The sequence below is a fragment of the Photobacterium sagamiensis genome, assembly GCF_050337085.1.
GTDB classification, from domain to species: domain Bacteria; phylum Pseudomonadota; class Gammaproteobacteria; order Enterobacterales; family Vibrionaceae; genus Photobacterium; species Photobacterium sagamiensis.
Window position 1 is genome coordinate 1 of sequence record NZ_JAKJSP010000051.1, and the last position, 51,231, is coordinate 51,231.

General features: G+C 45.7%; 45 protein-coding genes and 2 pseudogenes. 19 read left to right on the plus strand and 28 right to left on the minus strand.

Annotation, left to right across the window (positions count from 1 at the left end):
• Window positions 1-168 (plus strand): annotated as a pseudogene (locus tag L4D76_RS21655) (IS5/IS1182 family transposase); the annotation flags it as partial.
• A 559-nt stretch (window positions 169-727) separates the two neighbouring features.
• On the opposite strand, the gene hisC reads toward L4D76_RS21655, so the two are convergent.
• Window positions 728-1,789 (minus strand): histidinol-phosphate transaminase, encoded by a 1,062-nt coding sequence (hisC, locus tag L4D76_RS21660; protein ID WP_428442954.1) that lies wholly within the window; start codon window positions 1,787-1,789, stop codon window positions 728-730.
• Between the two features lie 166 nt (window positions 1,790-1,955).
• Between hisC and L4D76_RS21665 the strand changes: the two genes are divergently transcribed.
• A complete protein-coding gene (locus tag L4D76_RS21665) occupies window positions 1,956-2,942 on the plus strand; it encodes an ornithine cyclodeaminase family protein (protein WP_428442955.1) in 987 nt (328 codons plus the stop codon).
• A gap of 46 nt (window positions 2,943-2,988) precedes the next feature.
• A complete protein-coding gene (locus L4D76_RS21670) occupies window positions 2,989-4,113 on the plus strand; it encodes an aminotransferase (protein WP_428442956.1) in 1,125 nt (374 codons plus the stop codon).
• 74 nt (window positions 4,114-4,187) lie between these two features.
• On the opposite strand, the gene L4D76_RS21675 is transcribed toward L4D76_RS21670, so the two are convergent.
• From L4D76_RS21675 to L4D76_RS21695, 5 genes are all read right to left on the minus strand, one after another.
• Window positions 4,188-4,829 carry a helix-turn-helix transcriptional regulator gene (locus L4D76_RS21675; protein ID WP_428442957.1) on the minus strand — a complete coding sequence of 214 codons (642 nt, stop codon included), beginning with the start codon at window positions 4,827-4,829 and terminating at the stop codon, window positions 4,188-4,190.
• A 715-nt stretch (window positions 4,830-5,544) separates the two neighbouring features.
• Window positions 5,545-6,177, minus strand: a complete 633-nt coding sequence (locus L4D76_RS21680) for a putative ATP-dependent zinc protease (RefSeq protein WP_428442958.1) — start codon at window positions 6,175-6,177, stop codon at window positions 5,545-5,547.
• An 81-nt stretch (window positions 6,178-6,258) separates the two neighbouring features.
• Complete coding sequence (locus tag L4D76_RS21685) at window positions 6,259-7,152, minus strand: phosphotransferase (RefSeq protein WP_428442959.1); 894 nt, start codon at window positions 7,150-7,152, stop codon at window positions 6,259-6,261.
• Window positions 7,153-7,627: 475 nt separating this feature from the next.
• Window positions 7,628-7,861 (minus strand): DUF3389 domain-containing protein, encoded by a 234-nt coding sequence (locus L4D76_RS21690; protein ID WP_428442960.1) that lies wholly within the window; start codon window positions 7,859-7,861, stop codon window positions 7,628-7,630.
• Window position 7,862: 1 nt separating this feature from the next.
• Window positions 7,863-8,297 (minus strand): hotdog fold thioesterase, encoded by a 435-nt coding sequence (locus L4D76_RS21695; protein ID WP_428442961.1) that lies wholly within the window; start codon window positions 8,295-8,297, stop codon window positions 7,863-7,865.
• Between the two features lie 233 nt (window positions 8,298-8,530).
• On the opposite strand from L4D76_RS21695, the gene L4D76_RS21700 reads away from it, so the two are divergent.
• On the plus strand, window positions 8,531-9,319 hold the full coding sequence (locus tag L4D76_RS21700; RefSeq protein WP_428442962.1) for a M48 family metallopeptidase: 789 nt from the start codon (window positions 8,531-8,533) through the stop codon (window positions 9,317-9,319).
• Window positions 9,320-9,383: 64 nt separating this feature from the next.
• Here L4D76_RS21700 and L4D76_RS21705 read toward each other — a convergent pair whose 3' ends face one another.
• From L4D76_RS21705 to L4D76_RS21715, 3 genes are all read right to left on the minus strand, one after another.
• Window positions 9,384-10,376 carry an OmpA family protein gene (locus L4D76_RS21705; protein ID WP_428442963.1) on the minus strand — a complete coding sequence of 331 codons (993 nt, stop codon included), beginning with the start codon at window positions 10,374-10,376 and terminating at the stop codon, window positions 9,384-9,386.
• Between the two features lie 298 nt (window positions 10,377-10,674).
• A complete protein-coding gene (locus tag L4D76_RS21710) occupies window positions 10,675-11,115 on the minus strand; it encodes a PAS domain-containing protein (protein ID WP_428442964.1) in 441 nt (146 codons plus the stop codon).
• 3 nt (window positions 11,116-11,118) lie between these two features.
• Complete coding sequence (locus tag L4D76_RS21715) at window positions 11,119-12,123, minus strand: response regulator (protein WP_428442965.1); 1,005 nt, start codon at window positions 12,121-12,123, stop codon at window positions 11,119-11,121.
• A gap of 258 nt (window positions 12,124-12,381) precedes the next feature.
• Here L4D76_RS21715 and L4D76_RS21720 point away from each other — a divergent pair, with 258 nt between their 5' ends.
• The gene (locus L4D76_RS21720; RefSeq protein WP_428442966.1) at window positions 12,382-13,881 is read left to right on the plus strand and encodes an NAD(P)-binding protein; all 1,500 of its coding nucleotides are present in this window, start codon (window positions 12,382-12,384) and stop codon (window positions 13,879-13,881) included.
• Window positions 13,882-14,081: 200 nt separating this feature from the next.
• On the opposite strand, the gene L4D76_RS21725 is transcribed toward L4D76_RS21720, so the two are convergent.
• From L4D76_RS21725 to L4D76_RS21735, 3 genes are all read right to left on the minus strand, one after another.
• Window positions 14,082-14,630 (minus strand): hypothetical protein, encoded by a 549-nt coding sequence (locus tag L4D76_RS21725; RefSeq protein ID WP_428442967.1) that lies wholly within the window; start codon window positions 14,628-14,630, stop codon window positions 14,082-14,084.
• A gap of 194 nt (window positions 14,631-14,824) precedes the next feature.
• The gene (locus L4D76_RS21730) at window positions 14,825-15,142 is read right to left on the minus strand and encodes a cupin domain-containing protein (protein WP_428442968.1); all 318 of its coding nucleotides are present in this window, start codon (window positions 15,140-15,142) and stop codon (window positions 14,825-14,827) included.
• Window positions 15,143-15,225: 83 nt separating this feature from the next.
• Window positions 15,226-15,912 (minus strand): chromosome segregation ATPase, encoded by a 687-nt coding sequence (locus L4D76_RS21735; RefSeq protein ID WP_428442969.1) that lies wholly within the window; start codon window positions 15,910-15,912, stop codon window positions 15,226-15,228.
• 313 nt (window positions 15,913-16,225) lie between these two features.
• Here L4D76_RS21735 and L4D76_RS21740 point away from each other — a divergent pair, with 313 nt between their 5' ends.
• Window positions 16,226-16,714: a hypothetical protein gene (locus L4D76_RS21740; RefSeq protein WP_428442970.1), complete on the plus strand. Its 489-nt coding sequence runs from the start codon at window positions 16,226-16,228 to the stop codon at window positions 16,712-16,714.
• Between the two features lie 90 nt (window positions 16,715-16,804).
• Window positions 16,805-17,452, plus strand: coding sequence for a LysE family translocator (locus tag L4D76_RS21745; protein WP_428442971.1), 648 nt, complete (start codon window positions 16,805-16,807; stop codon window positions 17,450-17,452).
• Window positions 17,453-17,531: 79 nt separating this feature from the next.
• Here L4D76_RS21745 and L4D76_RS21750 read toward each other — a convergent pair whose 3' ends face one another.
• From L4D76_RS21750 to L4D76_RS21760, 3 genes are all read right to left on the minus strand, one after another.
• Window positions 17,532-18,584: a PTS sugar transporter subunit IIC gene (locus L4D76_RS21750; protein WP_428442972.1), complete on the minus strand. Its 1,053-nt coding sequence runs from the start codon at window positions 18,582-18,584 to the stop codon at window positions 17,532-17,534.
• Window positions 18,585-18,785: 201 nt separating this feature from the next.
• Window positions 18,786-21,908 (minus strand): efflux RND transporter permease subunit, encoded by a 3,123-nt coding sequence (locus L4D76_RS21755; RefSeq protein WP_428442973.1) that lies wholly within the window; start codon window positions 21,906-21,908, stop codon window positions 18,786-18,788.
• Window positions 21,908-22,981, minus strand: a complete 1,074-nt coding sequence (locus L4D76_RS21760) for an efflux RND transporter periplasmic adaptor subunit (RefSeq protein ID WP_428442974.1) — start codon at window positions 22,979-22,981, stop codon at window positions 21,908-21,910. Before L4D76_RS21760 ends, L4D76_RS21755 begins: the two co-directional genes overlap by 1 nt.
• A 323-nt stretch (window positions 22,982-23,304) precedes the next feature.
• Here L4D76_RS21760 and L4D76_RS21765 point away from each other — a divergent pair, with 323 nt between their 5' ends.
• The 4 genes from L4D76_RS21765 (at window position 23,305) to L4D76_RS21780 (ending at window position 27,864) form a co-directional block, all read left to right on the plus strand.
• Entirely contained in the window at window positions 23,305-24,192 is an 888-nt protein-coding gene (locus L4D76_RS21765) for a DNA ligase (protein WP_428442975.1), read from the plus strand.
• A 474-nt stretch (window positions 24,193-24,666) separates the two neighbouring features.
• Window positions 24,667-25,755 (plus strand): pyruvate dehydrogenase (acetyl-transferring) E1 component subunit alpha, encoded by a 1,089-nt coding sequence (gene pdhA / locus L4D76_RS21770; protein WP_428442976.1) that lies wholly within the window; start codon window positions 24,667-24,669, stop codon window positions 25,753-25,755.
• Window positions 25,748-26,731: an alpha-ketoacid dehydrogenase subunit beta gene (locus L4D76_RS21775; RefSeq protein ID WP_428442977.1), complete on the plus strand. Its 984-nt coding sequence runs from the start codon at window positions 25,748-25,750 to the stop codon at window positions 26,729-26,731. The genes pdhA and L4D76_RS21775 overlap by 8 nt, the downstream gene beginning before the upstream one ends.
• Complete coding sequence (locus L4D76_RS21780; RefSeq protein ID WP_428442978.1) at window positions 26,728-27,864, plus strand: dihydrolipoamide acetyltransferase family protein; 1,137 nt, start codon at window positions 26,728-26,730, stop codon at window positions 27,862-27,864. Before L4D76_RS21775 ends, L4D76_RS21780 begins: the two co-directional genes overlap by 4 nt.
• Before the next feature lie 73 nt (window positions 27,865-27,937).
• Here the strand turns inward: L4D76_RS21780 and L4D76_RS21785 are convergent, their stop codons facing one another.
• Both L4D76_RS21785 and L4D76_RS21790 read right to left on the minus strand, forming a co-directional pair.
• Window positions 27,938-28,882, minus strand: coding sequence for an electron transfer flavoprotein subunit alpha/FixB family protein (locus L4D76_RS21785; protein ID WP_428442979.1), 945 nt, complete (start codon window positions 28,880-28,882; stop codon window positions 27,938-27,940).
• Window positions 28,882-29,661: an electron transfer flavoprotein subunit beta/FixA family protein gene (locus L4D76_RS21790; protein ID WP_428442980.1), complete on the minus strand. Its 780-nt coding sequence runs from the start codon at window positions 29,659-29,661 to the stop codon at window positions 28,882-28,884. The genes L4D76_RS21785 and L4D76_RS21790 overlap by 1 nt, the downstream gene beginning before the upstream one ends.
• Window positions 29,662-30,079: 418 nt before the next feature.
• Here L4D76_RS21790 and L4D76_RS21795 point away from each other — a divergent pair, with 418 nt between their 5' ends.
• The gene (locus L4D76_RS21795) at window positions 30,080-31,726 is read left to right on the plus strand and encodes an electron transfer flavoprotein-ubiquinone oxidoreductase (protein ID WP_428442981.1); all 1,647 of its coding nucleotides are present in this window, start codon (window positions 30,080-30,082) and stop codon (window positions 31,724-31,726) included.
• 9 nt (window positions 31,727-31,735) lie between these two features.
• Here L4D76_RS21795 and cutA read toward each other — a convergent pair whose 3' ends face one another.
• The 11 genes from cutA to L4D76_RS21850 all read right to left on the minus strand — a co-directional run bounded on the left by cutA (window position 31,736) and on the right by L4D76_RS21850 (window position 43,525).
• Window positions 31,736-32,056: a divalent-cation tolerance protein CutA gene (gene cutA, locus L4D76_RS21800; RefSeq protein ID WP_428442982.1), complete on the minus strand. Its 321-nt coding sequence runs from the start codon at window positions 32,054-32,056 to the stop codon at window positions 31,736-31,738.
• Window positions 32,057-32,202: 146 nt separating this feature from the next.
• Entirely contained in the window at window positions 32,203-32,859 is a 657-nt protein-coding gene (locus L4D76_RS21805) for a Qnr family pentapeptide repeat protein (protein WP_428442983.1), read from the minus strand.
• A 585-nt stretch (window positions 32,860-33,444) separates the two neighbouring features.
• Entirely contained in the window at window positions 33,445-33,621 is a 177-nt protein-coding gene (locus L4D76_RS21810; protein WP_428442984.1) for a CCGSCS motif protein, read from the minus strand.
• A 121-nt stretch (window positions 33,622-33,742) separates the two neighbouring features.
• Entirely contained in the window at window positions 33,743-35,380 is a 1,638-nt protein-coding gene (locus tag L4D76_RS21815) for a response regulator (RefSeq protein WP_428442985.1), read from the minus strand.
• A gap of 378 nt (window positions 35,381-35,758) precedes the next feature.
• On the minus strand, window positions 35,759-36,517 hold the full coding sequence (locus tag L4D76_RS21820; protein ID WP_428442986.1) for an SDR family oxidoreductase: 759 nt from the start codon (window positions 36,515-36,517) through the stop codon (window positions 35,759-35,761).
• Window positions 36,518-36,538: 21 nt separating this feature from the next.
• A complete protein-coding gene (gene mmsB / locus L4D76_RS21825; RefSeq protein WP_428442987.1) occupies window positions 36,539-37,444 on the minus strand; it encodes a 3-hydroxyisobutyrate dehydrogenase in 906 nt (301 codons plus the stop codon).
• Between the two features lie 35 nt (window positions 37,445-37,479).
• Window positions 37,480-38,634, minus strand: a complete 1,155-nt coding sequence (locus L4D76_RS21830; RefSeq protein ID WP_428442988.1) for an enoyl-CoA hydratase/isomerase family protein — start codon at window positions 38,632-38,634, stop codon at window positions 37,480-37,482.
• Between the two features lie 116 nt (window positions 38,635-38,750).
• A complete protein-coding gene (locus tag L4D76_RS21835; protein ID WP_428442989.1) occupies window positions 38,751-39,548 on the minus strand; it encodes an enoyl-CoA hydratase in 798 nt (265 codons plus the stop codon).
• 68 nt (window positions 39,549-39,616) lie between these two features.
• Window positions 39,617-40,786, minus strand: a complete 1,170-nt coding sequence (locus L4D76_RS21840; RefSeq protein WP_428442990.1) for an acyl-CoA dehydrogenase family protein — start codon at window positions 40,784-40,786, stop codon at window positions 39,617-39,619.
• Between the two features lie 27 nt (window positions 40,787-40,813).
• Complete coding sequence (locus L4D76_RS21845) at window positions 40,814-42,307, minus strand: CoA-acylating methylmalonate-semialdehyde dehydrogenase (protein WP_428442991.1); 1,494 nt, start codon at window positions 42,305-42,307, stop codon at window positions 40,814-40,816.
• Between the two features lie 18 nt (window positions 42,308-42,325).
• Window positions 42,326-43,525 carry a thiolase family protein gene (locus tag L4D76_RS21850; protein ID WP_428442992.1) on the minus strand — a complete coding sequence of 400 codons (1,200 nt, stop codon included), beginning with the start codon at window positions 43,523-43,525 and terminating at the stop codon, window positions 42,326-42,328.
• Window positions 43,526-43,736: 211 nt separating this feature from the next.
• On the opposite strand from L4D76_RS21850, the gene L4D76_RS21855 reads away from it, so the two are divergent.
• The 7 genes and pseudogenes from L4D76_RS21855 to L4D76_RS21885 form a co-directional block, all read left to right on the plus strand.
• Window positions 43,737-44,114, plus strand: coding sequence for a MerR family transcriptional regulator (locus L4D76_RS21855; RefSeq protein ID WP_428442993.1), 378 nt, complete (start codon window positions 43,737-43,739; stop codon window positions 44,112-44,114).
• A gap of 110 nt (window positions 44,115-44,224) precedes the next feature.
• The gene (locus tag L4D76_RS21860) at window positions 44,225-45,394 is read left to right on the plus strand and encodes an isovaleryl-CoA dehydrogenase (RefSeq protein WP_428442994.1); all 1,170 of its coding nucleotides are present in this window, start codon (window positions 44,225-44,227) and stop codon (window positions 45,392-45,394) included.
• A gap of 40 nt (window positions 45,395-45,434) precedes the next feature.
• On the plus strand, window positions 45,435-47,039 hold the full coding sequence (locus L4D76_RS21865; protein WP_428442995.1) for a carboxyl transferase domain-containing protein: 1,605 nt from the start codon (window positions 45,435-45,437) through the stop codon (window positions 47,037-47,039).
• 14 nt (window positions 47,040-47,053) lie between these two features.
• The gene (locus tag L4D76_RS21870) at window positions 47,054-47,878 is read left to right on the plus strand and encodes an enoyl-CoA hydratase-related protein (RefSeq protein WP_428442996.1); all 825 of its coding nucleotides are present in this window, start codon (window positions 47,054-47,056) and stop codon (window positions 47,876-47,878) included.
• 97 nt (window positions 47,879-47,975) lie between these two features.
• Window positions 47,976-50,114, plus strand: coding sequence for an acetyl/propionyl/methylcrotonyl-CoA carboxylase subunit alpha (locus L4D76_RS21875; protein ID WP_428442998.1), 2,139 nt, complete (start codon window positions 47,976-47,978; stop codon window positions 50,112-50,114).
• A gap of 7 nt (window positions 50,115-50,121) precedes the next feature.
• Window positions 50,122-51,054, plus strand: coding sequence for a hydroxymethylglutaryl-CoA lyase (locus L4D76_RS21880; RefSeq protein ID WP_428442997.1), 933 nt, complete (start codon window positions 50,122-50,124; stop codon window positions 51,052-51,054).
• A gap of 60 nt (window positions 51,055-51,114) precedes the next feature.
• Window positions 51,115-51,231 (plus strand): annotated as a pseudogene (locus tag L4D76_RS21885) (IS630 family transposase); the annotation flags it as partial.

The window sequence follows — 51,231 nt, forward strand, 5'->3', positions numbered from 1 at the left end:
CATTTTAGATCGCTCTCAGAAACTGCCATGTCGAGATACAAAGGACTAACCAACGGTACATTGACACTCCGTAGTTACAACGGTCAAGTTGGCGAAGCCCTAGCCAATGTAAAAGCTATAAACAAAGTCATAAGACTAGGTATGCCTGAAAGAAAAGCTATTGCATAGCATGCGGCTAATTAGAACTAGATCCGCTTAGAAACTGATTTGATCAACAACGCCTGAGCTAATCCTAAATTACTGAGTAACAAATGGCCTCTTTAACGTAACGCGCATATACCGCACCACAACAATTCAATTCACAGGCCGCACAAGCGGTCTTTCTTCAATCAAGTCGTGAATAAGTATTAAACTTTGATAGTCACCTGAGAATGATCATTTTGGATTGCTTTTGGGAGTTTGTGAGCGTTGCTGACTTAAAGGAGCACTCCCCAGCACCACATTAGTACTAGTATTGCAAATCAAGATGAACAGGATACGAATGAGCAATCACTCTAAGTGGGAATGGGGCAGAAATCACTTAGACTTTTTGCTCTAAATCATTGAGGGGCAGATTCAACTTAGAGGGATCACTCTAAGCCATTGAGGGACATAAATAATTTAGAGCCAAAGCCCTAACTCGTGATGCTCGGATTATGAAAAATATCTTGAAACCTTATACTCTCGGTGTTTTTCAAGATTGTTGAACTAAGCCGCTCTTTTGAGCGGCTTTCTATTGGCCTTTTATTTATTGAAGGTTATTTAGCGTATTTAATGTTTCAAGCATACTGCGCTTTGTACCAATGGAAATCCTTACACAGTCCTGCAACATTGGCTCGTGTGCTTGATCTCGAGTAACTATACCGTGGCTCATCAACTTTTCATAAATACTTCGCGATGGATTAAAACGAACTAATACAAAATTGGTTGATGACGGGTAAACCTGATCAACAACAGGCAGTGTTTTGAGCTCCCGGGCAAACCATTCACGCGTTGAAATTAATGTGTCTGTCTGGATGCGCATTTGCTCAACCCCTTGCGGTGACAAGGCATCCAGAGCAATTTCTGCTGTGGGATCTGCGATTGGGTATGGTGCAATCAGCCTGGATACATACTCGATAACGCTCGGTTCAGCAATGAGGAAACCACATCGAATCGCCGCCAGCCCGAATGCTTTTGACAGCGTTCGGATCACAACTAGGTTGGGATGATCGGTAATCAGGTTGACGACACTGGTCTCGGGGGCAAACTCAATATAAGCCTCATCTACCACAACTAATGTCGAGTCTTTGCCTGCTTCGAGCAAGGTCACTATATCTTGTTGTCGGATTAGGTTACCGGTGGGGTTATTGGGGGAGCACAGAAACAGAATGTTTGTTGTTGCAAGCTTCTGTTTTATTGCATTTAAGTCCAGCTGAAAATTATCTAACAGCGGAACCTTCACTGTGTTTACCGCCATTGAGTCAGCACAGAACGGGTACATTCCATACGTTGGTGGACATACCACGATCTGATCAACGCCGGGCTGGCAGAAAGTTCGAACCAGTAAATCAATCGCTTCATCAGCACCACGAACGGCCAAAATTTCATTATTTACACCGCAGTATTCTTTATAGGCTTTGGCAAGATCATACGGGAGGAAGTCCGGGTAACGGTTGTAACTTCCCCGGTGCTCGCCATATTGGCAACTTTGCTCTAGTTCATTGGCATTCAACCACAAATGGCCGGTTCCGCCAATGCGGCGGGCTGACTGGTAAGGGATGAGCTTTTTGACTGCTTCAGGCACTAACCTGGATGCTAATGAATTCACTATTTCATCTCCAAATTGAATAAAGCTACCTACTTGGCGGGCAAATTGGATGCCGAACCTGGCTCTGATACAGAAACATGGGGCAGCTCAAATTTATACATACAAGTATACCTTATACTTAATAGTATATTAAGGCGTATTTCAGCAAGATATAGTGAGAAAAATAATGCAAAGTCATCAAAATAACCCGATCAGTCATACAGTTAAGCCATTGATCCTCAGTGACAAAGAAGTTCGTGATCTGTTACCTCAGTTAGATGTTCAACAGCTGATGAAATCACTGTTCTTGGCACTGGAAGAGAATACCGCCGTTCAGCCACCGCAAACCTTAACCTCGTTTCCAGATAACAAGGGAGATTACATTACTTATCTTGGCGCGATGGCTGACGAAGGTGTATTTGGTGCAAAGCTCTCCCCCTACTTGATCACAGACAAACAGCCAATCATCACAGCATGGACTAACCTGATGTCGATGCAGACAGGGCAGCCTTTATTGTGGTGTGAAGCAGGTCAACTAACGATTGAGAGAACGGCGGGAACAACAGCACTAGCGATAAATTACCTGGCTCCAGAAAAAAGCCGCCATCTGGCATTGGTGGGAGCAGGTAGTGTTGGCCTGGCCCATCTTCGCCATGCCATAGGGCTTCGTGAATGGCAGACGATCACGGTATATGCGCCTGAGCTAAACAATGACACGGTGCTGCAAGCGAAATTGATGACAATGGACTCCCGGATCCACATTGCAGGCTCAGCGACCGATTGTGTGAAAGAGGCTGATGTGATTATGCTCTGTACCTCTTCTGCCCTGCCTGTTATTTCTTTAGACGACGTTAAACGATCAGCACTTATTACCTCTATCAGCACCAATGCTGTCAATGCTCATGAGGTACCGCCAGAGCTTCTCAATAAGGCCGACGTGTATTGCGATTACAAACAGACAACGCCTGACAGTGCTGGGGAAATGTACCTTGCTGCGACACAACATGGTTGGGATAAGTCACAGATCCGGGGTGATCTACCCAACCTGATTGCAGGGACATGCTCCTTGCCAGATCATGACAAGCCTGTCTTTTTCCGCTCAATTGGGCTTGGATTGGAAGATGTCGCCATGGCATATGGGATCTGGCTGCTGGCGAATCAACAGCAGCAATAAATGTATTATTAACGCTTAGCAAAATATTAAAGAATAAGGATTGGTTATGCAGATCAAAGAGTTTGGTGTCGAAATTTGGATGAATGATTACGAAAATACATGTCGTTATAATCTTGCCGAAACGTGTGTTGAGTCGTTAACCGTAGAGCAGCTGCTGGACATGTCAGGTAAGCGTGACAGTATTATTGATGAATTACTGCCGATGAAACTGACTTATGGGGCCATTGAAGGATCAGATCGGCTGCGCGATAACATTACCTCACTCTATCAACAGCAGAAGCGTGAAAATATCCTGATCACCCATGGCGCTATCGGTGCCAATGCCCTGGTTCACGAAACCTTGGTTTCCCCGGGGGATAGGGTCATTTCGGTTATTCCTACCTACCAGCAACATTACTCTATTCCGGAGAGCTACGGTGCCGATGTTCAGGTTCTCAAGCTGCAAGAAGAGAACCAATTTTTACCTGATCTGAATGAGCTTAGAGACCTTGCAACAGACAATACACGCCTGATAGTCATAAATAACCCGAACAACCCAACGGGCGCCTTGATGGACGAAGCATTCCTGAAACAAATTGTCGATATTGCTCGCGCCTGTGATGCCTATTTGCTCTGTGACGAGGTATACCGAGGAACCGATGAACATGGCGACGGCTTTACGGCTTCGGTCGCTGATCTCTATGAGAAAGGGATCAGCACCAGCAGCATGTCAAAGTCCTTCTCTTTGGCTGGCTTGCGACTTGGCTGGATAGCAGGGCCACTCGAAGTAATTAAGGCGGTCTGTATTCACCGGGACTACAACACCATCAGCGTCGGAATGCTTGACGATCATTTTGCCTGTATAGCATTGGATTGTCGTGATGCGATCCTCGATCGCAGCCGCCGCATCTGTAACACCAACCGCGCAATGCTGGATGCATGGGTTGCCAAAGAACCTTTGATTTCTTACATCAAACCCAAATCCGGCACGATTGCCTTGCTGAAATATAAGGTAGATATGCCTTCCCGTGAATTCTGCGTAAAACTCCTAGAATCAAAAGGCGTGATGTTTACACCCGGCAGTGTTTTGGAAATGGAGGGCTATGTACGTATCGGTTATGCCAATAACCCGCAGGTGCTGGAAGAAGGTCTGGCAAAAGTCTCTGAATTTCTTGCTGAGCTCAAGGGCTAACCTTCAGTCAAGCTGTGAGTTGACAGATAAGGTGCTCTCACCCAAACCTTGGTATTGGATGAGGGCAATCCCGGTCAACCCTTTTTCTTTATTTCGCGTAAATAGTTAAAGACGGTGGCACGTCCCATGTTAAGTACACTCGCGATATAGTCTGCAGAGCTTTTGCCGTTGAATGCCCCTTCTTTATATAAGGCTTCAACAAGAACGCGTTTATCTGTTCGGGAAAGGGCTGAGATCGTCTGATGATTGTTGGCCAGCCACGCATGAATAAAACTGTTGGCCTTCTCTTGCCAGTCATCATGAAACAGCTTCTCTGGTTGTGGGATCAGATTTTTTACCGGCAAGAGGAGATCTAGCGCTGCACGGGCGGCTTCAACCGGCGCCGTATTCATATTAATACAAAGCATACCGATAGGAGTATTCTCGTCATCTCGGATCACGACACTGGTTGAGCAAATTGTCTTACCGTCCCAGTTGAGCTTCTCATAAGGCCCAATCACGGTTTCCGTTTGCTCGAAATTGACATCATCAAGCGCGGCCGGATCACCGACTTTCCGTTTTGAGATGTTGTTGGCGATATATACCACAGTCTGACTTTCCAGATCATGAATGATGACCTCAACATAATCAGAAAACAACAGTGCAATGCCGTCAGCGACAGAAGCGTAACGTTGTAATAATAACTCAGCATTATTTGGTTTTTCTTGCTGTTTCATTTAAGCAGGTAAAGCTCAACAATCAAAAATCATAGTGGCATACTACCTACCTATGCTTGCATTGTATAGAGGGCACACAATTGGCTGGGATTTCTTTTCGGATAGTATTAACCTGAAGGATAAATACCTTTAAGCTTCTATCTAATAGATCCTTGGACAACTTTTCACAGGTCTCCTTTCACTTTGTTAGTGATCACCTTTTTCTCTAGAGACTTCTATCTTCATGCATATCACCAAACACATACGAAACTGATTATTATGATACACGCGCAAGAAAAGTATACATAGATGAGCACATCAAGTGTTCAATTGACTAACAAACTAATGAGCGTAGCAATTGGACTAAATCGAGCGGTACTCGAATCAATCGCCCTTTTTCATCAGATTAGCTTTTATATCGAAAATCAGCATTAATAACATATGAATGAGTGAAAGCCCTAAACTAAAAAGGGGCAAAATGTATGGTACGCCCCGTTGTTGCAAGTGATAATTCAAGATAACAGAGTTGGTTTGCGCTGCAAGCAAACCAACTCCGGCTTTTTCTCAGCCTTGGGAGTTTTCGAGCGTAGGTTTATTAGATTAAGTTAAGCCTGACTAAACTGACAGATCGGGTATGAGTAAGAACATCTACCCCCTCTTTTATCAACTATCAGCAGGCTCCAATAAACAAGGCGGTAATAAACCGCCTTGTTTGCTCTAACTTAATAAGAGATTATTACTTCACTTTGGGCTGTACATATTTACGCTTGCCATCAAATACCGCAACGTCACGGATAAAGTTCTCACCAAGCACAATACCCGTACCGTTTTTCAGCACAAATTCAGTTAGCTCGTTCAGCTCACCCAATTTAATCCGAAGTTTTACGACAGCTTGATGCTTATCGCCATTATTCTTAATCCAACGTTCGACAGGCAACTCAAGCGATTTACCACTTGCCGTAAACTTAACCCAATCTTTGCTGTCACGTTCGAACTCTTGAACATCTGAAACGCCGATTGTCGAAAGCTTGCTTCCTGTATCGACTTTCACTTTCACATGTTGTTTAACCGGTGCCAACCAAACCCACTCTTCAGCACCGAGGATCAATTTACCGTCACTAGTCTTGGTCACAACGGGTATTGGCTTTGGCTTAACCTCAGGTTTAGGCTCAGGCTTCACTTCCGGCTTTAGCTCAGGTTTCGATTCAGTCTTTACTTCCGGTACGGTTATCTCCGGAACCGTCGGCTCAACAGGCTTGATGTCGACTTCCTGACCAGCATCTGGTTTTGTTTCCGGTTCTTCAATGCCTTGTTGCTGTGCACAACCAAATAGCAGTAACGCACAAAAACCAGCAGCAATTTTTTTCATTCTGACGCACCTTTGAAGCATCTGCATTTAACATCTTATGATTTAACAATAATATGTTGTTAAATCATTAGCCAGAAAGAATTATCTTTGCTTATACGCAATGTTAAACTGATCAAGTTTATTCACTAGCCAGGATTCATCATACCAACCCATATTACGGCTGTGTTTAGCATCATCCCACAAACTGAGGAACCAGCGCCTAGTTTCAAAGCCTTCGGTTAGTGGGGCTTTTTCTTGATAGCGTTCAGCTAACTTAAGGTCTTCCCTCACATCAAACAAATGAAAAATATCAAATTCTCTGTGCTTATAGCCAACATCACAAGGATCTAATATAGCCGCAACTTTAAATGTTTTAGGGTCAAACAGGACATTAGCGATGTGGCAGTCATCGTGTACTAATGAAGAAGATGTATTGATGGGCGATAAAATTTCTTCTCTTTTCTCCCATAACTGGGTGTAAGCCGATTTCAGCTTACTTGAAAATGGTGACTCGCAACTCAAGACATAACGCAGAACGGGATACATCCACGCATCAAAGGCATTGATTAAACATGGGTCAAAATCATCACGACCAATCTCAAACCCTTTTGTATTCTGACAATCGTGTAAAGCAATCAAGATGTCAGTGTAGTGCTCTCTGAATATCTCCAGCGCCTTGGGATCATCTGGCAGTTCATAAGCTGATATCCCCTCAAGCCATTCCATCATCAGATAATCGTGGCCTTCTTCTCGACCAAACAAATAGACTTCAGGTACCGGGCAATCAAACGCTTTTTTTAATCGTTTTAATCCTTCAATTTCTTTACTTATTCTCCCACATTCACGGGAAAACTTAACGACAACTTTACCTTTGGGAGAAACAAGAAATACAACCCAGCCATAAAATGTTTCTTGAATATTACACAGTTCAGGTTGCTGACTAAACATCGCTTTATAAGCCTTTTCGGCGATGAACTTGAGCTGAGGTTTATTCATAACAATCCTTCTGTTCTTTAATACTGACAATACAATGCTGTTTGCAACTCACATATACCACACAAGAATACGCATCTAAAATATCAATATTTTCAACATTATCCTTAAGCTAAAGACTGCAATAGAATGCAGTTTAAAGCCAGTAATTTGGGTCAAAAGGGTGAATTATGGGTCTGCGCTCTCACAATAAACATTTAAATGATTCCAAATAGTGTCTATACGTTTATTTCCAACTGATGTGCGTAATTTCAATTTATAACTCGACATGCTCCTTTGTACGATTTTGTCTTTATTACCAAACAGAGTGTTGCTGATAGGGAATACTTTATTTAAGCAGTACATGTCTAACTGACGGGGAAATAATAGTTACGATCAATGACAAATCCTGAGTAATGTACCGCTACAAAAAAATACAAGGTGCTCTATACCAATGGCGTTGGTATTACTGCACCTTGTTATTCAATATCTGTTACTTTTAGTGCTTGATCGCAATCCCAATCTCTTGCGACAGCTCTGCCAGTTGCTCTTCATTATCTAAACGAACTGACCAGTTAATACCGCTGCCCGTTGCTGTTACAACATTGGCACCACCAATCAGCGTGATTTCATCAACCTGAGCTTGCAACGTCGCTCGTGAAACTCCGTCTAAACGTACAACCAATTCATGTTGATTGGCAATAATTCTGCCTTCTGAAAATGTGATCACCATACTATGAATCTATCTTTTTATGTTTCATTACTGCCATTGTGATACGGCTGGTACAAACTAATCGATCGCGTTCATCCGTAATTTCTATTTGCCAGACTTGCGTGCTCGCTCCTAGATGTATGGGTGTTGTTCTTCCTTTCACAATGCCGCTGCGCATTGGTCGTATATGGTTTGCATTAATGTCCAGGCCAACACAATACTTGTTTTCGTCAACACACAGATTACCTGCGAGCGAACCCAGTGTTTCCGCTAATACTACCGAGGCACCACCGTGGAGCATGCCTAAAGGCTGGTGAGTACGAGCCTCAACGGGCATCGTTGCCGTTAAGCTATCATCATCAAACGCACAATATTCAATACCTAAATGCTCTACCAACGTATTTTTAGACGTCAAATTTAAGCTATCGAGTGTGAACGGTTTCTTCCAAATTGCCATAGTGTCACCTAAACCTTTGTTAACGGGTACAGCATAACATCGCAATCACTTTTCCATCTACCTTTCAATCCCCTAGCACCTCAATGAGCAACGCCCTCGCATTTTGAGCTGATTAAGATATATATGAGTATCAATAATGATTAAATACAGAATTTTACACTAGCATATTACTCTACTCACGGGTCATAATAGTCACCAGTATTATCTATAATGGAATGGAAGGAGTCATTCTTATGAACCCTATTCGCCCTCTACTTTTAACTGGCCTGATCACTGCCGTCCTTTCAATTTCGGCATGCTCCAGTTCTCCGACTGGTCGTCAACAAGTACTACTATTTTCAACCAACGACATGTCTCAGTTGGGCGCGCAATCTTTTGACGAACTAAAAAAACAAGAAAAGATTAATACCGACACTAAAACAAACCAGTATGTGCAATGTGTAACCAACGCAATAACAGCTCGTCTAGATCCGCAATCTGGCTACGGACAATGGGAAGTCGTGGTATTTGACAGTGAGCAAGTCAACGCATTTGCCTTGCCCGGTGGAAAAATCGGGGTCTATGCCGGTCTGCTTGAGGTCGCGAAAAATCAGGATCAACTCGCCACCGTTATCGGTCATGAAATAGGCCATGTTATCGCGCAGCACAGTAATGAGCGTTTATCTAGCAATCAGATAGCTGATATTGGTCTGCAGATCTCAAGCATGGCGATCAGCGGTACTGAATATCATAGTGCCGCAATGGCCGGTCTCGGTTTAGGCGTACAGTACGGCGTCTTAATGCCCTATGGACGAGCGCAAGAATCAGAATCTGACATCATTGGGTTGCGCTTGATGGCTGAGGCGGGGTTCGATCCGAACCAGAGTGTTGAACTATGGCAAAATATGGCTAAGGCATCGGGCGGGCAACCACCTGAACTACTGTCCACTCACCCATCACACTCAACGCGTATTGATGATTTGAAAAAAGAAATTAGCCGTTTGCCAGCCTATAATCCAGCCCGTCAAAACTGTCGTTTATAGCCCGTTAATAAAAAAGCGCCCGCGGGCGCTTTTTTAATGATGACGTTATTCACTGAAAGAACAATTATTCACCCTGTACTTCAAACCCAGGTGTAAACACTTCTACCCGACGGTTTTGAGCACGACCAGCTTCAGTATCGTTACTCGCGATCGGCTTAGCTTCACCCTGACCTTCGGCTTTAAATCGGCTCTGATCGATACCGAAATGAGTTGCAAGATAACCGGCGACAACATCAGCACGCTCTTCAGACAGTTTCTGGTTGTACTCTTCTGAGCCGCGGCTATCCGTATGGCCGATAACAAAAAGCTCTGTTTCTGGGAAATTCACCAGGCGTTGTGCAATTGGCTCTAATTTATCAATATATTCCTGTGACAATGAATTACTGTCAAAACCAAATGGCAGAGCCACCGTTATGGGTTCCACTTTAACCACTGCTGGTACTGGTGCAGGCTCTGGTTCAGGTTCTGGCTCAACAACGGCTACAGGTGCCGGCGCACCCCAGTGATAAACAAGGCTCAGGCCGTAGAAATGAATATCAGCGGTGCCGGGCTTGCTGTCGCCAACCTGATTATAATATTGATATTCTAAACGAGTAGACAGGGTATCACTGTAAAAATACTCTACACCCACACCGACTGTCGCGGCAATACCATCTTCATCAGCTTTAATCGCCTCGATGCTGTTATCTGCGTTATAAACGTAACCACCCGCTTTGGCGTACAGATCATATGAGTCAGTCAACGCCCAGGCGAACTTACCCAACAGATCAATACCCTGCACGTCAAACTCACCACCTGCTGGCTTGTAGTCAGCTTTCCCTAAATAGGTGTAACCGCCTTCAAGTGCGAACCACGGCGTGATGTTATAACCCAGGAAGGCACCTCCGCCCCAATCATCCTGCTCGAAATCACTTGATGAACCTTTCAATGCGTCATCAAAATTATTGAAATGTGTGCCACCAATACGCGCACCTACATACCAGGGGTTATCCGTTACGGCGTGAGCAACACCTGAAATAAGTAATGCGAGTGGAAGTATGTAATGTACTTTAGACATAAATTTATCCTTTTTATTATTTGCCACTGCTATTTTTTATCCTTACCACTAGGTGTGTAGAACCCATCTTGCATTTATACAAGATTATTTTTTTATTTTTCACACCTACGTCAAGTTATTGACACGATACGACAAAACATTCACCGAATCTATATTGAATATCGTTCAATTGCATTCATCGTTATCTTTTCAGTCGAGCAAATAGCCTGTCAAGGCCGGCACCAAAAGCATAAAACGCAAAAAAGTCCATACAATGATGGACTTTTTTATGGGTGACTTTTGTCTTAAGTGAATACCACTAAGCCAAACGGCCTTCTGCCAACGCCTCCGCTGTCGCGTCTTCAACCGCCATAAACAGATAATCTATCTGCCCTTTGGGTGATGACATCGGATTCAGCGTCACGTTCTGGTACATGAAAGGGGCTGGTTGGGTAATTGGACGGACATTACGGCACTTAAATAAGTAAGGACGCTGACGCCAGATCAAAAAACTTCTGCATCCCAGTTCAAACACCGGTCGTGTTTTGGCCTCAAACCAGTCTTGAGGGATTTCCGGAAAGACTTCAAAGACCGTCTTGCCCATCACTTCATGCGCTTGCTTGCCACTGTGATGGATCATGAAACCATTCCAGACATGGATGTTAAAATCTCGGTCTAAAACGACCAATCCCACATCCACATGCTGAACCATATCGACCATCCAGTGAAATTGCTCAAATTCAGCAGGTAAAGAAAACATGGTTTAGTCCTCATCCATTAAGTAAGACAATTTGCTATCTAACAGCGGCAGCGATTCATCAACAAACATCAGCAGCAAATCACACTTAATCTGTGTTCCTTCAATGCCATAACTGACTTCAAACGTCATAGTCCTGCGCCAGTTTCCGGATGTGTGCTCAATCAGGGACTCGATAGGAAGGTGTTTTCCTAATAACACGGGATGACTTTGGAAAAACTTCACTTCCGCCTGCTCACCTAATCCTTTTAAAAATGAGCCCACCAGAATATTACTGACATCCATCAAAAGTTCTAATTCTACGTCGCACTCACTTTCGCCCGGATATTTCATCAATGACGTTAAATCATTAACACTGGAATCACTCAACAAGACCAGTGCTTCACCGGCGATCCCTTCACCGCTGAACCCCTGACAGATCCCCGACATCGTACTATTGCTCGCCAGATGGCGCATGGTCATATGAAGCTCACTCACTTCAAACACATTGACATTCGGCAAGGGTAAGTTGACGAATACATTAAAATGGCGAGCCAGTGAATCCGCTGCTCGGCCAATAGCAACGTTGGCAACTTCCAAATAGACATCTCGACGGCGTAGTGCCGGGGTAGTCACTCGCTGGATAACCGTATCGAGTGACAACTCAGGAGATGGTAATAAATCCTTAATCAGGGTTTTAAGATAGGCTTTGTCTACCGGCTTTTTTAAAAAAGCCACAGCACCAAGATCTTTTACTCGTGCTTGCGCCTGTGGCTGAATATCACCAGAAACAACAATGACCTTAATTGACAACCCGTGCTCTTTAATCGTCTGCAAGGTCTGATAACCATCCATCTCTGGCATGGTTAAATCGAGAAACATTAATGAAAAAGTCTGTTGTTTTAGCAGCTCAATAGCTTCTAATCCATTAATAGCAAATGTGACATCAGCGTTGAGTGATGCGGGTAATGCTCTCGCCATTTGCTTTCTGGCCAATGCCGAATCATCACAAATTAAAATTGGAATTGTCATACTTGTTCCTTGCGCTTCATACCATTCAGGAGCGCTAACGCTATTAGCTCAGTTGCATAATTATTGCATTGCTCAATAAGAGGATAATAACAGTTGCGTCAAAGTCGGTCTTGCCCGTAGCGCATTTATTTACATTAACCTCTCTTTTTTATTCCAGTAGGGGCTATACCACAAAACTATTTAAAACATCGCCCATGCAAAGTAGAATGCAGGCCTTAATATTAAGATGTTTGATCTATAGATATTTGCCAGCATAATATGAATGTAAATGATTCCAATACATCACCCGAAATCTCGGATCTTCATGTGGGTATCGTCGGCGGCGGTGTTGCAGGTTCAACGGTGGCACTACGGTTATCAGAACTCGGTATCAACGTCACCCTGTTTGAAGAGGGGGCAAGCCTAGTCAATGGCCCTCCGATTTGTCATTTGCACGCTGGTGGAAACCTCTATCGTGAAATTTCAGATGAACAATGTCTCACTCTTCTTCATCAATCTATCGAAACTCTTCGTGTTTACCCGCATACGGCGAATATTCGCCCCACCGTCATCGCCGTTCCTGAACGCGATCCCGGCGATCCCGAAAAACTGCTCGATCGGCTGGAGCTGTTACAAACAGCGTATAACGAATTAATTATTCACGATAAGCGAAATGAAGTTTTAGGTCACCCTGACGATTACTTCAAGCAGTATCAACAAGATGAACTGGTTAAATTAGCAACTCAGACGGTCCCAACAAACCCGCAATCCCTTGATGACTGGATGATCCCTGTTGCTAAGAACCTGAATCTTAATGAATTCAAATACCCTGTAGTCATCGTGCAGGAATACGGACTCAGTATTTTCAGGATTGCAGCTACCGCTTCTTTAGCATTACAGCAACTGTCTTCTTGCACGGTGAAAACCGGTACGAAAGTCACGGATATTCAGAAAAGTTGTTCTAAAAAAGGCTGGGTTGTTTCTCATCAAAGTTATGATGATTCAATTGATGATTATGTCACTCAAGAGACAACCGTCGACTATCTGGTTAACGCTTGTGGCTATAGAACCGGCACGCTTGATGACTTAGCGACTTTCAAACGTCATCGTATGGTTGAATTCAAAGCAGCTTATGTCACACACTGGCCTGCTTGTGAAGGCGTCTGGCCAGAAGTCATCTTCCATGGTGAGCGAGGTACCCCCAATGGTATGGCGCAATTAACCCCCTACCCTGATGGCTTTTTCCAGCTACACGGTATGACGGAAGAGATTACCCTCTTTAAACAAGGGTTGGTGAGTTCAACCACAAGAAGTGCTCAGCCACAGTTAGAAAGAAGTTTTATCCGTAAACTCACTACCGGATGGACAACGGATGAAGTTGAGTCTCGGACTCAACGAGCCATCAAGCATATGGCACAATTTGTGCCGAGCTTTGGTGAAGCACAAGTCGGCGGACATCCGCTTTTCGGTGCCCAACAAATACCTGGGCTTGATCCGTCATTACGCGCAGCCGATGTCTCTTTTGCCGGTAAACGTTATGCACGATCTGAAATCGTAAAAGCATCATCCGCTTTGTCTGTGGCAGATTCCATTGTAAAGCAGCTTTACGATGAACAGCTTATCAGCACTACGCAGCTTAATTGGGATTGCCCTTTAGAAGAACGCTTCCCGGTAACTCATTCTCTCGGCCTTGATGAGGTTATTTCAAAGGCTGAACAATTAGCCAAGCTACGTGGCTATCCGGCAGCTCTCGCACGTCCAACCAACATTGAAAGCTGATTAAGACTGAAATCCGATAAAAAGAGCTGATCACTCAGCTCTTTTTACAACAATAGCTACATTTAAAGCGCCCTTTATTCGGCTACAATCTTTACTTAGGCATCGATACACTTTAGCCAGTTAACGCCGAGCATAAGTTGCGCCACGCTAAACCAACCAAGCACACCGAACTCCATACCCAAAATGCCGAGTAAAAGGCATCACCTTGATTGTTTTAAACGGCGATTCACCTTCACCCCAACTACTCTGAAAATTAATATGAAAACAGCTGATAACACAATCATGGTTAAACTATGTTTAAACATATTTGCAATGAACAGACTATTAATCAGAAAATCACTTTGCTCCGGATAACTCTGAATAGCCGCTAAAATATGAACATTCTCTATTACATCTGATATTCCAATACCAAACGGTAGTAGAGCAATGTATTTTAGAGGTGAACTAATCAATTTACATGATTTGACTAGCTCAATAAGCAATAGAGAGTATGCAAACGAGTAAACTAATGGGAAAAGCATATCAACTGTTATTTCATTCAAATAATAATACTTCCTGCCACTCGAGCCAATTTCGCTAAGAAAGAAATTTATGGACTCAGAAGTAAGGCCGACTTGCACATCAAGAGGTTCTATTGATGTCGATATTAGTGGGTACATTATTAGTAGAATTATGGCTTGAAGCGCAAAGTTCAAGCCAAGTAATACACCTGCTTTCTTCCACGAAGAAAATTTAATTAACCAATCCAAACTTACCATCCTTGTAGTCTTGCTAGTAAATAACATTGCAACCAATGTCTTACTATAGATATGCATAAAGTCGCAAGATTCAAGGGTCCGTACCCAAATAATGTGGTTTAACACCTGCAGGTGTACGCCACTAGACTGACAAAGCGAACTGGACTCATACTAGCACCGCATACCAAATCGATACCGAATTCAAATTACGAATAAAATACCGCTAACCAAATAGTTTCTTTATCCGGTGAAGTCCAGGTAACCTGATGACGCTGATTAGCAGGGATATTAATATAATCACCTTCGTTGAGGTGAACGACTTTCATTTCTTCTTCAAACAATAGTTTGGCTTCCCCTTTCACCACCAGCACCCATTCATTCTCTTCTTGATCATACCAATCGCCACTAGGGGTGGAGTGCCCTCTGGAAATAATCCGCTCAATTCTTACGGAATCGGTTTTAACCAGATCCTGAAATATCTCTTCCGGTAACGTAGACGGGATTTGACTGAATAAGTTGGCCATGACTTCCTTCGTACCTTCTGGGTCTCAAAACCCGTAAAAAAGGCGAGTCTGACCTCGCCTGGTTATCTGACTGTTTGACTAACCTACTTAGGCAGATCAATCTCAATTTTACTATTCAGTACATCAAGCTCTTTATTCAGCGCACTAAGCTCTGCTTCATTACTTTCAACAAGATCAAGTTTGGCTTCATACTTATCGCAATCTGCCTGCGAAACCCAATTCCAGCTTTTTCCGGATTTGAATTCATCACATACCTTCTTAAATTCTTTGGCTACTGATTTGGCTTTCTTAACTTCGCCTTCAGCGTTTACAATTTGCTTTTGCAGCTCCAGCTGTTGTTGGTACAACTCTTTAGAATGAGTTAACACCACCTTCTGTTTTTCTGTAGTGGTTTTCAATTCCACCACTTTGGTATCTAACTTTTTCGTCGTGACTGAAAGTTGCTTCTGTTTCCGCTTCAGCTTAGCAATTTGAGCTTCGTAACTTGCTCTCTGCTGTTCAAGCTCTGCCGTTTTCTGTTCTAACTGTGATCCCTGCTGCTCCAGTTCTAACGTTTTTTGGGCTTCTAATTCTTCATAGCGACTCTGTAGCGACTTATTCTCTTCTATTAACTGCGCATTTTCTTGTGTTAACAGTTCATGATCTTCTTGGCTCGGCCCCTGGTCACGATTCCAGAAAGCTGACGCAAGCACCAAGCCTAGCACTAAACCCACAAACAACGACACTTTCCATGACGATGTAATGTTCATTGATTTCGCTTTTTTTAACATGCCTACACCTTCTTGATAAGTTATGACCAGCCCCTGAAACATAACAACACTCGTTGAAATGACCATAAGGATGTTATGTGAATAATATCAGCAAGATAGCTCTTCTGTGTCAGGTTTATATCAAAATTAAAGTAAAACACGGTAAAACAAGCTCACTCTGCTAATCATTTCATCATTTCTGTTTGAAAGTACCTTCAAAAACACGTCAGGTGTCTCAATAATAATATGTCCAATGTCTAAGACATTTGTAGCATCACCAACCAACTATGTTCATAACAAGCCCTCAAGTAATAACGAACATATAGGTATCAGCATGATCACGGAGCTGTTATTTCTGACTGTATCTGCTTTCTCAATCCCCTTACTTGAGAATTCCAGCCACCAACAAAGCGATCAAAATTGCCATCTTTCAATCAATGAAGAAAAGTACCAGAAGGACATAGTGCTGCTCTTCTTATCGAGTCCGAAAACTGAACTAAAAGTGCAGATTTATCACCGCATACCTCTTCCTGTCCCTTCTTCAGGGGTGCTGGAACAGCTCTCACTCAACCCTGATACACCATACAAGAATGCACAATTTCCAGTGTCTCATGAACTGTATAAAGAGCTAAAACCGGATATCAATATCTATTCGACAACGATTGAAACAACGGCATTAGCAACACAACGCTTTTCTGATCATTTCAGGCAGGGCGGATTTAAAACATTACTAAAAGTTGAGGGCATAGAACATCCCCTTGCATTCATTGCTGATCGCAATCAAGCAGAAGCATTCTATAAATGTGCAAATCAGCCGTTATAGCCTGCGCGAATAAACAACAAGACAATCAATAACTGAGCTGATAATGTAAAATATCGTATGGATTTTGTTGGATTAAAAGGAATTGATGTTATGCCTATCTCAGAATGGATGACTTTTGTCGTTGCTATTACTGTATTGACGATCACTCCCGGTTTAGACACGGTGTTGGTGATCAGAAATACCAGCCGTGGCGGCTGGAAAGATGGCGTGACCAGTAGCTTTGGTATTTGCAGCGGATTGTTTGTACACGCAACCCTGTCAGCTGTTGGAATTTCTTTTATTCTTGTTCAGTCTGCATGGCTGTTTCAGACCATTAAGTTTGCAGGAGCCGCTTACCTGATTTATTTAGGTTTTTGCAGCCTAAAAAGTGGTTTTAAAGCAGGCTCGCTGGGGATCTCCGGGGGCGAACAGAGCTCATCGAATCAGTTCAACCTCCGACGTTCGTTCTCGGAAGGCTTTTTATCCAATGTATTGAATCCGAAAACGGCTATCTTTTACCTGGCCTTTTTACCTCAGTTTATTAACCCGGAAGGTTCTGCAATATCGCAGGCGTTTATTCTGGCTGGGATTCATTTCTTACTCGCAATGGTGTGGCAGTCTTCTTTATCGCTGTTAATTGAAAGAGCCAAGAACTGGTTAGCTAAACCGAAAACCAATCAATGGCTGCAGTCGTTAACGGGCTTTGTCATGGTGGCGCTTGGCTTGCAATTGTTGCTGAGCAAAAACATCCGCCTTTGATTGGGCTTTGCTAAAAACGTTCTTCAATAAAAAAGAACACTCACGTGTTCTTTTTTTATACGTGTTTTTACCGATTCATTTAGCGTGACGATAGGTTCAGCGTCAGATCTCCGGGTTTGATCCAACCCGCTTTCCGCATTATTTCTGCAATACCGAAAGTCAATAAGGCGGGTAATACGATGTGCATAAGAAGGATCACTAGATAGATTTCACTGCCACTTTTACCCGCAGCTTCCATTGCAATGAAAGCCTGAATTTGCCCCACCAGACCTGATGTTCCCATACCCGCACCTAGTGGTGTATTTTCCAGAGAAAAAACCAGCGTGGCAATCGGCCCCAAAATAGCTGACGTAATAATGGGAGGAAGCCAAATCTTATGGTTCTTGATGATATTTGGCATCTGCAGCATTGACGTGCCAAGCCCCTGGGCAAACACGCCTGCCCAACGATTTTCACGAAAACTCATTACCGCAAAGCCCACCATCTGCGCACAACAGCCCACAGTAGCCGCACCAGCCGCCAACCCATTCAGACTTAGCATAATAGCAATCGCCGCACTACTGATGGGCAGTGTTAATGCCATTCCCATCAGTACCGCCACCAGCATTCCCATGATGAACGGCTGTAACTGAGTCGTGTACATAATGACATCGCCTAGCGCTGTCATTAATGCGCCTACCTGTGGTCCAACTAAACTGCCTACGGCTACCCCGACAATAACCGTGACAGCAGGTGTAACCAGAATATCTACTTTGGTTTCATTGGCGACCAGTTTGCCACATTCAGTCGCGGCAATTGTGGCAATGAATGCGCCAACCGGCCCCCCCATCGCCGCCCCTGCCGCACCCGCTGTCGTTGCGGAAAAAAGCACCAAAGGTGGTGCTTTTAGTGCGTAAGCAATTGCGACACCAATAGCGGGCCCCGTCATCTGTTTCGCGATAGGCCATAGCGTATCTGAAAACAACGGGATCCCCAGCTTTAACCCCAGCGTATTTAAGATAGAACCAATAAGTAATGAGGAGAATAAACCTAATGCCATAAAACTCATGGCATGCACAAAGTAGGTTTTAATCGAAAAGTCGATATCTTTTCTGTCTAAGAAAGCGAGAAATCTGTCGTGTGTGAGTTGCATTATTCCAACCTGTTATCCTGCAGCGGTATTCTAAACATTTTGTCCCTGATAATGTCTCTGTTTGCTTATGGTTACAAACAGGCTGCAGATTCTAGCGCAATCACGGAGAATGAAAACCCCTCTACTGATAATTGGCTTTATATACCCAAGTGACTTCAAGAGAACGTTTGCCGTAAACGGGCTAAGAGGTACACGCCGGATTCAACTCACTTTCTTCATCAGCACGGTATTATCTTCTGCCAACTGTTTTTCCAGTTTACGAGAGACAAATTCAGGGCTGTTGGTATGGCGTGCCAGCAAGCGGTAAACCACGGGAATTACCAATAAGGTGAAAAAAGTGGCGACCAGTATCCCGGTTAACACCACAATACCAATGACTAATCGGGTTTCGGCTCCGGCACCGGTTGCTAATATCAGCGGGACGGCACCTGCCGCCGTGGTAATTGCTGTCATGAGTATCGGCCTTAAGCGTGCCGCTGAGGCATCAATGATCGCCTGCTCAAAGACAACACCCTGATCGCGAAGTTGATTGGCAAACTCAACGATTAATATACCGTTTTTTGCTGCCAACCCCACAAGCATGATGATACCGATCTGCGAATATATATTTAAGCTTTGGTCTGTAAAATACAGGCCCAGCAAGGCACCAAACGTTGCCAGCGGTACGGTAAGCATAATAACCAGAGGGTGAATATAACTCTCAAACTGGGCTGCCAGCACCAGAAACACAACCACCAGTGCTAATGAAAAGACAAAAAAGACAGAATGGCTAGAATCCTGATGGTCCTGCGAGGCACCTTTGTAATTAACCACCGCATCTGCCGGGAGATGTTTTCTCACCAAGTCATTTAAGTAATCCAGCCCTTGGCCCAAGGTATAATTTTCAGCAAGATTCGCCTCAATGGTAATGGCCCGAACCCGGTTATAACGGTTTAGCTGAGGCGCATCCGCAAATTCTTCTACCGTCACCAGGCTTGAAAGTGGAATAAGTGCATTGGTCCTGTCAGAGCGGACATAGAGATTGCTGAGATCTGCTGCGGTATTTTGCCTCTCCCGCTGACCCTCAATAACGACATCATACTCCTCGCCACGCTGCTCAAACGTCGTCACTAATCGCGAGCCCAGCATTGATTCTAGCGTTTGACCTATATCCCGAATGGAGACACCTAAATCGCCGGCCCGGTTTCTATCGATAACAACACGCAACTGGGGTTTGGTTTCCTTATAGTCGTGATCGACTCCTTCTAATCCGGGATTATTATCGGTTTCATCGATAATAATATCCCGCCACCGGGCAAGCTCTTCATAACTCCCGCCACCAATCACAAATTGTACCGGTTTACCCACCCCGCGCCCGAAAGGCTGACGCATAACTGGGAAGGCCCTGACACCAGCCAGATCGGACAATTTTCGTTGGATATCGCCGATGATTGCAAACGCATTCCTTCGTTTTGCCCAGTCTTCCAGCACGACAATAGCGAAACCACCCGAGAAATCTTCAATCCGCCCCCAGCCTCGCGGGGCGCGGATCAATAAACGCTTTACCTCACCGGCTTCCACCAGTGGCAGCAGCCTGTACTCAACTTCATTAATATAAGGCTGCATAAACTCATAGCTCGCCCCCTGAGGTCCATTGATAATAATAAACATCGCCCCCCGATCTTCTCTCGGGGCAAATTCCGAAGGTATTCTGCTTGCAAGCCAGCCGCTGCCAATAAGCGCCACAACCACAATAGCAGCGACCAGATAGGGTCTTTTCAGCCAGTTATCCAACGAGGAACGATAAAATCGGGTGACGAAGGCTAAAATACCGCCAATTTTTTGTACCAGCCAGGGCTCGTACTCAACCGGCCTCATCACCTTTGATCCCATCATGGGGCTCAGGGTGAGTGCCACCAAAGAGGATAAAATAACCGCAGTACTGATAGTGATGGAGAATTCCCGGAACAATTTACCTAAATCCCCCTCCAGAAAACCTATCGGCAAGAACACTGAAACCAGCACTACCGTGGTTGCCACAATGGCAAAACCGACCTGACGCGCCCCGAGAAATGCGGCTTTCAACGGTGGCTCACCCAGCTCTATGCGCCGCTGAATGTTCTCCAGCATTACAATCGCGTCATCAACTACGATACCAATAGCCAGGATCAGAGCCAGCAAGGTCAATAAGTTGATGGTATAACCTAAGGCGTAGAGCACAATAAAGGTCCCTATCAACGAGACAGGAACGGTCAGTGCAGGAATAAGCATGGCGCGGACGCTGCCAAGGAACAGGTAGATAACAATAACAACCAGCAGCATCGCAATGAAGAGTGTTTTAAACACTTCATTAATTGAAGCCTGAATAAAGACCGAGGAATCGTAGGAACGTTTGATCTCCATCCCCTCAGGCAAGGTGGGATTTAATTTATCAACCAGCGCGTTGACGGCCCGGGCTACTGCCAACGTATTTGCGGTCGACTGACGATTGATCCCCAAACCAATCATATCCTGGGTATTACCACGAAACGAAATCCGCTCCTCTTCTGCTGCCAGCGCCACCCTGGCCACATCGCCCAAACGGATAAGGTAGCCATCCGGCCCGGAACTAACCACAAGCTGGGAAAAATCGTCGGGCTCAATAAAGCTACGTTGAGTACGGATTGAAAACTGGCGGCTTTCTGATTCAAGGGATCCCGCAGGCAGCTCTACATTATCGGCACGCAACGCATCTTCAATGTCGGTGACGGTTAACCCCCTTGCGGCGAGTTTCTGTCTGTCTATCCAGATCCTTAATGCATACGTTTTCCCCCCGCCGATACGGATATTAGCGACACCATCAATAACCGAAAAACGGTCAACCAGATAACGGCTGGCATAATCGGTTAGCTCCAGCGTATCCAAGCGATCCGACACTAGATTCAACCACATAATCACTTCTGAACTGCCTCCCGCCTTTTGTACTTCCGGCGGCTCTGCTTCATCCGGTAAATTATTTAAGATCCCGGAGATCCGATCACGGACATCGTTGGCTGCGGCATCAATATCCCGGCCGATACCAAATTCCAGAGTAACGGATGAACGGCCATCGCGGCTTTGTGAGCTGATATTGCGGATCCCTTCCAGACCGGAAATCCGGTCTTCAACCAGCTGGGTAATACGGCTTTCAACAATCGCCGCTGACGCGCCACGGTAATTGGTAGACACCGTCACAATGGGCGGGTCAATATTCGGGTATTCACGCAGCGGCAGCTTGTCATAGGCGATCAAACCAAAGGCTATTAACAACAAGCTGATCACAGAACCAAAAACAGGACGTTTAACAGAGAGATCCGTCAGCAGCATCAGCTCTCCTCCTGATGGCTAAAGCGCTCACTCGGTCGAGTTTCGACCTTTTGCCCCGGACGTACTTTCTGTGTTCCCCGGGTAATGATCTGCTCACCCTCAACGACACCATTGAGGATTTCAACTTCTCCCCGGTTACGGAATCCGACTTCTACTTTGCGCTGCTCCACCACATTTTTGTTGTTAACCACAAAAAGGAAGCTGTCTCGTTGCCGCGGTACTATCGCTTCTTCGGGCACAACCAATCCGTTACGCTGCTCAACAATAAGCCTTAATGTCATCAGCATGCCGGGGCGCAGTTTCAACTGAGGATTTTCAATTTCAGCACGGACGACAATCGCCCGGGTTTGCGGATTCACCCTGCTATCAATCCCTGTAACAATCCCGACAAATGGCTGCTGCGGGAAGGCGGCGGCTTCTCCTTCGATACTGGATCCCAGCTTCAACTCACCGACAAACTGTTCCGGGATGGTGAAATCGAGCTTTACTTTATCCAGCGCATCTAATGTCGTAACAACAATCCCGGGGGTGAGCAAGGCACCCGGACTGATCTGGCGGAACCCGAGCAAACCTGAAAACGGCGCCTGAATAAACCTTGCATCAAGTTCCGCCTGATTCTGGGCCAAAATGGCCCGGGCAACTTCAATGCTGGTTAACAGTTTATCCAGCTCTGAACTCGCAATTGTATTGCGTTTTACCAGCCCTTCAATGCGTTTATATTCCCGTTGCTGCTCCTTGAGGTTAGCTTTTGCTGCGCGAACTTTGGCTTTTTGTTCTCCTGAGTGTAAGGTCACCAGCAGATCACCGGCTTTAACTTGTTGCCCGTCAGAAAAATGAACCTGCTCAACTTTTTCTGTCACCTTGGCTGACAATACGACTGACTCACGGGCCTTTACGGTTCCCAGCGCCTCCACTTCCCTGCGTACATTTTGCAGCACCACCGTGCTGACAATAACGCTCGGCGTACCTCCACGCCGTACCTGAGCACCTTCATCGCGGCTCTGCTCTTTGTACCAGACTCCGGCAGCCAGGCCTGCCAGCAAAACGATACCTGTGATCACGCTCGCTTTCATTATCCCTGCCTTAGTCATGAGTACGGTGTTTGTTTTTAAGTATAGTTCTGCCGAATATCAAAGATATGTGATTGAAAGCTGATGGCCTTAGGTAGATAAAACATAGGTGTTCATTGGAAAACAGATAGCCCTATCGCAATAACGAATCGCACACCCCGCTAATTATCCATCTAACGGATATAACTCGCAGGTTTCGCTAAATAGCATTCAAAGTCAGAGACCATTGTTAGACGCGTGCCGCAAGCAACGTTATGAGATAGACATTGTCGTTTACCCAATATCATCAGCGTCATAACGTAGACAATATTTTGCGGAGAAAACCTTTGAAATTATCTCAGCTCTCCATTGCTATCACGCTAATACTCTACTCAATCAACCAATCACTGGCTTCACCACCACTGGTTATGCACGCGAAGAATTTTGATCCCAAGAAATTTGAGCCGGAGAATACGGAAAATGCCGCAGAGGATCATGATGAAATCACCGATTACCTGATCAGTGAAAAACTCGATGGCATTCGCGCCTACTGGACAGGTAAAACACTACTGACTCGAAGCGGAAAGGCAATCGCGGCGCCAGAATGGTTTACCGCACCTCTGCCTGACATGGCGTTAGATGGCGAGCTGTGGATAGGGAGAGGTAAGTTTCAGCACGTCGCACAAACGGTGTTGGATCACGTTCCAGATGACAAAGCCTGGCGTTCTATTCGCTATATGATCTTTGATTTGCCCGAAAGTAAAGCCGACTTTGAACAACGATATCAACATTTAACCCAACAAATCAGTACTATTGAGCCAGAACACATCCAGGTTATTGAACAACGCCGCATAGCAAACTTTGCCCGTCTGGAGTACTGGCTACAACAAATTGACGATGAGAATGGTGAAGGGTTAATGCTTCATCACAGCGGTAACTTTTATCAGACTGGACGCTCTGATCAACTGCTCAAACTGAAAATGTACCAGGATGCTGAAGCCATTGTTATTGGTTACGAAGAGGGTAACGGTAAGTTCAAAGGCATCATGGGATCCCTGTGGGTCATAACATCAGATAAGATCAAATTCAAAATTGGTACCGGATTTAACCAATACGATCGTGAAAACCCTCCGGAGTTGGGCACAACCGTAACCTACAGATACAACGGTTACACTGACCGTGGGATCCCCCGTTTTGCTCGCTTTATCAGAAGCAGAACAAATCCGGATATATGATCCCAATCTATCTAATTAGCGAAACTGAAATAACATCGACGCCTCAATAAGGCGTCGCAGCTCTCGTCGCCTCGAAAATCAATTCATCATAATCTGGCGAAAATTCACACATATTCAGTATTATTTTTCAAAATCACGGCTGAGCTCTTTTCAAAAGCCACATTTTCGTCTGTATTCCACTCCTTACTGATTGCTTAATTATTACCGCGGGCAGAATCTAACAATTTAGTTACACTTAAATCATCGGGTTATACCAAGACTTATCGCTGGACATAGTGGCGTTTACAGTGAAATGAAGTATCGCGTTACCCCATTTTCAGAACAGCACTTCAGTACATTGATTCATCTAGCGATCATCAGAACTGTAAAAGAGGATAGTTAAGTACTCAGCCACAAAAATCTCGGTATCACCTCTCAGCATTTACGTGATTTGCACTCTACCTCTATTGGAGACTGCAACAGAAGGAGCTTGAGATGAATGTTCAGGCCTTACCTATGCATCGATTCATTGATCATCATGGTAACCCGGTCGGTCAACTTCCCACTTGGGCCGATCAGTCAACATTAAAAGGGTTTTACTGCGACATGGTATTAACCCGGGTTTACGATAATAAAGCTGTCGCACTTCAACGTACCGGTAAGTTAGGTACTTATCCTTCACACCTCGGGGCCGAAGCCATTGGTATCGCCATCGGGCGTGCGCTAAAAACTGATGATGTTTTTATCCCCTACTATCGCGATATGCCTGCCATGTGGGCGCGAGGTATTGCAATGGAAAAGAACCTGCAATATTGGGGTGGCGATGAAAGAGGCAGTGATTTCTCATTTGATGACAGACACTGCCGCGATTTACCTTTTTGCGTACCGATTGCGACCCAGTGTACCCACGCTGTCGGGGTAGCTGCTGCGTTGAAAATTGCGGGTGGCCATCACGCGGCTCTGGTAACCTGCGGAGACGGTGCAACCTCGAAAGGTGATTTCCTCGAATCTATCAATTGCGCCGGTACCTGGAATATTCCGTTAGTTTTTGTGGTCAATAACAATCAATGGGCTATTTCTGTACCTCGCCGTATGCAATGCGCTGCTGAATTTCTTTCCGATAAAGCGAAAGGAGCGGGTATTCCCGGTATCACCGTGGATGGAAATGATGTGGTCGCTATGTACGATGCCATTCTATCCAGCTTAGATCGTGCCAGAAAAGGGAAAGGCGCAACATTAATTGAAGCTATCAGTTACCGACTCAGTGACCATACCACTGCCGATGATGCCAGCCGCTATCGCAGTGACGATGAACTCCGTCAGGCATGGGAATTCGAACCTATTCAGCGTCTGAAAACATATCTGATGAACCAAAACTACTGGTCAGAACAAGAAGAGGAACAATGGCATGAACACTGCCGGGAAGTGGTTGAACAAAGCGTCGAGCGCTATCTCAATACGCAGGTACAGGCTCCTGAATCGGCCTTCGACTATCTCTACGAGTCTTCCGACTGTGAACTCAATGAACAGCGAGATGCACTAATCAATAAAGCAATCCGGATGCAAGGAGGCAAACATGGCTGAGATCACTCTGCTCGAAGCAGTAAACCTTGCCTTACACCATGAAATGGCCATTGACCCGAATGTGGTGGTGTTAGGAGAAGATGTCGGTGATAACGGCGGTGTTTTTCGCGCCACCGTCGGGCTCAAAGAGAAGTTCGGCTGTAAACGCGTTATTGACTCTCCATTAGCTGAAGCACTGATTGGTGGCATAACCGTAGGTATGGCAACCCAAAGATTACGTCCGGTTGCCGAGTTTCAATTCCAGGGCTTTGTGTTTCCGGCTATGGAGCACTTAGCATGCCATGCTGCTCGTATGCGTAACCGAACCCGGGGACGGCTCACCTGCCCCGCCGTTTTTCGCGCGCCATTTGGAGGTGGTATTCATGCTCCGGAACACCATTCTGAAAGCGTCGAAGCCCTGTTTGCCCATATTCCCGGTTTAAAAGTGGTTATCCCTTCCTCACCACAACGAGCCTACGGTTTATTGCTCGCTTCAATTCGTAGTAATGATCCGGTGATGTTCTTTGAACCCAAACGACTTTACCGCACCGTGAAATCCGATGTCATTGATAATGGTGAAGCCTTACCGCTCGATACCTGCTTTACGTTACGTAAAGGCCGAGATCTGACTTTAGTCACTTGGGGAGCTTGTGTGATTGAATCGCTGCAAGCCGCCACAACGCTGTCTGAACAAGGTATTGAAGTGGAAGTGATCGATCTTGCCAGTATCAAACCCATTGACATGAAAACCATTATTGCATCATTAGAAAAAACCGGCCGCCTGCTTGTTGTGCACGAAGCCAGTAAGACATGCGGTGTCGGTGCGGAGATCCTTGCCCGTACCGCTGAACATGCCATGTACCTGTTAAAAGCACCACCGAAGCGCATCACAGGTATGGATACTGTGATGCCATATTACCGTAATGAAGACTTTTTCATGATACAGGAAAGTGACATTGTTCTTGCAGCCAGAGAGCTGGTGGAGGAGTGGAAATGAAATCATTTACATTACCCGATCTCGGTGAAGGTTTAGCCGAGTCTGAAATTGTCGAATGGCACGTTAACGTTGGCGATAACGTTAAGGTTGATCAGGTCATACTCACCGTTGAAACGGCTAAAGCCACCGTCGAAGTACCTTCACCTTACAGCGGAAAAGTCGTCGCGCGTTATGGTAACGAAGGGGATGTCATCAACATTGGCAGTTTATTGCTGGAATTTGAAGAACAAAGCGAAACCGCAAAACCGATCGAGAAACAAGCTGACGCCGCAACCGTTGTCGGCAATGTCTCTCAACAGGACCATCATGTAAATGTGGATGAATTTTGGGTAGGCAGCGATCAGACGGACAAGCCAGAACATATAATCACCGCCATACCTTCTGCCCGTTTGTTGGCTCAACAACTTGGCATCGATCTTCACGGTATTCAAGGCAGCGGCACTGACGGATTGATTATTGATACTGATATCTATGACCAGTGTGACAAGCAGCTACCAGGCACAGAAGTATTAAAAGGGGCACGCCGGACCATGGTGACCACCATGACGGAATCCCACCACAATGTCGCTGCCGTCACCATTACCGAAGAGGCACTACTGTCTGCATGGCCTGACGACGAAGACATTTCAATCCGCTTAATACAAGCCATTGTCGATGCCTGCCAACAACAGCCGGCGCTTAATGCCTGGTTTGATGCAGAGACCATGACTCGCTGCGTTCACAATACGGTCAATATTGGGATTGCCGTTGATAGCAAACATGGGCTTTATGTCCCGGTATTACGTCATGCTGATGAGTTCAGTCCGAACGGTATTCGCCAGTGGCTGGATAAAACCGTAGCCGGTATTCAAGAGCGAAAAATTGGGCGGGAGCAACTGCAACACGCGACGATCACGCTTTCTAACTTTGGCGCTATTGCAGGGATCTACGCAACACCTGTCGTTTCTCCCCCACAGGTCGCAATTGTTGGTGCCGGTCGAATTATCGAGAAAATAATAATGAAGGACGGTCAGCCGGTAGCTGTAAAGGCCCTGCCGTTATCCATAACGTTCGACCACCGGGCCTGTACCGGAGGCGAGGCCGCACGTTTCATTCGTGCCCTCGTCCTTCATTTGCAGCAAGCAACTGCTTGATCATAGGTAAAGCAACAAAAAGCGGCTGACTTCGCCGATTTTTGTTGCTCTTTCTTTTCAATGGCTCAAGTAACTACAGTAACTCAAGCAGTTCAGGCACGACTTCAAACAAATCTCCCACCAAACCATAATCTGCAATTTGGAAAATCGGGGCGTCAGGATCGCTATTAATCGCGACGATAACTTTCGAGTCTTTCATCCCGGCTAAATGCTGAATAGCGCCGGAGATCCCCACCGCAATATAAAGATCAGGTGCGACAATTTTACCTGTTTGACCAACTTGCAGATCGTTTGAGACAAACCCTGCATCTACAGCGGCGCGAGAGGCCCCAATGGCACCTCCCAGCTTGTCTGCCAGCTTTTCAATTAGTGCGAAGCTCTCTTTATCACCAACACCACGGCCTCCTGAAATAACCACCCGGGCCGCCGGTAATTCAGGTCGTACACTTTCGACTATTTGCTGCTCCACAAACTCTGAGATTTCACTTGGGATCACATTATCCAGCTCGGTGATCGACGCTGGCTCGCCTCCGGTCTCGACAGCATCAAACGCAGCACTACGAATCGTCAGCACTTTGATCGGATCAGCTGATTTTACCCTCGCCAACGCATTGCCTGCATAAATGGGCCTGATCACAATATCTTCCGATTCAATACTAATCACATCAGACAGTTGCCCGACATCCAGCAACGCAGCGACTCGTGGCATCAGGTTTTTACCAAACGTTGTGGCGGCAGCCAGAATATGAGAGTAATCACCGCCAACATCGGCCACTAACGCGGATAAATTTTCAGCCAACGGGTGTTGATAAACTTCATCATCTGCCAGCATGATGTTATCAACACCATTAAGTGTACTGGCTTCTCGGGCAACTGACTGACACTGAAAGCCAGCCACCAGTATCGTTATTTCACTGCCTATCGATTTAGCAGCACTGACCGTTTTCAATGTGTCGGCAGCAAGAGACTGATTATCATGTTCGGCAACGATTAACGTCGAGATGGTTGAATTTCTCATCAGATCACCCTTGCTTCATTTTTCAATTTATCCACTAGCTCTGATACCGATGCGACCTTCACGCCGGCTTTACGTGCCGGTGGTGAGGTGATCTCAAGCACCTCCTGATGCTGAACAATTTCCACACCTAACTCTTCCGGTGTTTTAACATCCATCGGCTTGCGTTTGGCTTTCATGATATTTGGCAGCGAGGCATATCTCGGCTCGTTCAAACGCAGATCAGTACTGATAATGGCAGGTAATATCAATTTAACGGTTTCCAGGCCACCATCGATTTCACGGGTGACTGAAACCGTATTGCTATCCATCACCACTTTAGATGCAAATGTGCCCTGTGGACGTTGCGTAATAGCCGCAAGCATTTGAGCAACCTGATTATTATCGGTGTCGATAGATTGCTTTCCGAGCAATACCAAGCCGGGTTGCTCATCTGCCATGACCGATTGAAGTAATTTGGCAACAGTGAGAGGTTCAAGGCAGGAAACAGTACCGGGAGGCGTGTTATCAACAGAAGTGGTATCAATATGAATCGCACGATCAGCCCCCAATGCTAAAGCAGTTCGCAATTGCTCCTGACAGACAATACCACCCGCTGAAACGACAATCACTTCATCAGCATGGCCTGCTTCTTTCAGCCTTACAGCCTCTTCAACGGCTATCTCACAAAATGGGTTCATTGCCATTTTTACATTGTTCGTTTCAACACCAGAACCATCGCCTTTGACTCTTATTTTTACATAAGGATCAATCACACGCTTTATCGCTACTAATACTTTCACAACGCTTTCCTTTTTAAATTGGGATGCTTTTCGCGTCAGCCTTAATGCTTTGAAATATGGGTGTGTTTATACTCTTTGAGCCTAGTTTAATTTACGTTTACGTCAACTGGACTATATTTAGTAGTATACCCAAGTGACTTCAAGATGCAGGATTCAGAGTGAGCTCAGCGAGTTCAATTCAAGGAAAATGAGCACAGGAATGGTTGTCCCTTTCAAGCTCATTTGACACAGAAGTGGGCACGCTGACTCACTCCCAAAGGGCGAGTTTTATTGGCTCCTATGCTGCGTTGCTGATTTTTGACTTAGAACCACTATGTCTTCAAATCAGCGCCTTACCTAGAAGCCAATAAATTCTCGCTGAAACGAGCATCTTGAGGTCACTTGGGTATATATCGCAATGTAGGATCAGGTATACAGCATGGATAGAGAATGTATGGAATTCGATGTTGTCATTGTGGGCGCAGGACCTGCAGGGTTGGCCACTGCCTGTCGGCTGGCTCAACTTGTTAAGCAGCATCAACAAGACTTCACTATCTGTGTGGTTGAAAAAAGCGCTGAAGTCGGGGCTCATATTATCTCTGGTGCTATTTTCGAAACCAGAGCGTTAGACGAACTCTTTCCTGACTGGGAAGATCTCGGAGCCCCACTCCAGACTTCGGTGACAGGCGATCAGTTTTGCTATTTAGCTAACAAGTTCAATCATCTGAATGTTCTCCATGCCCTAATCCCCAAGACCATGCAGAACTCGAGTAATTACGTGATCAGCCTTGCCAACCTCTGTCGCTGGCTAGCGCAACAAGCAGAGCAACTGGGTGTGGAAATATTTCCCGGCTTTGCCGCATCCAGTGTCCGTTACGATGATAGCGGTGCTGTAACAGGCATTGTCACATCAGACATGGGATTAGATAAACAAGGACAACAGAAAACAGGCTTTGAAGCAGGTATCGAATTAAAAGCCAGATATACGGTATTTGCCGAGGGTTCCCGAGGACATCTCGGCAAACAACTCATTGCCAACTTCCAGTTAGATCAGGGAAGGCAGCCACAGCATTATGCCTTGGGCTTAAAAGAATTGTGGGAAATACCGCCAGATCGTCATCAGCCCGGCCTGGTGATCCACGGGGTCGGCTGGCCGCTAAGTGAAACGGATACCACTGGCGGCAGCTTCCTCTACCATTTGGAACATAACCAAGTTGCCGTGGGATTAATCGTTGACCTCAATTACACCAACCCATACCTGAGCCCTTTCGATGAATTCCAGCGGCTGAAGCATCATCGAAAATTCAGCAAATACCTTAATGGCGGGCAACGGATTGCTTACGGTGCACGGGCGATTTCAAAAGGCGGGTTATCTTCTTTACCCAAACAGCAATTTGCCGGTGGATTACTGATTGGCTGTGATGCCGGGACCTTAAATTTCGCCAAGATTAAAGGCTGTCATACCGCAATGAAATCAGGCATGTTGGCAGCTGAAGCGATATGTGAAGAATTACAGCAAGGACGCAGCCAAACCGAACCCGACTATCAACGCCTGTTTAACGATTCCTGGTTATATCAGGAACTGAATGAATCTCGTAACTTCGGCGCTCAAATTCATCTGTTTGGTCAACTTGTAGGAGGGGCGCTGGCGACATTGGAGCATAATTTTCTCAATCACCTGGCACCATGGACGTTCAAAGACAAACAGGCCGATCACCTGTGTCTTAAACCTATCGAACAATACAAGCCTCTCATTTACCCCAAGCCCGATGGCATCGTAAGTTTTGATAAAACCTCATCAGTTTATTTGTCGGCGACACATCATGAAGAGGATCAACCTTGCCATCTGGTATTAACCGATCAGCAGATCCCAATTAGGAATCATCTTCCACTCTATGACGAACCCAGCCAGCGCTATTGTCCTGCGGGTGTCTATGAGATTGTCACCATAAATGGTGAAACCAGATTGCAGATCAATGCGGCAAACTGCATACATTGCAAAGCCTGTGATATCAAAGATCCATCACAGAATATTACCTGGATTCCCCCTGAAGGCGGGGGCGGACCGAATTATCCGAATATGTGATAACGAACGCTACTTACACTCAGCTTGGATCCAGCAGAGATAATCATTAGATCCGTTGGTGATCGGGATTTGTACAATTTCCGGGGTTTCATAGTCATGATTGGCAAGAATGTCCGCTTCCACCTCAGGATACAGTGCCTTTTTAGTTTTGATCAGTACCAGTTTTTCCCGATCACAGCAGAGCTCATCTTCCCAGTGGTAGTAACTCAGTATCTCCTGCACCTGAATACATGCCGCAAGACGTTTTTCGAGTAGTGAATCGATGATCTTTTTTCCATTCAAGTCATCAGTAAAGGTTGTCATCACCACACAATTATCATGTTCAAACATATTATTGCCCCACACTTATCAGTTTCCTGTTAAGTATAGGTTTGGGTATCTAACAATAGAAAGGGAGCTAGTCGGCTCCCTTCGTTTTACTTATTAACAAACATTACATCAATGCGAATTGTTGAAAATTCAACATGACTTCGCTACTAGCCTGGAGTAACTATTACACCTAGCGGCTCTAGCAATTGCTCTTGCTGCCAATCACATATCGTGACACCTTTTAAGTTAACGCGTCTTGGGTCTAGCCCTGTCAGATCGACATGGCATAAATTACAGTTTTCCATCACAAACTGCCCCCAAATATCTTCCGAAAACTCGCATCGAGTAAGATCTGATCCTTTGAGCGAAGCGCCAATCAAGTTCGCGCCGTTCCAACGGTTTTCGAAGAGATCGCATTTTTCTAAACGTTGATTTTCAAGGTTGGCATAAGACAAATTGCACCCAGTGATATAAGCGGAACAAAAATACGTGTTTTGGGTGATGTAGTTGGCAAAATTTGCCAGCGAAAAGTTCGCCCCTTTAAGGTTGCATGCTCTGAATTCGATACCAAAACATTGTGCGCCTTTAAAATTAGCCATGCTCAAATCGCAGTCTTTGAAACTGGCATCTTTTAGCTTGGTGTATTCAAACTGGCAGCCTTCATGCTCGCCACGTTCAATGAACTGACAGTCGATAAATTCAGCTTCGCTAAGATCTGCTCGGCTGAAGTTACAACGGAAAAATTTGCATTGCTTAAAAACTGAGAACTGCAGGGTTTGCTTCGAAAAATCCTGGTCTGAATATGTTTGATTTGTAATCGTCATTGGCTGCTATTTCCTACTCAACTTGAGTGCAGGTTACCTCTAAAACCTGCTGAAAATCCAGCAATAAATACCATGAAAATCGAATTTAATTAACGCCTAATAATCACTCCATAGAAGGCACTTAAACACTCCGTAATTAAGAAAACAAAACAAATCGAGATACCCGGCAGTTTGAAGCCTTGCGCGTCGCTAAGGTGGTTTCTGCGCCCATATGTGACACTTGATAAAAATGGCCATAATAAGCGTATATAGCGGTTAAAATGCAGACAACAGAAGCTTCATTCAATAATATAAATACGTCAATTACAGGCCTCTGATTCACCATCAATGCCGATGAATACTTACCATAAACAAATCGACACATAAGAACAATTGGGATCAGTTACCGAGTAACTAAATGACGTGTTTGGAGATTTATCGGTGAGAACGGGTCGACGCTAAACGATGGCGCGTGATAAAGGAGGGAAATTAAATAGACATTTCTATGATCGAATAAGCAAGACAACCCCGAAGCTCATCTCCGGGGTTATTTCGTAATCAGAATTCAACGTTGGTAGCTGGCTATACGCATACAATAACTATTATTTAAGAACATGATCCGCAACAAAAACCAGGTTCGCCATGCTTGCCTTTCTTCTTGGTCTCTTGCTGAGCACTTTGCYCTGGCTGAACGCTTTGTTCTGCCGCTGCCTCTTGCCCTACTTTTGACTGTTCAGTTTCGGCTTCTTCTTTCTTGAAAATTTTCTTAAATGATAATGCCATTGTGATGACTCCAACAGTGAGTTTGTAAGTTGCATTTAAAGTGCATGTTAATATCTCCTACTGTTTTAGTCAACTAATGCACTCATCATTTTTTTACGTAATATCTCTCATACCATCAGAATCAAGCAACCCTTGCCATGGCCAAGTTAAATAACTCATTCGCCCGCTTTTTTTCATCATAGCTTGGCCGGTTGTCATTACAATAAACCCAGTAGCAAGATTCAAGAATATCTCTAACCTCGGTGAGGCTTAACTTTGACGGCGTTGCTAAGGCGGTTAATTCAAGAATTAGCTGGCAGGGCTGAAAGTGAAAAGGCACCATAGTAAAGGCTTTGTAGGCATCCTCCATTGCCTGATTCGCACGATTATTCAGACGGTGCTCTAATGCCGTTTCGGTCAATTGCTTCCCTCTTCTTAAGCGTTGATGGATTTCCTCCTGGCAACCATCTAACAACTTAACCTGGCTAAGCATCAGTACATCGTCATCAGTCTGACCGCAGAGTTTTCTTGCCTGCAACATGGCTTTCTCATATAACTCGGGCATACCGCAGAAACCGTACAGTCGGGCCATATTCAGTACAGTATAAAAGTCCATCACTTCGCTGCTATCAGTCTCGATTTTACTGGCAATAATGAAGCAATTCTGAATATCACCTTCCAGACAAGCTAAAATCCCAAAACCGGTTAGTGAACTCAATTCAACGTCTGGCTCTATAGCTGCCTTTTCCACTTCTGCAGTAAGTTCATAGATATGGTGCCTGGCTTCATTAACCAGATCGGCGCGATCTTTATTACCATCGGTATATAAACTGGAGAGGAGGAGTGAAACCGGAATATTGACCGAGACACCGCTGCTATATCGACTGGTTCCCGTTACTTTGGTAATGAACCGCTGATATCCAAGGGCAGCTTTCTCATGATCCTGAGTAGCGGCATACAGATTGGCGATAATCAGCTCACGAAGCGGATTCGCGGGGTTAACTTTATGCAGAAGATTAAACTGTTCCAATGCTTGTGGAATTTCATCACTCACCATTTTACAGTGGGCTAAACTCCTTCTGGCTATAGGCTGTTTTGGGTGTTTCGCTAATATTTTCTGAAAGATATTTTCTGCTTTTCTAAGCTCTCCCAACCCCTGAAGAGCTTGACCTAAACCAATTTGAGGCCATACATGATCTGTGTTTTTACATGCCTGCTCATAAAAAAGCCTGGCATCATTATGACGTTTTAAACGCAGTAAGCAGTCGCCATAAATACGATTGATATAGCCTAAGTATTGCGGATAGGGTTCTCTATAGCTGTCACATAAATCAAGTGCTGATTGATAATCTTTTTTATCGATTGCGAGTAGTAATTCCGATATCGCTGTTTTTCGCATGATCACTTTTTCTATCCGCTCGATGAATTCATAAAAACGAAAGGGTTTTAGTAAAAAATCATCAAGCTCAAGTTCGATAAAGTGGGTGACAACTTGCTGCGTATTATCGCCAGTAACACAAAGAAAGACAGCATCTCCGCGAATTAATTTACGTTGCTTGACTTCATCGAAGATAAGGCCACCATCAATATGGTGGCGCATATTGTAATCACAAAGAACGACATCATATTTATGATTGGCTAACAAACGGATTGCCTTAAGGCTGTCCATAGTACTGTCTATGTAATCATTTGTAATATGAGCGTTATTAAGCATAGAACGCATTAATGATATTGCCATATGGGAGTCGTCAATTATCAAATACTTTTTATTTTTCAACATAGTCGCAGCCTTTACGCATTCCTTATGCGCATAGTTTAGTATATGCCCAGATATGCATACAGCTATGCATATAAAATTATGACCTTAGTCACTTTATTTGTATGATTTTTTGTCGAAAAATATTTATCATCCAGATGAAAGCACCCCACACAGTTTGAAATGTATGATTTACAACCAAAAAGATCAAAAACAATCGTATTTTAAGCCATTCATTATCATTAGGTAGCCGAGTATATTGAGCATTTCGATTACGGTTATTGGCTCAATAAATGTCTAAAAAAGAGGCAAGAGTGAAATTCTCTGGCCTCTTATTATTATGAGTTTGTCTACTCTGAAACTTATCCGGAACCATGTGACTATTACCTTGGATCGCTGGCGCTACATCCGCATTCCTCCGTCAATTTCCAGTACTCGACCTGTAAAATAATCACTTTCAAAGATATATTTCACCGCATGGGCAATTTCGCTAGCTTCACCGATCCGCCCTACTGGCACCATTTTTTTCAATCGTTCTATGGCCTCAGGTTTTAACTGATCTGCCATTGCCGTTCGGACAATGCCAGGGGCGACGACCGCAGCCCGAATACCATATCGACCAAGCTCTTTTGCCCAACAAACCGCCATGGTCGCAACTGCCGCTTTTGATGCGGCATAGTTGGTTTGGCCAATATTACCGGCTCGCGCAACACTGGAGATATTGATAATCACTCCTTTACGTGCGGTTTGAATCATCTTCGCTGCCGCTTCTCGACCGCATAAAAAAGTACCCGTGACATTAACATTCATGACGGTATTAAATTGTTCCAGCGACATCTTGCTCATCTCACCATCTTTGACTTTCACCAGTAAACCATCACGAAGCACACCTGCGTTATTGATCAACCCATCCAGTTGGCCAAAATCTTCAACAATTTGATTAAAAGTTTGCTCAACGTCCAACTCGTTAGTAACATCCGCTTTGTAAATCATGGCTTTAGTGCTGAGCATATGACATTGCTGTTGAGTTTTTCGCAACCCCTCTTCATTGACATCAATCAACGCCAATTCGGCTCCAGCCTGTGCAAGGGTCACGGCCATCATTTGACCTAACCCCTGCCCCGCTCCCGTTATGGCAATCACGCTCTCTTTGATATCCATCCATTTCCCCCCTCCAACTTGTTATTTAGATTGGTGGCGATAAAACTGAAACAAACTTGAGAAATCCAGCTCTTCGTTTCCATTCGCATTGTGGAAGGCATAGAGGTTTCTGGCTAAGGTGCCCATTGGAATCGCTGATTGGCTTTGAATAGCGGCATCCATTCCTAATCCCAGATCTTTAAGCATCAATTTACCCATAAAGCCAGGGTGGTACTCTTTGCTGGCTGGCACTTTTTCCATCACGCCAGGACAAGGGTTATAGAGTTCTAGCGCCCAATTACGCCCCGAGCTTTGCAGCATAATTTCTGATAACACTTTTGGATCGAGGCCATTATCTATCCCGAGACTCAATGCCTCACAAGTGCCCGACATCAAAATGCCAAGCATCAGGTTGTTACAGATTTTTGCCATTTGTCCGTCACCGGCTTTACCTGCATGAAAGATATTTTTACCGACATACTGCAATATTGTTTGCGCTTTATGAAAATTCGGTTCGGTCCCACCGACGATAAACGTCAGCGTCGCGGCTTGAGCGCCGGCAACACCGCCAGATACTGGCGCATCAACAAACTCCAGTCCTTTGTTCGCCGCTTCATTCGCAACCAGACGCGCCGAGTCAGGATCTATCGTTGAGGAATCAATCAAGAAGGTGTCTTTACTGACCAGGTTGAGCAGCCCCACTCCACCATGATGATCGCCGAGATATACAGCGCGAACATGCACTCCGGTCGGTAACATGCTAATAACTGTATCAGCTCCTTTCACCGCTTCTTCTAAGGAGGCCGCAACCATAGCCCCAAAAGGCTCTATTTTCTTTGCTGCCGCTGTATTTATATCAAATACTTGAACATTAAAACCTGCTGAAATCAGGTTTTTCGCCATCGGACTGCCCATGTTACCCAGTCCAATAAATGCAATGGTACTCATGAAACGCCTCCCCAGTTTGAGGTTAAGTGATGTTGTTATGTATCAAGATAAGCTAATGGGTGATCTGCGTTAGACCACAATGGTGTAAATAGGGTATCGATCACAGACGACTCAACCTCTTCGACTGTTTTGAACTTCCAGTTCGGCTCTCCACATTTATCAATAAGCCTGGCCCGGACGCCCTCTTCAAATTCACCGAGTAATCCACAGCGAACGGATATTGTTAGTTCCAGTTTGAAGCATTCAGCCAGTGATAGCCTTTGGCTGTGAGTTAACTGCCTGAAACATATGTGAGCCGTAATTGGGCTGCCTGCAACTAATGTTGCTTTAGCGGTTTCCATCCAACGCCCCATACCGTCAATCGCAGCGATCTGCTGACAAATCACATTAAGATCAACACCGCTGCATGCCGCCTGAATTTGTGCAAAGTAAGGGATAAGCTGACTGGCAGGATGCTCACGAAGGGCAGATTTACCAAAGTTCTCAAGTAATTCAGTCACCAGTGCGTGATTGTCTTCAACATCACGCCAAGGATTAGTCTGTAATTGTTGCAAGACAGCTTTTTTTTGTTCTGGCAATAACAAATGATCGGCAAGCTTTAGATCTAACGCGTCACTGGCGTTGATTGGTGCGCCGGTTAAGGCAAGGAACAAGCCAATTCCGGTCGGCAACTGATTCAAGAACCAGGTACCGCCCACATCGGGATACAAACCAATACTGATTTCAGGCATCGCAAGACGAGATTTTGGTGTTGTTACCCTGTGACTTGCACCAATATATAAGCCGATCCCTCCTCCCATAATAATGCCTTCACCCCAGACGATGAGGGGTTTTCGATAGCGGTGAATCAAGTAGTCGCAGCCGTACTCCACGGTGAAATATTCGGTGAGAAATTCCTGCGCTATGCTGACTTCTTTTTCACTTTTATTTACTTTATTTAATGAATCTGTCTGCATCGCATGATACATGGCTCGTACATCGCCACCAGCACAGAACGCCTTTTCTCCGGCACCTTCAAGGAACACACAAACGATGTCATCATCGGCCTGCCATTGCTCTAATTTTTCTTTCAGTTGCTTTAGCATATCCAAGGTGAGTGCATTGAGCGAAGCCGTATTATCTAGCTCTGCCACGCCAATTTTATGGCCACTGCTGCAATCCAATTCTGTAAAACTGACCTTTCCTGTCATACCGCCTCCAACCTCTTGTATGCTATCTTTTTTAATTCGAACTCTTTTGAGTCTAATTGAAATGTATGACAATGTTCTGAGATCTCAATAACTTTCTTGATTGTTAATAAATACAGTTACTGATTTTTCCAGTTTGGTGAACGTTTTTGCAAAAAGGCCTGAACACCTTCGGTTTGATCTTCTGTATCAAACAGATGGACAAACAGTTCTCGTTCTTTCATCAGGCCATGTTGTAACGGTGCGCTGCGGCAATTCTGAATTAATGCTTTGCAGGCAGTAACCGATGAAGGGGATTGATTTGCCACCGATTCAGCCAGCTTAATCGCAGTTTCCAAGCCTTTTCCTTGTTCAACAACCTCTTCAACTAGTCGAATGTTACGCGCTTGTTCGGCAGTGACTCGCTCGCCACACAAAATAATACGCTTTGCCCAGCCTTCTCCTACCAGCCAGGTCAGGTTCTGTGTTCCCCCCGCACAAGGCAACAAGCCGACTTTAGCCTCTGGTAATGCCATCACCGTTTGTTGTTCAGCGATGCGAATGTCGCATGCCAGTGCCACTTCTAATCCCCCGCCCATGGCATAGCCATTAATGGCTGCGATTGATACCCCCCGGAATGCCGACAAGGTTTCAAACGCTTCGCCAAAACAACGTGCCATGTCGCCAGCTATCGCTTTATCGCCGTCAGCAAACAACTTAAGATCAGCGCCTGCCGAGAAAAACTTGTCACCCTGGCCGGTGATCACCAGGGCATACACCTTTTTATTGCCATTCAAAGAAAGTATCAGTTTTTTTAGTGCGTTCAGACTGTCTGCCGTCCAGGTATTTGCAGGCGGGTTATTCATGGTGATCACTGCTACATGATTATTAATTTCAACCTGAACCGCAGTCTGAACCAAATCATCATTTTCTGACATAAGCTTTCTCTCCGAGTAAGACAATCATTCAAACCTGATTAAAACAATTCAGATTAATACCATTCAGATTAAAACAATTCGCTACCTTCGCGAAGCAGCCGGCGGGCAATGATCAAGCGCATGATTTCATTGGTGCCTTCAAGGATTTGATGCACCCGGACATCACGAAAATAGCGCTCAAGGGGATATTCCTTGATATAGCCATATCCCCCATAAAGTTGCAGCGCCTGATCACAAACAGTGAATCCAACATCGGTCGCAAAGCGTTTAGCCATCGCGCAGTAAGCCGTTGCTTCCGGATCCTGACGATCTAACTTACTGGCGGCATACCGCACCAATTGCCTTGCCGCAACCAATTCGGTTGCCATATCTGCTAATTTAAACTGCAGCCCCTGAAACTGAGCCAGCTTTTTTCCAAACTGCTTCCGCTCTGTCATGTATTGTTTCGCCTGGTTTAAGGCCTGCTGCGCTGTACCGACAGAGCAGGTGGCAATGTTAATTCGTCCGCCATCAAGCCCTTTCATGGCAAACTTGAAACCTTCCCCTTCTTGCCCTAACAGATTGCGAGCGGATATCGCCACATTCTCAAACGTTATAGCCCGGGTTGGCTGACTGTTCCAGCCCAGTTTGGGTTCTTTTCGCCCATAGTGGATCCCCTTGGCATCGGCAGGCACGATGAAAGCAGAAATCCCTTTGGCCTTGTCATCTTCAGATCTAACATCATCCGTTCTTGCCATTACCAGCAGAACATCCGTTTCACCCGCCCCGGATATGAACGCTTTCGTGCCATTAAGAATGTATTCCTCACCATTTCGCTTTACCGAGGTCGTCAGCGAAGCAGCATCGGATCCAGCTTCAGGCTCGGTTAAGCAATACGAAGCCAGCCAGTCACCGGTGACCAATTGCGGACAATACTCCGCACAGGCCTCATCAGTGGCAAAGCTGGCAATCATCCAGGTCACCATGTTATGAATAGTCATGAACGCGGTGGTTGACGTGCAGCCCATCGCGAGTTGCTCAAAGATGATTGAGGCATCCAACCGGGTCAGGTCTAACCCGCCTTGCGCCTCTGGGGTATAAAGACTTAGAAAACCCAGTTCACCCGCCTCTTTTAGGACATCTTTCGGGAAGATCTGCTTCTCATCCCATTCAGCTGCCATCGGACTAAGCCGTTCGGTTGCAAACTGCCGCGCTGTTTGTGCAAAAGCACGTTGATCTTCATTCAGCTCAAAGTCCATAAATGTCTCCTGGCCTCAATACCTTGATTACTTCAACTGGATAGTCAGGTTCGGACCAGTTGGAATATCGTCATCGAACCAGCGCGCGGTAACGGTTTTGGTTTCAGTATAAAAACGTACGGCTTGCTTACCGTAAGCATGTAAATCACCGTAAAAACTGCCTTTCCAGCCAGTAAACGAGAAGAAAGGAAGAGGAACAGGAATGGGGACATTAATGCCTACCTGGCCGACCTCAATTTCATGCTGATATTTTCTGGCCACCGCACCACTCGCAGTAAAAATGGACGTACCATTGCCGTATGGATTGGCGTTAACCAAAGCGATGGCCTCTTCCAGACTATCAACCTCCAGACAGATCAATACCGGACCAAAGATTTCCTTCTGATAGATCGACATTTCCGTAGTGACACCACTAAACAGCGTCGGCCCCACCCAGTTACCTTTCGGATACCCATCGACTTCACATTGGCTTCCGTCAAGTTCACACACTGCACCTTGATCTTTACCTTGTTGGATCAGACGTAGCACTCGCTCTTTCGCTATCGGGCTGATCAAGGGGCCGAATCCGGCAGAGGCATCATTCCAGCTCCCCGGTTTTACTTTTGCCATCGCCGTTTTTAAATCAGCGATCCAGCTCTTATCACTGTCAACAAACACCGCAACAGAGATCGCCATACAACGCTGTCCGGCCGCACCGACCGATGATCCCACCAAGTTATTTATCACTTGTTCTCTGTTCGCATCCGGCATGATCACCATATGATTTTTGGCCCCAGCGAAGGCCTGAACCCGTTTCAGATTATGGGTAGCGGTTTGATAGATATAGCGGGCAACGGGAACAGAACCGACAAATGAGACAGTGCGTATCTCAGGATGAGACAGTAAATAATCAACCTGGTCTTTCTGACCATGTACTATCTGCAGCACCCCTTTGGGGGCTCCCGCTTGTTCAAACAGCTCAGCCAGGCGTATCGAGGTTAATGGCACTTGATCCGAAGGCTTCAACACAAAGGTATTGCCGCAGGCAATCGCTATCGGAAACATCCATAACGGGATCATGGCCGGAAAGTTAAACGGCGTGATGCCACAACAAACGCCCAGTGGCTGAATTATTGAATAGGTATCAATGTCTGTAGCTACATTTTCAACCATTTCCCCCATCATCTGGCTGGCTATATTTGCCGCCTGCTCTACCACTTCAATACCACGCCATACGTCCCCTTTAGCATCGGCAAAAATCTTACCGGTATCCTGAGACAATAAGGTAGCCAGCTCATCATGATGTTCTTTTAATAACTGCTGATACCTGAGCATGAGCCTTGCCCGCTCGGGTATCGCAACTTCTTTCCATTGCAAAAATGCTTGCGCGGCACTTGTAACGGCTTCTTTCACTTCGGCTTCTGTCGCGCAAGGCAGGTTGGCGATAATTTCATTGCTGGCCGGATTGGTAACATGGATCCACTGCTTTGATACTGACTGGCGAAACTCACCGTTAATAAATAGAGGAACAGACTGAATCATGGTCATTTCCTTACGCTGTTACGGAATTTCAATACCTATGGCTGTTGCTTCTCCACCACCAATACACAGCGATGCAACACCTCGCAATGGCTTGCTGACAGTCGATAATGCCTGTAATTGTTTTAACGCATGGATCAAGCTAACTAAAATTCTGGCTCCACTGGCTCCGATAGGATGACCTAGTGCACATGCGCCTCCCTTAATATTCACTTTGCTGGCACTTAAACCCAGTTGCTGCACCGCTATTTGGGTGACGACCGCAAAGGCTTCATTAATTTCCCAAAGGTCGACTTCATCAATCGACCAATCGAGCGACGACAGTAACTGCCTGATGGCAAATGCGGGGGCAAGGGTAAATTCAGAAGGCTCTCGGGCATAACTGGCGTGGCCTTTGATGATCGCCAGTGGAGCTAGACCCTGTTGTTTGGCCAGATCAGCATCCATGAGAACTAATGCTGCAGCACCATCAGAGATTGAACTGGAATTAGCCGCTGTCACGGTGCCATGTTTTGTAAAGGCCGACTTTAATGTGGGAATTTTCTCTATACTGATTTCACCGGGGTGCTCATCACGGTCAATAATCACATCATGATGTTTGGTAGAGACAGGGATCGGAACAATTTCATCAGCAAAAAGATTGTGTTTCTGCGCATCTAATGCACGTTGAACCGACATCGTTGCCCACTCATCCATTTGCAAACGAGTGAAACCAAATTTATCGGCTATCTGCTGGGCATAGACGCCCATCAGTTCACCATCATAGGCATCTTGCAGGCCATCTAAGAACATATGATCGTATGTTGTGCGATGTCCTAAACGCATCCCGTTACGCGCTTCTTTCAGTAAATAGGGAGCATTAGTCATGCTTTCCATACCACCGGCAATCGCCGCCTGAATACTTCCCGCCTTAATCAGATCATGCGCCAGCATCACCGATTTCATTCCTGAACCACACACTTTGTTGATGGTGGTACAGCCTGTCGAATAGGGTAAACCGGCACTTATTGCAGCCTGACGAGCAGGCGCCTGACCACATCCGGCAGGTAACACACACCCCATAAAGACTTCTTCGATAACCTCAGGTGAGAGCGATATCTTATCCAGCACGCCATTAATGGCATGTTGTCCGAGTTGTGGTGCTGACAGGCTTTTTAACTGCCCCTGAAAACTGCCTAGCGGTGTCCTTTTAGCCGATACGATCCAGATTGTTCTTTCCATCACTTCGCCCTCTCCGACGATAGCAATCAAACAATATTTTGAGTCACTATTTCGAACTGCGATTTCTTGACCTTTTCGTAAGCATAGCACTAACATTTACGTAAACGTTAAGAAACAAATCGGCAGTACCATCCGGCATTGTTCTGGTCTGGATCTGTGTAACACCTACCAGAGCCTTTCCGATCGCCAAGCTGTTAGAGGGCATCATAAGGTGGAGACTTTCAAAATTAGCGAACTGGCAAAAGAGTTCGATATCACCACACGAAGTATCCGTTTTTATGAGGATATGGACCTGCTGCATCCTGCCCGACATGGCAATACCCGAGTTTATCAGCGGCGAGATAAAATCAGGCTCAAACTGATCCTGCGGGGTAAGCGATTAGGCTTTTCATTAGCTGAAATCCGAGAATTGTTCGAACTATACGATACCAATCAAAGCAATACACAGCTGAACCAGATGCTAACCATTATTGATGACAAGCAAATTACCTTACAACGCCAGTTAGACGATATTAATGTCGTGATGAGCGAACTCAGTGCAGCTCGTGAACGCTGTCAGCAGGCGCTGGATAGAACAAAGCCGCGCTAACGCCTATATCCGATCACATTAAACAACATACCAGAACAAAAACAGACGCTATTACAGAGCACCCTTAGACATCAACACCGCATCACAACTTGGTACAACCAGGAGATGTTATGAAAATTGCTTATACCCCACTTAATTTTGGCCTTGGTGAAACGATTGACATGCTTCGCGAGCAAGTGAATGGTTTTGCAACTCATACCATAGCCCCAATAGCAGCCGACATTGACCGGGACAATCAATTCCCAAATCATTTATGGCCTATGCTCGGTGATATGGGATTACTCGGCGTTACCGTCAGCGAAGAGTATGGCGGTGCCGGTATGGGCTATTTGACACATGTGGTTGTGATGGAAGAAATCAGCCGGGCCTCGGCCTCGGTCGGGTTGAGCTATGGCGCCCATTCCAACTTGTGTGTGAACCAAATTTACCGCCATGGTACTGCGGAACAATGTGCCAAGTACCTGCCAGGCCTGATTGATGGCAGCCAAATTGGTGCACTGGCAATGAGTGAAGCGAATGCCGGATCCGATGTCATCGGTATGCAGCTGAAAGCGCAGCTTGTCGGTAACAGATACATTCTGAATGGTACCAAAATGTGGATCACCAATGGCCCTGATGCCCACACATTGGTGGTTTACGCCAAAACCGATCCCGAGGCTGATTCCCACGGTATTACGGCTTTCATTGTCGAGCGAGAATTCAAAGGTTTCAGCCATGCACAAAAACTCGACAAACTGGGAATGCGTGGCTCAAACACCTGTGAACTGGTATTCAAGAACTGCGAAGTACCAAAAGGGAATGTGCTTGGCGAAGTGGATCATGGCGTCAAAGTTCTGATGAGCGGCCTTGATTACGAGCGCGTTGTGTTAGCTGCCGGACCACTTGGCATTATGCAAGCCTGTCTAGATTTAGTCGTACCCTATGTGCATGAGCGTAAACAGTTTGGTCGGTCAATTGGCGAATTTCAGCTAGTTCAGGCCAAGGTTGCTGACATGTACACCCGAATGAATGCCGCCCGATCTTATGTCTATGCCGTTGCCGCGGCCTGTGATCGAGGCGAAACCACCCGCAAAGATGCCGCTGGTGTGATTCTATATAGTGCCGAACTGGCCACTCAACTCGCGCTGGAAACGATTCAGTTACTAGGTGGGAATGGCTATATCAATGATTTTCCGGCCGGACGATTACTACGGGATGCCAAGCTTTACGAAATAGGCGCAGGTACTTCTGAAATCAGACGGATGCTGATTGGGCGTGAACTGTTTAAAGAATCATTATAAGAACGGTTCAAGATAGCGCTATTTTCAATAAAGGACGGGTATGGCAATTATTCAAAGTAAGATTCAGCCACAAGATCCGAAGTTTGTCGCGAATCATCAGGCGATGACGGCGTTGGTCGATAACTTACAGTCTAATCTTCATGTCATTATGCAAGGTGGCGGTGAAGCTGCTCTCGCTCGTCAAAGAGAAAAAGGTAAATTACCGGTGCGAGAAAGGATTGATAAATTACTCGATGCCGGTTCGCCGTTTTTGGAAATCAGTCAGTTTGCCGCATGGAATGTTTACGACGAACCGATCCCTTGTGCCGGTGTGGTAGCGGGTATTGGTCAGGTTGAAGGCATTGAATGCATGATTATCGCCAACGATCCATCGGTCAAAGGTGGTACCTATTATCCTTTAACGGTGAAAAAACACCTTCGAGCACAGGAAATCGCCGAGCGATGCCATCTGCCCACGGTCTATTTAGTAGATTCCGGAGGCGCAAACTTGCCTCATCAAGCTGAAGTATTTCCCGATCGGGACCATTTCGGGCGTATTTTCTATAATCAGGCTCGAATGTCAGCCAAGGGCATTCCGCAAATCGCAGTCGTACTTGGCTTATGTACCGCCGGCGGTGCTTATGTTCCGGCAATGGCTGATGTGTCGATCATCGTCAAAGAGCAAGGAACCATTTTCCTGGCGGGCCCGCCGCTGGTAAAAGCCGCGACGGGTGAGATTGTTACAGCCGAAGCATTAGGTGGCGCTGATGTGCACTGTAAAACATCGGGCGTAGCCGATTACTATGCCGAAGACGAACACCATGCCCTGACTCTTAGCCGACAGGCTATTACCAGCACCAATAAGCCAAAGCTGAAGCCGCCGGAAAAAGCAATTGTCCCCCCACACTATTGTGCAGATGAACTCTATGGCATTGTCGGAACAAACCTGCGCCAACCTTTTGATATCAGAGAAGTCATTGCCCGCGTTGTCGATGATTCCGACTTTGATGAATTCAAGGCCTTATACGGCAGCACGCTGATCTGCGGCTTTGCTCATTTGCACGGCCACCCTATCGGCATCGTTGCTAACAACGGTATTCTGTTTTCTGAGTCCGCACAAAAAGGGGCGCACTTTATTGAGCTTTGCACCAAACGCAAAATTCCCCTGCTATTTCTCCAGAACATCACCGGTTTCATGGTAGGAAAAAAATACGAATCTGAAGGCATCGCTAAACACGGTGCGAAAATGGTGATGGCCGTCGCCTGCGCTGATGTACCAAAATTCACTGTGATTGTCGGTGGCTCTTATGGTGCGGGTAACTACGGTATGTGCGGCCGGGCCTATAACCCCACAATGATGTGGATGTGGCCGAATGCCCGGATCTCAGTGATGGGCGGTGAACAAGCCGCCGGCGTTATGGCGCAAGTCACCCGTGATGTGAAAGCCCGTAAAGGGGAAACATGGAGTGACGATGAAGAATCTGCCTTTAAACAGCCGATTATCGAACTCTATGACGCCCAGGGGCATCCCTACTATGCCAGTGCCCGACTGTGGGATGACGGTATCATCGACCCCAAACAGACCAGAGAAGTTGTTGGATTAGCGCTAACGGCATCATTACGCGCTCCGATCCCAGATAGCCAGTTTGGTATTTTCCGCATGTGAGTGAGGGTTGAGTAATGAAAGAGCAAGATACCGAGGCTCAGGCCAAAGAAGTATTATGCGCCGTCGATGCAAATGGTATTGCAACCCTGACTTTAAACCGAGTCAGCAAACATAATGCCTTTGATAACAGGGTGATTCAAACACTGCTCACTCATCTGGACATATTAAAAAGTGATACCAGAGTGCGCGGCCTGGTATTACGCGCCAATGGTAAACACTTTTCAGCGGGTGCCGATCTCAACTGGATGAGAACAATGGCCGAAAAAAGTATCGATGAAAACCGGCAAGACGCCAGACAACTTGCGCAATTAATGCATGTCTTAGATACCTTTCCTCACCCGACCATTGCACTTGTGCATGGCAGTGCATTTGGTGGCGCTTTGGGGCTGATTTGCTGTTGCGATATTGCCATCGCCAGCTCTGACGCACTGTTTTGTCTTAGTGAAGTAAAATTGGGATTAATTCCCGCCACGATTTGCCCCTATGTATGCCGGGCGATGGGAGTCAGACAAGCCCGACGCTATATGCTGACAGCGGAGCGTTTTGACGCAGCAACTGCACAGCAATTGAGTCTCATTCATATTGTAACGGATACTCTCAGCGGTGCATTAGGCAAACAACTCGCCCGATTAACCCAAACTATTCTTGCCAATAGCCCCAATGCAATGACAAAAGCCAAACAGTTATGTCAAACCTGTGAGAATAAAAAGATAGATCCTGAATTGAGAGCATTGACCAGCGATTTAATCGCTGAGATCCGGGTATCTGAACAAGGACAAGAAGGTTTGAACGCTTTCTTTGAAAAGCGACCACCAGCATGGAGTGGCAAGCATGAATAAATCCTCAGATCCCACAGTGGTTAATATCACTCCGCCACAACAGCCTGTTAGCACGGCAGAGACAGTGAAGCCCGGCTCGATAAGAAAAATTCTACGTATGCTTATTGCGAACCGAGGCGAGATCGCCTGTCGAATTATAGACACAGCCCGACGTTTAAATATCGAAACAGTTGCGGTGTATTCAGATGCCGATCGCAATGCCAAGCATGTTTCCATGGCTGATCAGGCCATGAGTATTGGGCCATCTGCAGCCCGTGAATCATACCTGAACATCAATGCATTATTGCTTGCAGCAAAAGCGGCCCAGGTCGATGCTATTCATCCAGGCTACGGTTTTTTATCAGAAAATGCAGAATTTGCCCAGGCTTGCCAAGAGCAAGGCTTCATCTTTATCGGCCCATCAGCTGATGCAATCAATACCATGGGATCAAAATCAGACGCCAAAACTATCATGGCGAAAGCCAATGTTCCACTGATCCCCGGTTATCACGGTGATAACAACCAGCCGGAATTTTTACAGCAACAAGCAGATAAAATCGGCTATCCCGTATTACTAAAAGCGACATTGGGTGGTGGCGGCAAAGGAATGCGAATTGTTAATGTCGGCTCTGAAATGCTTGAAGCGATAGCCAGCGCAAAGCGTGAAGCGATGGCAGCCTTTGGTGATGATCATCTTTTAATTGAAAAATACCTGATTGATCCCAGACATATTGAAGTTCAAATCTTTGCCGATCAACATGGAAATACGGTTTATTTGTCAGACCGCGACTGCTCTATTCAACGTCGTCATCAGAAGATCGTCGAAGAAGCTCCGGCTCCGGGATTAAGCGACTCACTTCGAGTACAAATGGGCGAAGCTGCGGTTAATGCCGCCCGAGCCATTAACTATACCGGAGCAGGAACTATTGAGTTCCTGCTTGAGCAATCACGAGTCAATCAAGCCGGTCAGTTCTACTTCATGGAAATGAATACCCGCTTGCAGGTCGAGCATCCAGTAACGGAACTCATTACAGGGCAAGATTTAGTCGAGTGGCAAATCAAGATTGCAGAAGGTCACCCGCTTCCCCTTCACCAACATCAGATAGTACAGAAAGGAAATGCGATGGAAGTCAGAGTCTATGCCGAAGATCCGGATAACGACTTCCTGCCCGATGCTGGCACCATCAGTTACCTCCATGAACCCGAGACGACTAAGTTCCTTCGTGTAGATTCTGGCATTCAACCTGGTGACACTGTCACTAGCTATTATGACCCCATGCTAGCAAAAGTTATCGCGTGGGGAGAGAACCGATCCGCAGCCATTCATCAGCTAAAGCTGGCCTTAGCGCAATATCAGCTGATCGGCTTGAAATCCAATATCCAATATCTTCATCGGTTAGTGAATCACCCTGCCTTTGCCCGTGAAGAGATCAGTACTGCATTCATTGCAGAGCATCAGAATGTTCTTCTAGCCCAAAAACCTTCAATGATCGAGCTGACAGTCATTCAACCTGATACTGATACCCCAGTTTCGATCGCTAAATCTTTGCTGTTTGCTGCCGTTTGCTTACTGCGACCGGAACAAAAATCCCCCATCGGTTCATCTCAGCCTTGTTCACTTCAACCATATAGACAGGTTCAATCACCATGGGAAATGCCTGGATGGCGCATGAATCAACCAGCATCACAATCGGTCTGCTTACAAGACAGTGACGGACATCTCTTTGTACTGACTTTTGAGCTTGGTGAGCAACCGCAACAGTTTGCCTCAGAACTAACATTAATCGGTGTAAAGACGAACAGCCAACGTCACCAAGTCCGTCCGCTGACCATTAGACCCATAGCACAAAGGAATACACATTCACCGAACCGAATGGCCATTGAGCTTTGCCAACACATTGATGCCACCCGACAACAAGAGAAATTCACCGCAATCGGAACTCACAACCAGATCGACATTTTCTATCAGGCTAGCCATGAAACTTACCGCTCGATTGTTAACGGGTACATAGCAAAGGAACACAAGGAGAAAAAAGAGGCCCTCACACAAGCACCAATGAATGGCATCATATCAACCATCTACTGTAAGGCTGGAGAAAAGGTTAACAAAGGCCAGCCGTTGATCATCATTGAAGCCATGAAAATGGAATATACCGTCAAAGCGCCATACGACGGCATTATTGAATCTGTCCACTTCACCACAGGTGATCAAGTTGAGCATGGTCAGCTGCTGCTCAATTTTGAGTTGGTGAGGTAAACTGGCTATGAACTTACTACCAGAGCATGTGACCCTAGTGGAAGTTGGCGCAAGAGACGGACTGCAGAATGAGAACAGCGTCAGCACTGCCGATAAAGTCATGCTTATTAATCAACTGTCGGAAACAGGGTTAACCCATATCGAAGCTGGCTCATTTGTCTCTGCCAAATGGGTGCCACAGATGGCCGATTCCAATCAGGTATTACAGCAAATTACCAGAAAGCCAAACATCATTTATTCTGCCCTGACACCAAACATTCAAGGGTTCGAGAAAGCGCTGGAATCTGGTGCAGATCAAGTCGCTATCTTTACCTCTTCGTCTGAAGGCTTCTGCCACAAAAACATTCACTGCTCTATCGCAGAAAGCTTGAAGCGTTTTGCGCCACTGATAGAGCAAGCCAGAGGTGATGGGATCCGGGTTCGTGGCTATTTATCATGTGTCATCGACTGCCCTTATGACGGCCCGACGCTACCCGCTCAGGTTGCTGCAGTCGCAAAGGCACTGCTTGAATTGGGATGTTATGAAATCTCCCTTGGTGACACCATCGGTACAGGTACCCCGCTTCGTATCGCCAGAATGTTGGAAGCAGTAAACCAATACGTTCCAATGCATCAGTTAGCGGTACATTTTCATGATACCTGGGGACAGGCGTTAGCAAATATTTATCAGGCGTTAAGTATGGGAATTAATGTTGTCGACACCAGTGTTGCGGGTTTAGGTGGCTGTCCGTATGCCAGCGGAGCCAGTGGAAATGTAGCCACGGAAGACGTGATTTATCTTTGTGACGGTTTAGGCATAAAGACAGATGTAGATCTTAATAAAGTTGCACAAGCAGGATGGAAGATTTGCGACAAATTGAACAAACAGCCCGCATCAAAAGTATCACTCGCTTTGCTTACACAAAACCAATATAGAAAAAACGCCAATAAAAAAAGGTGATATACCCGTGATCATTGATGATGCTTGATTTCTTTAATAATGAGGATCATGCTACACACTATGAAAATGACTCTAACCCAAAAGCAGAAACAAGAACTTGAAAACCAGCATGATAAGACTCRTGACGGTCGAGTGCGTGATCGTATAAAAGCGGTACTTCTTGCATCGGAAGGTTGG

Coding starts and splice junctions, on each gene's coding strand:
- L4D76_RS21665 (WP_428442955.1), top strand. CDS start 1,956: ATGCAAAGTCATCAAAATAACCCGATCAGTCATACAGTTAAGCCATTG.
- L4D76_RS21670 (WP_428442956.1), top strand. CDS start 2,989: ATGCAGATCAAAGAGTTTGGTGTCGAAATTTGGATGAATGATTACGAA.
- L4D76_RS21675 (WP_428442957.1), bottom strand. CDS start 4,829: ATGAAACAGCAAGAAAAACCAAATAATGCTGAGTTATTATTACAACGT.
- L4D76_RS21680 (WP_428442958.1), bottom strand. CDS start 6,177: ATGAAAAAAATTGCTGCTGGTTTTTGTGCGTTACTGCTATTTGGTTGT.
- L4D76_RS21685 (WP_428442959.1), bottom strand. CDS start 7,152: ATGAATAAACCTCAGCTCAAGTTCATCGCCGAAAAGGCTTATAAAGCG.
- L4D76_RS21690 (WP_428442960.1), bottom strand. CDS start 7,861: ATGGTGATCACATTTTCAGAAGGCAGAATTATTGCCAATCAACATGAA.
- L4D76_RS21695 (WP_428442961.1), bottom strand. CDS start 8,297: ATGGCAATTTGGAAGAAACCGTTCACACTCGATAGCTTAAATTTGACG.
- L4D76_RS21700 (WP_428442962.1), top strand. CDS start 8,531: ATGAACCCTATTCGCCCTCTACTTTTAACTGGCCTGATCACTGCCGTC.
- L4D76_RS21705 (WP_428442963.1), bottom strand. CDS start 10,376: ATGTCTAAAGTACATTACATACTTCCACTCGCATTACTTATTTCAGGT.
- L4D76_RS21710 (WP_428442964.1), bottom strand. CDS start 11,115: ATGTTTTCTTTACCTGCTGAATTTGAGCAATTTCACTGGATGGTCGAT.
- L4D76_RS21715 (WP_428442965.1), bottom strand. CDS start 12,123: ATGACAATTCCAATTTTAATTTGTGATGATTCGGCATTGGCCAGAAAG.
- L4D76_RS21720 (WP_428442966.1), top strand. CDS start 12,382: ATGAATGTAAATGATTCCAATACATCACCCGAAATCTCGGATCTTCAT.
- L4D76_RS21730 (WP_428442968.1), bottom strand. CDS start 15,142: ATGGCCAACTTATTCAGTCAAATCCCGTCTACGTTACCGGAAGAGATA.
- L4D76_RS21735 (WP_428442969.1), bottom strand. CDS start 15,912: ATGTTAAAAAAAGCGAAATCAATGAACATTACATCGTCATGGAAAGTG.
- L4D76_RS21740 (WP_428442970.1), top strand. CDS start 16,226: ATGATCACGGAGCTGTTATTTCTGACTGTATCTGCTTTCTCAATCCCC.
- L4D76_RS21745 (WP_428442971.1), top strand. CDS start 16,805: ATGCCTATCTCAGAATGGATGACTTTTGTCGTTGCTATTACTGTATTG.
- L4D76_RS21750 (WP_428442972.1), bottom strand. CDS start 18,584: ATGCAACTCACACACGACAGATTTCTCGCTTTCTTAGACAGAAAAGAT.
- L4D76_RS21755 (WP_428442973.1), bottom strand. CDS start 21,908: ATGCTGCTGACGGATCTCTCTGTTAAACGTCCTGTTTTTGGTTCTGTG.
- L4D76_RS21760 (WP_428442974.1), bottom strand. CDS start 22,981: ATGAAAGCGAGCGTGATCACAGGTATCGTTTTGCTGGCAGGCCTGGCT.
- pdhA (WP_428442976.1), top strand. CDS start 24,667: ATGAATGTTCAGGCCTTACCTATGCATCGATTCATTGATCATCATGGT.
- L4D76_RS21775 (WP_428442977.1), top strand. CDS start 25,748: ATGGCTGAGATCACTCTGCTCGAAGCAGTAAACCTTGCCTTACACCAT.
- L4D76_RS21780 (WP_428442978.1), top strand. CDS start 26,728: ATGAAATCATTTACATTACCCGATCTCGGTGAAGGTTTAGCCGAGTCT.
- L4D76_RS21785 (WP_428442979.1), bottom strand. CDS start 28,882: ATGAGAAATTCAACCATCTCGACGTTAATCGTTGCCGAACATGATAAT.
- L4D76_RS21795 (WP_428442981.1), top strand. CDS start 30,080: ATGGATAGAGAATGTATGGAATTCGATGTTGTCATTGTGGGCGCAGGA.
- cutA (WP_428442982.1), bottom strand. CDS start 32,056: ATGTTTGAACATGATAATTGTGTGGTGATGACAACCTTTACTGATGAC.
- L4D76_RS21805 (WP_428442983.1), bottom strand. CDS start 32,859: ATGACGATTACAAATCAAACATATTCAGACCAGGATTTTTCGAAGCAA.
- L4D76_RS21815 (WP_428442985.1), bottom strand. CDS start 35,380: ATGTTGAAAAATAAAAAGTATTTGATAATTGACGACTCCCATATGGCA.
- L4D76_RS21820 (WP_428442986.1), bottom strand. CDS start 36,517: ATGGATATCAAAGAGAGCGTGATTGCCATAACGGGAGCGGGGCAGGGG.
- mmsB (WP_428442987.1), bottom strand. CDS start 37,444: ATGAGTACCATTGCATTTATTGGACTGGGTAACATGGGCAGTCCGATG.
- L4D76_RS21830 (WP_428442988.1), bottom strand. CDS start 38,634: ATGACAGGAAAGGTCAGTTTTACAGAATTGGATTGCAGCAGTGGCCAT.
- L4D76_RS21835 (WP_428442989.1), bottom strand. CDS start 39,548: ATGTCAGAAAATGATGATTTGGTTCAGACTGCGGTTCAGGTTGAAATT.
- L4D76_RS21840 (WP_428442990.1), bottom strand. CDS start 40,786: ATGGACTTTGAGCTGAATGAAGATCAACGTGCTTTTGCACAAACAGCG.
- L4D76_RS21845 (WP_428442991.1), bottom strand. CDS start 42,307: ATGATTCAGTCTGTTCCTCTATTTATTAACGGTGAGTTTCGCCAGTCA.
- L4D76_RS21850 (WP_428442992.1), bottom strand. CDS start 43,525: ATGGAAAGAACAATCTGGATCGTATCGGCTAAAAGGACACCGCTAGGC.
- L4D76_RS21860 (WP_428442994.1), top strand. CDS start 44,225: ATGAAAATTGCTTATACCCCACTTAATTTTGGCCTTGGTGAAACGATT.
- L4D76_RS21865 (WP_428442995.1), top strand. CDS start 45,435: ATGGCAATTATTCAAAGTAAGATTCAGCCACAAGATCCGAAGTTTGTC.
- L4D76_RS21870 (WP_428442996.1), top strand. CDS start 47,054: ATGAAAGAGCAAGATACCGAGGCTCAGGCCAAAGAAGTATTATGCGCC.
- L4D76_RS21875 (WP_428442998.1), top strand. CDS start 47,976: ATGCTTATTGCGAACCGAGGCGAGATCGCCTGTCGAATTATAGACACA.
- L4D76_RS21880 (WP_428442997.1), top strand. CDS start 50,122: ATGAACTTACTACCAGAGCATGTGACCCTAGTGGAAGTTGGCGCAAGA.